Annotated in this window: 52 protein-coding genes, 2 tRNA genes and 1 pseudogene (1 of these 55 cut by a window edge); 27 read left to right on the top strand and 28 right to left on the bottom strand. The window is 68.9% G+C overall.

Annotation, left to right across the window (positions count from 1 at the left end):
* From ACWJI7_RS12340 to ACWJI7_RS12330, 3 genes are all read right to left on the bottom strand, one after another.
* A protein-coding gene (locus tag ACWJI7_RS12340) for a site-specific integrase (protein ID WP_479938267.1) crosses the window boundary here: on the bottom strand, positions 1-427 show its beginning. The gene continues 710 nt to the left of window position 1, outside the view; 427 of the gene's 1137 nt are visible here — the first part of the coding sequence; its start codon is at positions 425-427; its stop codon lies off the left edge, out of view.
* A gap of 228 nt (positions 428-655) precedes the next feature.
* A tRNA-Gly gene (locus ACWJI7_RS12335) sits at positions 656-727 on the bottom strand.
* Between the two features lie 55 nt (positions 728-782).
* Positions 783-1937, bottom strand: a complete 1155-nt coding sequence (locus ACWJI7_RS12330; RefSeq protein WP_479938266.1) for a pyridoxal-phosphate-dependent aminotransferase family protein — start codon at positions 1935-1937, stop codon at positions 783-785.
* An 86-nt stretch (positions 1938-2023) separates the two neighbouring features.
* Between ACWJI7_RS12330 and cbiD the strand changes: the two genes are divergently transcribed.
* The 5 genes from cbiD (at position 2024) to mrdA (ending at position 7816) form a co-directional block, all read left to right on the top strand.
* Positions 2024-3166: a cobalt-precorrin-5B (C(1))-methyltransferase CbiD gene (cbiD, locus tag ACWJI7_RS12325; RefSeq protein WP_479938265.1), complete on the top strand. Its 1143-nt coding sequence runs from the start codon at positions 2024-2026 to the stop codon at positions 3164-3166.
* Between the two features lie 65 nt (positions 3167-3231).
* Positions 3232-4830 (top strand): glutamine-hydrolyzing GMP synthase, encoded by a 1599-nt coding sequence (gene guaA / locus ACWJI7_RS12320; RefSeq protein WP_479938264.1) that lies wholly within the window; start codon positions 3232-3234, stop codon positions 4828-4830.
* 75 nt (positions 4831-4905) lie between these two features.
* On the top strand, positions 4906-5514 hold the full coding sequence (locus tag ACWJI7_RS12315; protein WP_479938263.1) for a hypothetical protein: 609 nt from the start codon (positions 4906-4908) through the stop codon (positions 5512-5514).
* A gap of 90 nt (positions 5515-5604) precedes the next feature.
* Complete coding sequence (locus ACWJI7_RS12310; protein WP_479938262.1) at positions 5605-6033, top strand: hypothetical protein; 429 nt, start codon at positions 5605-5607, stop codon at positions 6031-6033.
* A gap of 4 nt (positions 6034-6037) precedes the next feature.
* The gene (gene mrdA / locus ACWJI7_RS12305; RefSeq protein WP_479938261.1) at positions 6038-7816 is read left to right on the top strand and encodes a penicillin-binding protein 2; all 1779 of its coding nucleotides are present in this window, start codon (positions 6038-6040) and stop codon (positions 7814-7816) included.
* Here mrdA and ACWJI7_RS12300 read toward each other — a convergent pair.
* The 4 genes from ACWJI7_RS12300 to ACWJI7_RS12285 all read right to left on the bottom strand — a co-directional run bounded on the left by ACWJI7_RS12300 (position 7774) and on the right by ACWJI7_RS12285 (position 11368).
* Positions 7774-8907: a glycosyltransferase family 4 protein gene (locus ACWJI7_RS12300; protein WP_479938260.1), complete on the bottom strand. Its 1134-nt coding sequence runs from the start codon at positions 8905-8907 to the stop codon at positions 7774-7776. The genes mrdA and ACWJI7_RS12300 overlap by 43 nt on opposite strands.
* 28 nt (positions 8908-8935) lie before the next feature.
* Entirely contained in the window at positions 8936-10132 is a 1197-nt protein-coding gene (locus tag ACWJI7_RS12295; protein WP_479938259.1) for an NAD-dependent epimerase/dehydratase family protein, read from the bottom strand.
* Between the two features lie 92 nt (positions 10133-10224).
* The gene (gene psb34 / locus ACWJI7_RS12290; RefSeq protein WP_479938258.1) at positions 10225-10392 is read right to left on the bottom strand and encodes a photosystem II assembly protein Psb34; all 168 of its coding nucleotides are present in this window, start codon (positions 10390-10392) and stop codon (positions 10225-10227) included.
* A 70-nt stretch (positions 10393-10462) separates the two neighbouring features.
* Entirely contained in the window at positions 10463-11368 is a 906-nt protein-coding gene (locus tag ACWJI7_RS12285) for a thiazole synthase (protein WP_479938257.1), read from the bottom strand.
* Positions 11369-11448: 80 nt separating this feature from the next.
* Here ACWJI7_RS12285 and ACWJI7_RS12280 point away from each other — a divergent pair, with 80 nt between their 5' ends.
* Positions 11449-12078 carry a hypothetical protein gene (locus tag ACWJI7_RS12280; protein ID WP_479938256.1) on the top strand — a complete coding sequence of 210 codons (630 nt, stop codon included), beginning with the start codon at positions 11449-11451 and terminating at the stop codon, positions 12076-12078.
* Between the two features lie 25 nt (positions 12079-12103).
* Here the strand turns inward: ACWJI7_RS12280 and ACWJI7_RS12275 are convergent, their stop codons facing one another.
* Genes ACWJI7_RS12275 through rpmI form a run of 3 tightly spaced genes read right to left on the bottom strand, consistent with a single transcriptional unit; the run spans position 12104 to position 13352 of the window.
* Positions 12104-12700 carry a tetratricopeptide repeat protein gene (locus ACWJI7_RS12275; protein WP_479938255.1) on the bottom strand — a complete coding sequence of 199 codons (597 nt, stop codon included), beginning with the start codon at positions 12698-12700 and terminating at the stop codon, positions 12104-12106.
* A gap of 46 nt (positions 12701-12746) precedes the next feature.
* Entirely contained in the window at positions 12747-13094 is a 348-nt protein-coding gene (rplT, locus tag ACWJI7_RS12270; protein WP_479938254.1) for a 50S ribosomal protein L20, read from the bottom strand.
* A 57-nt stretch (positions 13095-13151) separates the two neighbouring features.
* Positions 13152-13352, bottom strand: coding sequence for a 50S ribosomal protein L35 (gene rpmI, locus ACWJI7_RS12265; RefSeq protein ID WP_479938253.1), 201 nt, complete (start codon positions 13350-13352; stop codon positions 13152-13154).
* A gap of 114 nt (positions 13353-13466) precedes the next feature.
* Here rpmI and ACWJI7_RS12260 point away from each other — a divergent pair, with 114 nt between their 5' ends.
* Together ACWJI7_RS12260 and ACWJI7_RS12255 are read left to right on the top strand one after the other, a co-directional pair.
* Entirely contained in the window at positions 13467-15023 is a 1557-nt protein-coding gene (locus tag ACWJI7_RS12260) for a SpoIID/LytB domain-containing protein (RefSeq protein WP_479938252.1), read from the top strand.
* Positions 15024-15081: 58 nt separating this feature from the next.
* A complete protein-coding gene (locus tag ACWJI7_RS12255) occupies positions 15082-16494 on the top strand; it encodes a glycosyltransferase family 2 protein (protein WP_479938251.1) in 1413 nt (470 codons plus the stop codon).
* A gap of 4 nt (positions 16495-16498) precedes the next feature.
* Here ACWJI7_RS12255 and ACWJI7_RS12250 read toward each other — a convergent pair whose 3' ends face one another.
* From ACWJI7_RS12250 to tig, 5 genes are all read right to left on the bottom strand, one after another.
* The gene (locus tag ACWJI7_RS12250; protein WP_479938250.1) at positions 16499-18289 is read right to left on the bottom strand and encodes a DNA polymerase III subunit gamma/tau; all 1791 of its coding nucleotides are present in this window, start codon (positions 18287-18289) and stop codon (positions 16499-16501) included.
* Positions 18286-18999 (bottom strand): lecithin retinol acyltransferase family protein, encoded by a 714-nt coding sequence (locus ACWJI7_RS12245; protein ID WP_479938249.1) that lies wholly within the window; start codon positions 18997-18999, stop codon positions 18286-18288. Before ACWJI7_RS12245 ends, ACWJI7_RS12250 begins: the two co-directional genes overlap by 4 nt.
* 32 nt (positions 19000-19031) lie before the next feature.
* Positions 19032-20372, bottom strand: coding sequence for an ATP-dependent protease ATP-binding subunit ClpX (clpX, locus tag ACWJI7_RS12240; RefSeq protein ID WP_479938248.1), 1341 nt, complete (start codon positions 20370-20372; stop codon positions 19032-19034).
* Between the two features lie 88 nt (positions 20373-20460).
* The gene (clpP, locus tag ACWJI7_RS12235; protein ID WP_479938247.1) at positions 20461-21102 is read right to left on the bottom strand and encodes an ATP-dependent Clp endopeptidase proteolytic subunit ClpP; all 642 of its coding nucleotides are present in this window, start codon (positions 21100-21102) and stop codon (positions 20461-20463) included.
* 32 nt (positions 21103-21134) lie between these two features.
* Positions 21135-22523 carry a trigger factor gene (gene tig / locus ACWJI7_RS12230; protein ID WP_479938246.1) on the bottom strand — a complete coding sequence of 463 codons (1389 nt, stop codon included), beginning with the start codon at positions 22521-22523 and terminating at the stop codon, positions 21135-21137.
* Between the two features lie 531 nt (positions 22524-23054).
* Between tig and ACWJI7_RS12225 the strand changes: the two genes are divergently transcribed.
* From ACWJI7_RS12225 to ACWJI7_RS12215, 3 genes are read left to right on the top strand one after another with little or no spacing between them, the layout of a single operon-like run.
* Positions 23055-24152, top strand: coding sequence for an aspartate-semialdehyde dehydrogenase (locus tag ACWJI7_RS12225; protein ID WP_479938245.1), 1098 nt, complete (start codon positions 23055-23057; stop codon positions 24150-24152).
* Complete coding sequence (dapA, locus tag ACWJI7_RS12220) at positions 24149-25054, top strand: 4-hydroxy-tetrahydrodipicolinate synthase (protein WP_479938244.1); 906 nt, start codon at positions 24149-24151, stop codon at positions 25052-25054. The genes ACWJI7_RS12225 and dapA overlap by 4 nt, the downstream gene beginning before the upstream one ends.
* A 47-nt stretch (positions 25055-25101) precedes the next feature.
* Complete coding sequence (locus tag ACWJI7_RS12215; RefSeq protein WP_479938243.1) at positions 25102-27129, top strand: ribonuclease J; 2028 nt, start codon at positions 25102-25104, stop codon at positions 27127-27129.
* A gap of 46 nt (positions 27130-27175) precedes the next feature.
* Here ACWJI7_RS12215 and ACWJI7_RS12210 read toward each other — a convergent pair whose 3' ends face one another.
* Together ACWJI7_RS12210 and tilS are read right to left on the bottom strand one after the other, a co-directional pair.
* A complete protein-coding gene (locus tag ACWJI7_RS12210; RefSeq protein WP_479938241.1) occupies positions 27176-27688 on the bottom strand; it encodes a hypothetical protein in 513 nt (170 codons plus the stop codon).
* Positions 27685-28773, bottom strand: coding sequence for a tRNA lysidine(34) synthetase TilS (tilS, locus tag ACWJI7_RS12205; RefSeq protein WP_479938240.1), 1089 nt, complete (start codon positions 28771-28773; stop codon positions 27685-27687). Before tilS ends, ACWJI7_RS12210 begins: the two co-directional genes overlap by 4 nt.
* Positions 28774-28788: 15 nt before the next feature.
* Here tilS and ACWJI7_RS12200 point away from each other — a divergent pair, with 15 nt between their 5' ends.
* The 3 genes from ACWJI7_RS12200 to uvrB all read left to right on the top strand — a co-directional run bounded on the left by ACWJI7_RS12200 (position 28789) and on the right by uvrB (position 32132).
* Entirely contained in the window at positions 28789-29583 is a 795-nt protein-coding gene (locus ACWJI7_RS12200; protein ID WP_479938239.1) for a DUF561 domain-containing protein, read from the top strand.
* 43 nt (positions 29584-29626) lie between these two features.
* Positions 29627-30052 carry a phage holin family protein gene (locus ACWJI7_RS12195; RefSeq protein WP_479938238.1) on the top strand — a complete coding sequence of 142 codons (426 nt, stop codon included), beginning with the start codon at positions 29627-29629 and terminating at the stop codon, positions 30050-30052.
* A gap of 73 nt (positions 30053-30125) precedes the next feature.
* On the top strand, positions 30126-32132 hold the full coding sequence (gene uvrB / locus ACWJI7_RS12190; RefSeq protein ID WP_479938237.1) for an excinuclease ABC subunit UvrB: 2007 nt from the start codon (positions 30126-30128) through the stop codon (positions 32130-32132).
* Between the two features lie 17 nt (positions 32133-32149).
* On the opposite strand, the gene ACWJI7_RS12185 is transcribed toward uvrB, so the two are convergent.
* The 3 genes from ACWJI7_RS12185 to holA are packed head-to-tail and all read right to left on the bottom strand — an operon-like array spanning position 32150 to position 36318.
* A complete protein-coding gene (locus ACWJI7_RS12185; RefSeq protein ID WP_479938236.1) occupies positions 32150-33490 on the bottom strand; it encodes a sugar transferase in 1341 nt (446 codons plus the stop codon).
* Complete coding sequence (locus ACWJI7_RS12180) at positions 33491-35314, bottom strand: aspartate kinase (protein WP_479938234.1); 1824 nt, start codon at positions 35312-35314, stop codon at positions 33491-33493.
* A 35-nt stretch (positions 35315-35349) separates the two neighbouring features.
* A complete protein-coding gene (gene holA, locus ACWJI7_RS12175) occupies positions 35350-36318 on the bottom strand; it encodes a DNA polymerase III subunit delta (protein ID WP_479938233.1) in 969 nt (322 codons plus the stop codon).
* An 11-nt stretch (positions 36319-36329) separates the two neighbouring features.
* On the opposite strand from holA, the pseudogene ACWJI7_RS12170 reads away from it, so the two are divergent.
* Positions 36330-36917: pseudogene (locus ACWJI7_RS12170) on the top strand (precorrin-8X methylmutase); the annotation flags it as partial.
* A gap of 75 nt (positions 36918-36992) precedes the next feature.
* Positions 36993-37367 (top strand): DUF6165 family protein, encoded by a 375-nt coding sequence (locus ACWJI7_RS12165; RefSeq protein WP_479938276.1) that lies wholly within the window; start codon positions 36993-36995, stop codon positions 37365-37367.
* On the opposite strand, the gene mutS is transcribed toward ACWJI7_RS12165, so the two are convergent.
* Positions 37352-40123, bottom strand: a complete 2772-nt coding sequence (gene mutS / locus ACWJI7_RS12160; protein ID WP_479938232.1) for a DNA mismatch repair protein MutS — start codon at positions 40121-40123, stop codon at positions 37352-37354. The two genes, ACWJI7_RS12165 and mutS, sit on opposite strands and share 16 nt — an antisense overlap.
* 169 nt (positions 40124-40292) lie before the next feature.
* Between mutS and psbZ the strand changes: the two genes are divergently transcribed.
* Positions 40293-40481 (top strand): photosystem II reaction center protein PsbZ, encoded by a 189-nt coding sequence (gene psbZ, locus ACWJI7_RS12155; RefSeq protein WP_479938231.1) that lies wholly within the window; start codon positions 40293-40295, stop codon positions 40479-40481.
* Positions 40482-40487: 6 nt separating this feature from the next.
* Positions 40488-40967, top strand: a complete 480-nt coding sequence (gene ribH, locus ACWJI7_RS12150) for a 6,7-dimethyl-8-ribityllumazine synthase (RefSeq protein ID WP_479938230.1) — start codon at positions 40488-40490, stop codon at positions 40965-40967.
* Positions 40968-41004: 37 nt separating this feature from the next.
* On the opposite strand, the gene ACWJI7_RS12145 is transcribed toward ribH, so the two are convergent.
* Positions 41005-41799: a glycosyltransferase family protein gene (locus tag ACWJI7_RS12145; RefSeq protein ID WP_479938229.1), complete on the bottom strand. Its 795-nt coding sequence runs from the start codon at positions 41797-41799 to the stop codon at positions 41005-41007.
* Positions 41800-42067: 268 nt separating this feature from the next.
* Here ACWJI7_RS12145 and ACWJI7_RS12140 point away from each other — a divergent pair.
* Positions 42068-42139 (top strand) — tRNA-Gly (locus ACWJI7_RS12140).
* Between the two features lie 37 nt (positions 42140-42176).
* Here the strand turns inward: ACWJI7_RS12140 and ACWJI7_RS12135 are convergent.
* Positions 42177-42641 (bottom strand): GNAT family N-acetyltransferase, encoded by a 465-nt coding sequence (locus tag ACWJI7_RS12135; RefSeq protein WP_479938228.1) that lies wholly within the window; start codon positions 42639-42641, stop codon positions 42177-42179.
* Positions 42642-42795: 154 nt separating this feature from the next.
* Between ACWJI7_RS12135 and secA the strand changes: the two genes are divergently transcribed.
* Positions 42796-45645 carry a preprotein translocase subunit SecA gene (gene secA / locus ACWJI7_RS12130; protein WP_479938227.1) on the top strand — a complete coding sequence of 950 codons (2850 nt, stop codon included), beginning with the start codon at positions 42796-42798 and terminating at the stop codon, positions 45643-45645.
* A gap of 3 nt (positions 45646-45648) precedes the next feature.
* Here the strand turns inward: secA and cysE are convergent, their stop codons facing one another.
* Entirely contained in the window at positions 45649-46401 is a 753-nt protein-coding gene (cysE, locus tag ACWJI7_RS12125; protein WP_479938226.1) for a serine O-acetyltransferase, read from the bottom strand.
* A 92-nt stretch (positions 46402-46493) separates the two neighbouring features.
* Positions 46494-47522 (bottom strand): GntR family transcriptional regulator, encoded by a 1029-nt coding sequence (locus ACWJI7_RS12120; protein ID WP_479938225.1) that lies wholly within the window; start codon positions 47520-47522, stop codon positions 46494-46496.
* Positions 47523-47665: 143 nt separating this feature from the next.
* Between ACWJI7_RS12120 and ACWJI7_RS12115 the strand changes: the two genes are divergently transcribed.
* Positions 47666-48400, top strand: coding sequence for a dienelactone hydrolase family protein (locus tag ACWJI7_RS12115; protein ID WP_479938224.1), 735 nt, complete (start codon positions 47666-47668; stop codon positions 48398-48400).
* A 13-nt stretch (positions 48401-48413) separates the two neighbouring features.
* Here the strand turns inward: ACWJI7_RS12115 and infC are convergent, their stop codons facing one another.
* Both infC and miaA read right to left on the bottom strand, forming a co-directional pair.
* Positions 48414-49073 (bottom strand): translation initiation factor IF-3, encoded by a 660-nt coding sequence (gene infC / locus ACWJI7_RS12110; RefSeq protein ID WP_479938223.1) that lies wholly within the window; start codon positions 49071-49073, stop codon positions 48414-48416.
* Between the two features lie 73 nt (positions 49074-49146).
* The gene (miaA, locus tag ACWJI7_RS12105) at positions 49147-50055 is read right to left on the bottom strand and encodes a tRNA (adenosine(37)-N6)-dimethylallyltransferase MiaA (RefSeq protein ID WP_479938222.1); all 909 of its coding nucleotides are present in this window, start codon (positions 50053-50055) and stop codon (positions 49147-49149) included.
* Positions 50056-50274: 219 nt separating this feature from the next.
* On the opposite strand from miaA, the gene gyrB reads away from it, so the two are divergent.
* The 4 genes from gyrB to ACWJI7_RS12085 are packed head-to-tail and all read left to right on the top strand — an operon-like array spanning position 50275 to position 53370.
* A complete protein-coding gene (gene gyrB, locus ACWJI7_RS12100) occupies positions 50275-52239 on the top strand; it encodes a DNA topoisomerase (ATP-hydrolyzing) subunit B (protein ID WP_479938221.1) in 1965 nt (654 codons plus the stop codon).
* Positions 52239-52580 carry an SH3 domain-containing protein gene (locus tag ACWJI7_RS12095; RefSeq protein ID WP_479938220.1) on the top strand — a complete coding sequence of 114 codons (342 nt, stop codon included), beginning with the start codon at positions 52239-52241 and terminating at the stop codon, positions 52578-52580. Before gyrB ends, ACWJI7_RS12095 begins: the two co-directional genes overlap by 1 nt.
* Positions 52573-52947: a fluoride efflux transporter FluC gene (locus ACWJI7_RS12090; protein ID WP_479938219.1), complete on the top strand. Its 375-nt coding sequence runs from the start codon at positions 52573-52575 to the stop codon at positions 52945-52947. Before ACWJI7_RS12095 ends, ACWJI7_RS12090 begins: the two co-directional genes overlap by 8 nt.
* 15 nt (positions 52948-52962) lie before the next feature.
* Positions 52963-53370 (top strand): FluC/FEX family fluoride channel, encoded by a 408-nt coding sequence (locus ACWJI7_RS12085; RefSeq protein WP_479938218.1) that lies wholly within the window; start codon positions 52963-52965, stop codon positions 53368-53370.
* On the opposite strand, the gene ACWJI7_RS12080 is transcribed toward ACWJI7_RS12085, so the two are convergent.
* Positions 53336-53815, bottom strand: coding sequence for a glutathione peroxidase (locus ACWJI7_RS12080; protein ID WP_479938217.1), 480 nt, complete (start codon positions 53813-53815; stop codon positions 53336-53338). The genes ACWJI7_RS12085 and ACWJI7_RS12080 overlap by 35 nt on opposite strands.
* Positions 53816-53910: 95 nt before the next feature.
* Here ACWJI7_RS12080 and mgtE point away from each other — a divergent pair, with 95 nt between their 5' ends.
* Both mgtE and ACWJI7_RS12070 read left to right on the top strand, forming a co-directional pair.
* Positions 53911-55347 carry a magnesium transporter gene (gene mgtE, locus ACWJI7_RS12075; RefSeq protein ID WP_479938216.1) on the top strand — a complete coding sequence of 479 codons (1437 nt, stop codon included), beginning with the start codon at positions 53911-53913 and terminating at the stop codon, positions 55345-55347.
* 130 nt (positions 55348-55477) lie between these two features.
* Positions 55478-55621: sigma-70 factor domain-containing protein (locus ACWJI7_RS12070; protein ID WP_479938274.1), on the top strand; the 144-nt coding region annotated here is incomplete at its 3' end.

The raw sequence follows: 55621 nt of genomic DNA, 5'->3' as shown, positions 1-55621 counted from the left end.
GCCCCCCTGGCTTGTCTGCCCAGTGGAAGGTCAGGCGATCGAGCAGCTGGACCGCGCTGCGGGGAGGCTGGCGGGAGGTGACCGCTTCCGACACAAGCTTCATGTGGTGGCGGTGCACCCGTGTCCAGGTCGAGGCCTTGATTTCACCACTGCGGATCTTGTGCTCGCGGTAGTGCTCGATCAACTCGTTCCAGTCTGTTTGCGGCGAAGGATCTCCCTTGCTGTTGGTATCGGAACCGCGATCTTCTTCCCCTGGAGAAGAGAAGGTGATCTTCTTCGCTGCCAGATCTGGCTCTATCCCGCTGCTGAAATCGTCGTAGATCTTGCAAACAGCTTCGCCAATCTTCTTGGCGTTGTCGAAGTGCCAGGGAATCGTAAGTTGTATCTGGCGCCGTTTGCCGCCGCCTGCTTTGGCGGTGATGTTCAATCTGGCGAGTCCTCGGTGCTCCGTCAGCGCCCAGCCCCTCGGACATCCCTTGCGGGACAAGGCATGAGCCGTCTCAACGCGGATGGCGATCTCCCAGGGGGCTGCCTCAGCCATGTGAGAAGGTCGGCCCTACAGCCTGGCACGGCCCGTCAGAAGCAGTCAGCCGCTGGAATCCCTAAAGCCAGTGCCAGACTGGCTTTTCGTGGGATTTGTCAGTCCTGGACTAAAAGCGGGTGACCGGATTCGAACCGGCGACGTTCAGCTTGGGAAGCTGACATTCTACCACTGAATTACACCCGCATTGTGACACGCTAGCAAAGCGGACGGGGGCTACCATCCGGGAGCCCCCATGGAGTCAGCGGGCCAGTTCGGCCGCCGCTGCCGCCACCCCGGCCCCCACCGCCCCCGCCGTGGACACCCCCAGTTCCTGCAGGCTGGCCTCGATGGCGGCCACCGCCGTGAGGACATCGCGGTCGCAGACGAAGCCCAGATGGCCGATGCGGAACACCTTGCCCTTGAGATCGTCCTGGCCGCCCGCCAGCAGAATGTCGTAGCGCTCCTTCACGGTCTTGCGCAGCACTTCGGCGTCGAGACCGTCCGGGGCCACAGCGGTGATCGCCGGGCTGCCGTGACCCTCGGCGGCGTAGAGCGGCAGCCCGATCGCCCGCATCGCGGCCTGGGTGGCGCGCTGCAGCCGGGCATGGCGGGCGAAGATCGCCTCCAGACCTTCCGCCTGCATCATCTGGAGCGCCTCCTCCAGGGCGAAGTAGAGGTTGACCGGGGGGGTGAAGGGATTGCTGTCCTTGAGGGCCGCTTTCCGGTAGGCGCCCAGATTCAGGTAGAACTTCGGCAGATCGGAGCGTTCATGGGCCTGCCAGGCACGCGCGCTCATGGCCACGAACCCCAGGCCCGGCGGCATCATGTATCCCTTCTGGGAGCCCGAGCCCACCACATCGAGGCCCCAGGCGTCCACCGGCACGGTGCAGGCCCCCAGGCTCGTGACGCAGTCGGCCACGATCAGGGCCTGGCCGTGGGCATGGACATGGCGGGCGATGGTCTCCAGGTCGTTGATCACGCCGGTGGAGGTTTCCGAGTGGGTGAGAATCACCGCCCGGATGCGCTTGTCGGTGTCGGCCTCGAGGGCGGCTCGGAAGGCCTCGGGGTCGAGGGGCTGACCCCACGGCGCCGAGATCACCGTCACGTCGAGGCCGTAGGCACGGGCCACCTTCACCCAGCGCTCCCCGAACTTGCCGTTGTCGCCGCAGAGCACCTGATCGCCGCGGCTGAGCACATTGATGATGCCGGCTTCCATGGCGGCGGTGCCGCTGCCGGTGAGGGCCAGCACGTCCCCGCTGGTCTGATGGAGCCACTGCAACTGGGCGGTGGTGCGTTTGACGATCGCCTGGAACTCCCCACTGCGATGGCCGATCGGATGGCGGCTCATCGCCAGCAGGACGGACTCCGGCACCGGAGTGGGGCCGGGAATCATCAGGGTCAGCTTGTCCTGCATGGGGGGGACACAACGGTGGAGTGCGCGGCGGCGCGATCGATCAGCTTAAAAAATGGTCATCTTGCCCCCTGCGGCCCCGGCGGGGCATGAGCACATTCCCGGGCTACACCCTGCCCGTCTGGGCGGCTGCCGCGGCCCGGGCGGCCCTGCAGGTGCTGCTGGACCCCAGCCCCGTCGGGGCTGGGGATGGGGTCCTGGAACAGTCCTTAGAGCTGCTGGAGCCCCCCGGGCGTCGTGCCGTGCCCGTGGAGGCCGCCGCTCCCCTCGGGGATGGCCAGACCCTCGGCATCAGCCGCTGCGATCCCGGCGAGGGCCTGGATCTCACCCGGGGGCTGCAGGTGTGGGTGGTGGCGGGCTGGTGGGTGCCGCCGGCCGAAGGGGGAACGTGGCTGCTCCTGGAGGCGGGGGAAGGGGTGGGGATCCATGGAACCAGCCGGGAACTCTGTCTTTCGGCCTATGCACGCCGGCTGCTGGAGGCCAACCTGGAGCCCCTGCTGCCGCCCGGACGGGGGCTGCGCCTGCGCATCGTGCTGCCGGCGGGACGGTCCCTGGCCGCACGCACCAGCAATGCCGCCTTCGGGGTGGTGGATGGCCTCGCCCTGATCGGGACCCAGGCGGAGGTGCAGCGCAGCGCCGCTCCCGACCAGCTGCAGGAGTGCCTGGCTGAGTTGAGGGCCCGGGCGGCGAATCCCCGTTTCGGCGGGGATCTGGTGCTGGTGATCGGTGAGAACGGGCTCGATCTGGCCCCCCGTCTCGGGATCCCGCCGGAGCTGCTGCTCAAGGCGGGCAACTGGCTCGGTCCGGTGATCGTGGCGGCCGGACAGGCGGGCGTGGCCAGGCTGCTGCTCTTCGGCTACCACGGCAAGCTGATCAAGCTGGCCGGCGGGATCTTTCACACCCATCACCACCTGGCGGACGGTCGCGCCGAAGTGCTCACCGCCCTGGCGGCTCTGGAGGGTGTGGCCGGAGCCGGGCTCGCCCGTCTGCATGGGGCCCCCACGGTGGAGGACGCCCTGACGCAGCTGGCCGCCACCGACCCGGAACGGGCTGGCCGCCTGGTGCGGCGGCTGGCTCTGGAGGTCGAGCGGCGCAGCCAGGCCTACCTGCTCCGCTACGGCCAGGTTCCGCTGCGGATCGGGGCCGCCCTGTTCGATCGCCAGAGACGGCTGAGTGGCGTCGGCCCCTGCGGCGCGGAGCTGCTGGAGGCTTTCGGGCACCCTCTAGGGTGAGCCCAATGGCCTGCCCAGGGACGACGGCCCCGGTACGGCGCCACGCAGGAAGCCCTCCGGTCGCTATGTCCCACCCCGCACCGTCGACGGCCCAGCCGGACGGTTCCCGTCATCCCGCCATCGTCATCCTTGATTTCGGCTCCCAGTACTCGGAGCTGATCGCGCGCCGCATCCGCGAGACCGAGGTCTATTCCCTGGTGCTGGGCTACGCCACCACCGCTGAGGAATTGCGGCGCATCGCACCCCGGGGGATCATCCTCAGCGGGGGCCCCAGTTCCGTTTACGAGGAGGGGGCGCCGTTGTGCGATCCCGCCCTCTGGAACCTCGACATTCCCGTGCTGGGGGTCTGCTACGGCATGCAGCTGATGGTGCAGCAGCTCGGCGGGCAGGTGGAGGCTGCCGGCCGGGGGGAATACGGCAAGGCGCCGCTGTATGTCGATGACCCGATTGATCTGCTCACCAATGTGGAGCATGGCTCCACGATGTGGATGAGCCACGGCGATTCGGTGCAGGCCCTGCCGGAGGGTTTCGTCCGCCTGGCCCACACCGCCAACACCCCCGAGGCCGCGGTGGCGAATCACCGGCGCCGGCTCTATGGAGTGCAGTTTCATCCGGAGGTGGTGCATTCGAGCGGCGGCATGGTGATGATCCGCAACTTCGTGTATCACATCTGTGGTTGCGATCCTGATTGGACCACGGCCGCCTTCATCGATGAGGCGGTGGCGGATGTGCGGGAGCGGGTCGGCACGAAACGGGTGCTGCTGGCCCTCTCCGGTGGCGTGGATTCCTCCACCCTGGCCTTCCTGCTCCACAGGGCGATCGGCGACCAGCTCACCTGCATGTTCATCGATCAGGGATTCATGCGGAAGGGGGAGCCGGAGTTTCTGACCGAGTTCTTCAATCGCCAGTTTCATATCCGTGTCGAATACATCAATGCCCGAGAGCGATTTCTGGCCCGGCTCGATGGCGTCTCTGATCCCGAACTCAAGCGCAAGATCATCGGCGCTGAATTCATCCGTGTGTTTGAGGAGGAGAGCAAGCGGCTGGGACCCTTCGATTACCTTGCCCAGGGCACGCTCTACCCCGACGTGATCGAATCGGCCGGCACGAATGTGGACCCCAAGACCGGAGAGCGCGTCGCGGTGAAGATCAAGAGCCACCACAACGTGGGGGGTCTGCCGAAGGATCTGCAGTTCAAGCTGGTGGAACCCCTGCGCCGGCTGTTCAAGGACGAGGTGCGCAAGGTGGGGCGAAGCCTGGGGTTGCCCGAGGAGATCGTGCGTCGCCACCCCTTCCCCGGGCCGGGTCTGGCCATCCGCATCCTCGGGGAGGTGAGCGCCGAGAAGCTCAACATTCTCCGGGACGCCGATCTGATCGTGCGGGAGGAGGTCCTGCGGGCGGGCCTGTATCACGAGATCTGGCAGGCCTTCGCCGTGCTGCTGCCGGTGCGCAGCGTCGGGGTGATGGGGGACAAGCGCACCTATGCCTATCCGGTGGTGCTGCGCTGTGTCTCCTCCGAGGACGGCATGACCGCCGACTGGTCCCGCCTTCCCTACGACCTGCTCGAGCGGATTTCGAATCGGATCGTCAATGAGGTGAAGGGCGTGAACCGCGTGGTGCTCGACATCACCAGCAAACCCCCCGGCACGATCGAGTGGGAGTAGGTCGGAGGAAGGGGCCCGGCCGGTGCTGGCCCCGGCGCCTCGCGTTCGATACCATCGGCTCCCAGCCTTGATGCCGTGACCGTCGCCATCCAGCAGGATCCCCAGCTGCAGCGTCGTCTCCAACAGGACAGCATCCAGCTGGCCGGCAAGACGATCTATCTCAACCCCTTTCTTTACTGGCGCCGCTTCGATGCCAACACTGACCGCTGGCTGCGCGAGCCCGGTCAGATGCAGGAGGAGCAGATCCTGGCCAACCGGGGCCGTTTCTACCCCGAGGTGCTGTGGGATGAACTCCCCGAGGCTGAGCGCCAGGTCAAGGATGCGGCCGTCGAGATGTTCCTCAAGAGCCTGGAGTTGATCAGCACGTTCCATCCCGATCTCAGCGCGGGCCATCTGCTGGAGGTGGAGCGCAAGATGGCCGTCACCAAGAAACGCTCCTTCGAGCGCTGGGTGGAGAAATCCCTGCAGCGTCGCCAGAAGCTGGAGCGCCGCGAACGGGCCCGCTTCGACCGGGAGCGCACCCTGCGGGGCTGGGGTGAGTGGCTCACCCTCGATGTCACCCGTCAGGCCCTGCTGCCGATCACGGCCCTGGTGGCCCTGGGCGTGTTCGGAGGCTGGTGGGTGGGCTCCCAGGAGTTCTGCCGCCAGGTGATCCTGGAGCCGGGGATTCAGCGCACCCCCTGACCCGCACCAGCCCCCGGCCGGTGGGCGCGGCAGACTGGACGTTCCGCCCGGTGATCGCCACCGTCGCGGGCCGTCCGGTCCCCCCGTTCCATGGCAGCTGATCCCCTTGATTCCCTGCGGCTCGCCCTGATGCAGGAGGTGCTACCCGTGGGCATGGCGGTGGTGGAGCGAGCCCGGCGCGGTGGGCCCCGTCAGGTGGTGGAGGCCTTCACCGCGTCCCCCGATCCCCTGGCCCAGCTGCGAGAGGAGGGGGACGCCGCTGCCCGGGCGGTGCGGGAGAGTCTCGATCAACTCCAGCCCGGCCTCGGCAACCCGGTGCTCAAGGTGGAGGTCCACGACGTGCCCGCCAGCCCGGTGGATCCCGGTGATCCCAGCCGGGAGATCGGCGAGCTCCCGGAGTCCGGGGTGGGGGCGTCGCTGGAACGGGGCGATCCCCAGGCGGAGCGCCAGGCCCTTCAGTTCGCCCTGACGCGGATCTCCGAGCGGCTGACGCAGCTCGAAGGGCGGCTCGGGGCCTGATCCGATGGGAACCGGCTTTGTTCCCGGTCAGCCGCGCCACGCCGGCATGCGCCATCAGCCCGCCTGGCTGCTGGGCTTGATCCTGCTGGCCGCCACCGCCATGGGGATGCGACTGGCCTGGCTGCAGCTGGTGGAGGGTCCCGAGAACCGCCTGAGGGCCGATCAGAATCGCATCCGGCTGGTTCCCCGCCATCCCATGCGCGGGCGGCTGCTCGATCGCAACGGTGAGGTGCTCGCCACCAACCGGCTCACCTACAAGCTCTACGTCCAGCCCCGGCTGGTCCGTGAGGAGCGCTGGCCCCGGTTGCGCGACCGGCTGGCGACGGTGCTCTCCCTTCCCGCCGACCGGCTCGAGCGCCAGTACCGGCAGGGCCGCCGGCAGGATGGCTTCCGCGTCGAGCTGGCCGGTCCGCTCAGCGTCCAGCAGGTGCTCCGCTTCCGAGAGCAGGCCCCCGGCCTCGATGGCGCCGAGGTGGATGTGGATGTGCTCCGCTCCTATCCCAATGGCTCCCTGGCGGCCCATGTGCTGGGCTACACCAGTGGCATCACCGAGGAGGAGTACGCCCGTCTCGAGGAGTCCGGCTATCGCCTCCAGGATCGGATCGGCCGCACGGGGCTGGAGCGGGTCCATGAGTCCCATCTGCGGGGTGAGTGGGGGGGACAGCAACTGGAGGTGGATGCGGCCGGACAGGTCCAGCGGGTCCTGGGCGCCAAGCAGGCCCGGGCCGGCAAGGATCTGCAGCTCACCCTCGACCTGAACCTCCAGCGCACCGCCGAGCGAGCGCTCGACAAGGTCGGCAAGGGGGCGATCGTGGCGATGGACCCTCGCACCGGGGCCATCCGGGCGATGGCCAGCCGCCCCGGGTACGACCCCAACCTTTTTTCCGACGGTCCCACCACCGCCCAGTGGAACGAGCTGAACCGACCGGAGGCGCCGATGCTCAATCGCGCCATGCGGGCCTTCCCCCCGGCCAGCACCTTCAAGCTGATCAGCGCCATCGCCGGCCTGGAATCCGGGCTCTATGGACCGACCTCCACGATTCCCACCTCCAATTCCTTCTGCTACGACGGCCAGTGCTACGCCGATCACGGCAGTTTCGGAAGCATCGGCTTCCCCCTGGCCCTGGCGGTGAGCAGCAACAGCTTCTTCTACCGGCTCGCCCTCCGGGTGGGACCAGACGAACTGTTCAAGGCCGCCCGGCGGATGGGTTACGGCAGCCCGACCGGGATCGAACTCAGCGCCGAGGACAGCCCCGGCCTGCTGGGCGATCAGGCCTGGAAGCTGGACACCCTCGGCGAGTCCTGGACCTCGGTGGACACCATCACCTCCTCGATCGGTCAGGGGGCCGTGTCGGTGACGCCCCTGCAGATGGCCCGCCTCTATGCGGCCGTCGCCAACGGCGGCTGGCTGGTCACCCCCCATCTGGTGGAACGGGATCTGCCGCGCCGCTGGATCGGGCTCAAACCCACCACCCTGGCGGTGTTGCGTCAGGGCCTGCGGGAGGTCGTGACGATCGGCACCGCCACGAGCCTCAACGACCCCAGCCTTCCCCCGGTGGCGGGCAAGACGGGAACCGCCGAGGATCCGCCCCGGCCCGACCATGCCTGGTTTGGTGGCTACGCCCCGGCTGACAAGCCCGAGCTGGTCATCATTGCCTTCGGTGAGAACAGCGGGGGATACGGCGGCACCGTGGCAGTTCCGATGGTGAAGGCGCTGCTCGCCACCTGGTTCCAGGGCACTCAGGCCGCCAGCTGCAGTGGGACTCCCGCCACCTGCCGGTAGAACCCGCGCAGCTGGTCGGTGGCGCCGGCCCAGCCCCAGCGTTCGGCTTCGCGGCGGGCGGCCCCGCGCAGCTCCTCTCGGCGCTCCGGACTGGCCAGCAGGCGGGAGGTGGCGGCGGTGAGGCTGGTCGGCTCGTCGGGGTCATACAGGCAGCCGTTCACCCCGTCGGTGACGATGTCGGGGATGCCGCCGCGCTGGGCGCCCACCACCGGGCAGCCCGCCGCCATCGCTTCCAGCAGCACGAGTCCGAGCGTTTCGGTGCTGGAGGGGAACAGGAAGGCGTCCGCACTGGCGTAGGCGCTGGCCAGGGCTTCACCGCCCAGGTAGCCCACGAATGTGGTGGCCGTTCCCCCGAAGACCCGCTCCAGCTGCTGGCGGTGGGGGCCATCGCCGACCAGGGCGAGACGGGCCTCGGGCAGGGCCTCGAGCACCGGACGGATCCGCTCGATCTGCTTCTCGGCCGAGAGCCGGCCCACGTAGAGCAGCAGGCTGTCGCTGGCGGAATGGTGCCCCAGCAGGGTGCGGCGCATGGCGTCGCTGCGCAGCTCGGGGCGGAACAGCTCGGTGTCGACACCGCGTTGCCAAAGGGCGGTGTGCTGGATGCCCCGCTCGCTGAGTTCCTCGACCATGGCCGAGGAGGTGCACAGGTTCAGATCGGCCTGGTTGTGGGCGGCCTTGAGCAGTTCCCAGAGCACGGGCTCGAAGACGCCCATGCCGTAGTGCTCCAGATACTTGGGCAGATGGGTGTGGTAGCTGGCGACCAGGGGGATCTGGCGCGTGCGTGCCATCCAGATGCCACCGAGGCCGAGCACGGCCGGATTCACCACATGCACCACCTCGGGCCCGAAGGCCTCAAGGGCTTCGGCCACCGAGGGCCGGGGCAGGGCCAGCTTGAGTTCGGGGTAGAGCGGCAGGGGCATGGCGGGCACCCCGATCACCCGCGCCCCCATGTAGACCTCCGGTGCGCCCTCCGGGCAGAACAGCAGCACCTCGTCACCACCGCCCACCAGGTGCTCCACCGTCTTGGTCAGACGCGTGACGATCCCGTCGACCTTGGGCAGGAAGGTTTCGGTGAACAGGGCGATCTTCACAGTGGGCGCATGTCCGGATGTCCCTGGGTCAGACCCCGGCCTTGAGGGTCGCCGCCTGGGTGGTGGTCCAGGTGGAGCTGCAGGGAATCCGGGAGCGATCACAGCGATCGGCCCAGCGCCGCGCCACATCCACCACTTCGCCGAGCAGGCCGTCGTCGAGAGTGGTGGGTTTGAGGCCGAGCTCGATCAGGCAGCGGTTGTCGACGATCAGATCGTTCTCGATCGCTTCCTTGCGGGGATTGGGCAGGTGGTTGACCCGGGCGCCGGTGACGGCGGCCACCTTTTCGGCCAGGTCCTTGACCTTGTGGCTCTCGGTCATCTGGTTATAGATGCGCACCTTCTCACCACTCACGGGGGGATGGTCGACCGCCAGCTCCACGCATTTCACCGAATCGCGGATGTGGATGAAGGCCCGGGTCTGGCCGCCCGTGCCATGCACGGTGAGGGGATAGCCGATCGCGGCCTGCATCAGGAAACGGTTGAGCACGGTTCCGTAGTCGCCGTCGTAGTCGAACCGGTTCACCAGACGGGGATCGCGGTCGGTCAGCTCGGTGTTGGTGCCCCAGACGATGCCCTGGTGCAGATCGGTGACGCGAATCCCGTCGTTCTTGTTGTAGTAGTAGAAGAGAAGCTGATCCAGTGTCTTGGTCATGTGATAGACGCTTCCGGGATCGGTGGGGTGCAGGATCTTCTCCCGGAAGCGGCTGCCGTCGGCCTGGGGCACTTCCACGGTGAGGTAGCCCTCGGGGATAGTGGCCCCGCGATGGGAGCCGTAGCCGTAGACCCCCATCGTGCCCAGGTGCACGATGTGCACGTCGAGACCGCTTTCCACGATGGCGCAGAGCAGGTTGTGGGTGCCGTTGACGTTGTTGTCGACCGTGTAGCGCTTGGTGGCGCTCGACTTCATCGAGTAGGGGGCGGCCCGCTGCTCGGCGAAATGCACGACTGCGCCGGGTTGCTCGCTGCGCAGCAACTCCAGCAGCTGGGCGTAGTGCTGGGCGATGTCGAGATGGACGAAGCGGATGGCGGCCCCGCCGGTCTCCTCCCAGGCCCGCAGGCGGTCGTGAACCGTGGCGATCGGAGTGAGGGATTCCACGCCCAAGTCCACGTCGATCTTGCGGCGGCTGAGGTTGTCAACGATGACCACGTCATGCCCGGCATCCGCCAGGTTCACGGCGCAGGGCCACCCGCAGAAGCCGTCGCCGCCGAGAACGAGAACCTTCACGTCTGAACTCCTGCTGAACGAGCCGATGCTCCTTTGGGCAAGCTACTACAGGCGTTCGGCCCCCCCCGGGCCGAGTCCCGGCGCCGGAGCCCTCAGCTGATCTGGACGGCCACGGCGACCATCAGCAGCACCAGCACCGCACCGCCCATCAGCAGCATCGTGGCGGAGCGGCTGAGGCCCTCGCCGTTCTCGACCACTTCCATGCGGGGTTCCTTGGCGAAGGCGTTGAGCCTGCCGCCATCTTCCTTGGTGACCGACATGGGAGTGCCCCCGGGGAAGTCGCAAAACTACCCAGTGGTCGGGGGGATGCCACCGGAGCGGCCGGGAACGTCACGGGCCGTTGCGTCGCGTCCGCTCCGGTCCGGCTCCGATGCCCGGCGCCGCCAGGGGAGGAGCGGCCGTGCCCACCCGGCCCTGGAGAGGCGAACTGGGGCTCGCCTCCTGCCGCCGCGGCAGTCTGCCGGCGAGGTAGGCGGTGCGTCCGGCCGCCGTGGCCTGGGCCATGGCCTGCGCCATCGCCGGCGGATCCCCCGCCAGGGCGATGGCGCTGTTGATCAGCAGGGCGTCGGCCCCCATCTCCATGGCCTGGGCGGCCTCGCTCGGCACGCCGAGGCCCGCATCCACCACCACCGGCACGGTGGCCGACTCAATGATCAGGGCGATGTTGGCGGCGTTGCGGATTCCCTGCCCGGAGCCGATCGGCGAACCCAGCGGCATCACGGTGGCGCAACCGGCCTCCTGGAGCCGGCGGGCCAGCAGCGGATCGGCGTTGATGTAAGGGAGCACCGTGAACCCCTCCTTGACCAGCTGCTCGGCCGCCTCCAGGGTCCCGAACGGATCCGGCAGCAGGTAGGGACCCTCGGGGATCACTTCCAGCTTCACGAACCGGTTGTCCTCCTGGCCGACCAACCGGGCCAGCTCCCGCCCCAGCCGCGCCACCCGCACCGCCTCCTCGGCGGTGGCGCAGCCCGCGGTATTGGGCAACATCCAGATGCGGCTCCAGTCGATCGCCTCGATCAGGCCTCCATGGCCGGGGTCCGCCGCCTGGACGCGCCGCACCGCCACGGTGACGATCTCGCAGCCGCTCGCCGTCAGGCTGGCCTGCATGACCTGAAGGCTGGGGTACTTGCCGGTGCCGGTCATCAGCCGGCTGCCGAAGCGCCGACCCCCGATCACCAGGGCCTCGTCCCGCCGCGGGAGTTCGGGCTGGGGATGGTCGCGGGCAGACGGGTCCATGGAGCGAAACTACCGTGAAAGGCGGAGCGCTCGCCCGGGCCCGCTCCCCCTAGCCTGAGTCCCTCTCCAGGATCGCCGTGATGCCGCCGCTCCCCACCAGCACCCCGCCACGGTCGCAACCGTCCGGAGGGTTGGCGACGCTGGCCGCACTGGCGGCCCTGCCGCTGCTGGCCGCCCAACAACCGGCTCTGGCCGCCAGCCCCCTGCCCCTGGGCAGTGTGGTGCCCTTCACGATGCCGGAGCCCTCGTCAATCGATTCGTTCGACTCCGACCTCGGCCCCGTGGAGACTTTTGACCCCTCCGGTCGGGCCATCGACATCGCCCGGGACCTGCCCAGGGTCTGGACGGGCATCTACCGCTCCTTCACCGATGCGGTTCCCGTGGAGGTGGAGCTGCGCTTGGAGGACCCCGCCCCGATGGGACAGATGGTCGTGCTGAATGGCTCACTCAGCGTGGCGGGTCAGGTGGTGCCGGTCCAGGGCACGATCAACGCCAAGTCGGATCAGCTGGATCTGCTGCTCCTCTGCGACTGTGTTGTGGCCGGCATGGAGGCCGGGGGCGAATTCTCGGGCGTTCAGGGCCTCAGTCTCTCGGGCTGGGTGGCGCCGCGGCTCACCAATCCCGGCGGTCGTCTGGATCTGCTGCCGGTGAGCGTGTCCGCTGGCTCCGGAGCGGCCCCACCGGCGGGGCCGGTGCGCGGCCTCTGGTGAGCCCGTAAGGACGGCCGGGGGTTGATCAGGCCGGGCCCGAACCTTGGTCCTTGGAGGGTCCCAGCCCTGGGCTCTCCACCGGGCTGTCGTCCGCTCCGCCGGGATGGCGGCGATCCAGCAGCTTGAGGCGTTTCCGGCTGGTGGCGTTGGCGGGATCGAGTTCCAGGGCCCGTTCATAGGAGCGCCGTGCCTCCTCCGGCTTGCCCTGCCGTTCAAGGGCATAGCCCAGGTTGTTGAGGGCCACCGGGTAATCGGCCTTGGCCTGCAACGCCGCCCGGTAATGGCGGATGGCCCGGGGGTAGTTGGTCTGGGCCGCCAGGGCGAAGCCGAGGGCGTTCTCGATTAGGGCGCGGGCCTCTCCCGGTTCCCCTTCCGAGCGCTTCAGGGCCAGCTTCAGGGAATCCACGGCCTCGCCATAGAGCCGCTTGCGCAGCTGCACCGAGGCCAGCTCGTAGAGGGTGGCCGGATCCTGGCCCTGTGGCGTGTTTCGGCTGCCCTCCAGCCGGGCCAGGGCCACTTCATCGCGGCGCACACGAAAGACCTGCAGGGCGATCACCACGGAGGCGCCGCCCAGCAGCACGATCAGCCCGATCAGATAGGCCTGGGGAAGGAAACTGCTCATCGGACCTGGCCGCAGGAGGGGATCAGCGCAGGTCGGCCTGCGGGAGTCAGGTGCGGGCGGCGCCCACCACGGCCGAGAAGCTGGCGGGGTCGGCCAGGGCCAGCTGGGCAAGCATCTTGCGGTTCAGCTGCACATCGGCCTTCTTGAGCCCGCCGATCAGGCGGCTGTAGCTCAGACCGTTGATCCGGGCGGCCGCATTGATGCGGGCGATCCAGAGGCGGCGGAAGTCGCGCTTGCGGCGGCGGCGGTCGCGGTAGGCGTTGCAGAGGGCCTTCATCACCCGCTGGTTGGCGGTGCGGAACAGGCTGCCGTTGCTGCCCTGGAAGCCCCGCGCCAGGCGAAGGATCTTGTTGCGGCGCTTGCGGGCGACATTGCCCCTCTTGACGCGGGCCATGGAAAACTCTCGGGTGAACTTCGGGTGAACTGGTGCGGCGGGCCCGGGGGCCCGGCCTCAGCCGGCGTAGGGGAGCATGCGGCTCACGTTGTCCGCGTCGCGCTCATCGACCATCGCCATGGTGCCGAGGTAACGCTTGCGCTTCGGGCTCTTGTGATCGAGCAGATGGTTGTGAAAGGCGCGGCGGCGCATGAATTTGCCGCTGCCGGTGACCTTGAACCGCTTGGCGGCGGCTTTTCGGCTCTTGAGCTTCGGCATCGCGTCCGGTCGTGCGCAAACAACCAAAGTACGACGCGGAAGGGCCTTCCGCCAACTCCCCGTTCCAGCCCCCAGTTCTCCTCCCCCCTCTCCCCGACCGTCGTCACCCTCACCATGTCCGTTCTGCCCTGCCTCCGTCCGCCCCTGGGCCGGCTGTCCCTGGCCCTGCTGATGGGTTCCGGAGTCCTGGTGGCCCCCGGCTGCCGGGCCATGCCCGTGGCCGCCCCGCTCCACTGGCCCACGGAGCCGGCTCCCGCCATCCAGTCCGCCGCGCCCGTGCTCTGGGTGGCCCTGGGTGCTCGCCTCGGTCCGGGGCGTGGCCAGAGCGTGGAGGAAGCGCCCCCTCTGGTGTTACGTGCCGCCAGCGGCCGCCTCGAGCTCGTGGACGCGGCGGGACGCCGGCTGGAGGCCCCCACGCTGCGGTTGCGCTGGAGGCGCCAGACGCTGCCGGAGCCGCTGAGTGTTGCGCGCAGCGTGCTGGGTCCCTTCCCCAGCTTCGAGACCGCCGAACAGGCGGCCATGGCCTGGCGGCAGCAGGGGCAGACAGCCCGCATCGCCCACCCGGGCGAGTGGGAGGTGTGGGCGGCCGCCGACACCGCGCCGCCGGAGGGGTTCCAGGCTCGCCAGGAGCGGCGGGTGGAGGTCAGCCGCCTGGTGCTGGAGGCCAGCGATGCCACCGGCGCCGCCGTGCCGCTCCAGGGGCCGATGCGGCTGTCGGCCCCGGGGGGGCTGAGCTGGGACAAGGGGGTCTTCCAGGGACCCTTCCGCCTGCAGACCAACGCCCATGGCGGCTGGAGCCTGGTGGAGCAGGTGCCGCTGGAGCGCTACCTGCTCGGGGTCGTGCCCCATGAGATCGGCGCCGGCTCCCCCGCCCCCGCCCTGGCCGCCCAGGCTGTGCTGGCCAGGACCTGGGCCCTGCGCAACAGCCATCGCTATGGCGTGGACGGCTACCACCTCTGCGCCGACACCCAATGCCAGGTCTATGCGGATCCCCGTCAGGCCGGTGGGGCGGTGCGGCGGGCCATTGCGGCGACGCGGGGGCAGGTGCTGAGCTGGCAGGGACAACCCATCCACGCCGTCTATCACGCCAGCAACGGCGGCATCTCCGCCGGGTTTGAGGAGGCCTGGAGCGGGCCGTCGCTGCCCTACCTGAAGGCCCGGCCGGACGGGTCGCCCCCCTTCTCCGAGCGCTTCGCCGTCCCCCTGCCGCCGGCGCTCCTGCCCGACCTGCTGGGTCAGGGGGGCGGCGCCTATGGAGCCGGCCATCCGGTCTTCCGCTGGTCCCGACGGCTGGATGCCGCCGGGATCCGCCAGGCCCTGGAACGGGGGCCCGGCGGCGTGGGCCAGCCGCAGCGGCTGGCCGTGCTCGAACGGGGGCCGAGCGGGCGGGTGCTGGCGCTGGCGGTGGAGGGCAGCACCGGGCAGCGGGTGTTGCGACTCGACGCGATCCGCCGCACCTTCCGGCAGCTGCCCAGCACGCTGTTCACGATCCAGGCCGAGGGGCCGGGGGTGTGGCGGTTCCGTGGCGGCGGCTTTGGCCACGGGGCCGGCCTGTCCCAGGCCGGGGCCATCGATCTGGGGGGCCGCGGCTGGAGCCTGGCGAAGATCCTGGCCCATTACTACCCGGGCACCCAGCTGGGACCGGTGGAGGCTCTCGGCCAGGCCCTTTAGAGTTCAGCCCAATGCACGGGACTGTCCATGTCGGCAGGGTTGCCATGACGAGACGTCCATGACAGCCGCCGGACCCGGTGCCGAGGGCCGTCGCGGCAAGGCCGCCCTGTTCGTGGTGCTCTGCGGCTGGGCCGGGGTGGCCCCCCACTGGCTGGAGCCTCCCCGCAATCTGCTGCCCGCCGCGGGTCTGACCCTGCTGCTGGGGTTGTATGTGGTCCGCACGGTGCTGGTGAGGATCTGGAGGCGGCCGCCGGGCCCCGGATCCACGGCCGGCGGACCCATCGCCGGCCCCTGGCCGGCGGTGGATGTGGTGGTGGCGGCCCGGGATGAGCAGGCGGTGATCGGCCGCCTGGTGGAGCGGATCGAGCGGTTGCGCTACCCGAAGGCGGACCTGCTGCTCTGGGTGGTGGATGACGGCAGCGAGGACCGCACTCCGGAGATCCTGGCCCGCTTGCAGGCGCGCTGCCCCCAGTTGCGGGTGCTGAGGCGGCCCCGGGATGCCGGTGGGGGCAAATCGGGGGCGCTCAACGCCGTGCTCGAGCATCTCGAGGGCCGTTGGATGCTGGTACTCGACGCTGACGCCGGCCTGCAGGAGGACCTGCTGGAGCGGCTCATTCCCCATGCCGAGAACGGCGGATGGTCGGCCGTCCAGCTCCGCAAGGCCGTGGTCAACATGGCGCGCAACCTCCTGACCCGGGCCCAGGCGATGGAGATGGCCTTCGATGCCGCCATTCAGGAGGGCCGCCTGCAGGCCGCCGGTATCGCCGAACTGCGCGGCAACGGTCAGCTCTTGCGCCGCGAGGCCGTGCTGGCCTGCGGTGGCTTCAACGAGGCCACCGTCACCGACGACCTCGATCTCAGTTTCCGCCTGCTGCTGGCCGGCGAGCCCGTGGGCCTGCTCTGGGATCCGCCGGTGGAGGAGGAGGCGGTGCTGACCGTGCCGGCCCTCTGGCGGCAGCGGCAGCGTTGGGCCGAGGGGGGGCTGCAGCGCTTCTTCGACTACGGGCCCGGCCTGATGTCCCCCCGCCTCTCCCGTGCCCAGCGGCTAGATCTGGGCTGTTTCTTTCTGCTGCAGTACGTGCTGCCGGTGGTCTCCGTCGCTGACCTGCTGGCTGCGCTGCTGAGCCGCACTCCGCCCACGGTCTGGCCGCTGTCCATCGTGACCCTGGGTCTCTCCGGCTCGGCAATCCTGGCCGGCTGCCGACGGCCCAGTGAGGGGCCGCCCCTGCCCGCCATGCATCCCCTGGCCGTCGGCCTGGGGGTCGCCTACCTGGTGCACTGGTTCGTCGTCATCCCCTGGGTGGCGCTGCGCATGGCGCTCCTGCCCAAGCGGCTGATCTGGGCCAAGACCATGCACCTCGGTGGAGATGGCCAGACGCCCCATTCCGAGGGGACATCCCTGCTCGAAGACGGCCATCCGGGCGGCCTCGATGGGGCCGGTGATGTGGATCTCTCCACCCAGGTCTCCTGACCGCTCAGCCGGCGGCGCCGGGATCGCCGTCGGTCCCGTCGAGCCGGATCACTTCGCCGTTGAAGAACTCCGCCAGCCGCTGAGCCTGCTCATCCAGGGGCTGCTGCCGGGTCGAGGGCGACGGCGCTGCGGGCGGTGACGGCGGGCGTGGAACCGGCTGTGGCGGTGTCGTCGTCGTCGGTGGCGGCGTCAACGGTGTTGATGGGGGCGCTGGACCTGCCGCCGGTGTTCCCGCCCTCGCCACGGCGTTCTGCGGGCCGGACCCCTGCGGCTCTCCGGCCCCAGCGCCACCGTCCAGCACCAGTTGGCGCGGGCTGCCCAGGGCCCGGCCCACGGCCGCCTCCAGCAGGGGCAACCGGCTCTGCACCATGGCGATCCAGTTGGCGCTGACGCGGATCACCGCCCGCCGATCATCGAGGCGCACCAGGGAGGCCTGTTGCGAGAGCAGCATCCGGGTGGAGGGAAGCTCCAGGGCCGCCAGGATCTGCTGCCAGAGTTCGGCGAGATCCGGGGCTGCGCCGGGACCCGGAGGGTCCCCGTGTCGAGCGCCCACGGCCGGGACGGCCAACTCGGGGGCAGGGCTGGGCTGGGAAGACCGAGCCCCAGGGGCCGGTGGAGGCGGAGCTGCCGGAGTCGGTGGCAGGGTCTGGGCCCGGGGAGTTCCGGGCTGGCCAACCGGCTCCGCCCCGGGGGTGGAATCGGCCAGGAGTCCCAGCAGCAGCACCTCCAGCCACAGCCTGGGCTGGACGCTCTGGCGCAGCTGCTGCTCGCTTCCTTTGAGCTGGGCTTGCCAGTGCAGCAGGCGGGCGCCGCCGATGCGGCGGGCCAGGTCGGGGAGCTGGGGCTGGAAGGTCGCGGAGACCTGGCTCAGGTCCAGTCGATCCGGGGCGACGCCGGCCAGCACCAGATCCCGCAGCAGGCTGGCCAGCCCCTGCAGGACGGCCCCGGGCTCCCGACCCCGGTCCAGCAGCCGGCGGCAGGCCTCCAGGATCCCGAGCGGATCCCCGGTCGCCATGGCGCCCACGAGCTCCAGCAGGTCCGCTTCCGGCACGGCCCCCAGCAGCTCCCAGACCGCCGAGGCCTCCACGGGGGGAGGAAGAAGGCTGAGTTGATCCAGCAGGCTCTCCGCATCCCTCAGCCCTCCCTGGGCCCGCAGGGCCACCACGTGCAGGGCCTCCGCAGTGACGCCGATCGTCTCCTCGGCGGCGATGAAGCGCAGGTGCTGCTCCAGGGCCTCCAGGGGGATCCGGCGAAAGTCGAACCGCTGGCACCGCGAGAGGATTGTGGGCAGCACCCGCTGCGGGTCGGTGGTGGCGAGCACGAAGACCACCCGGGGCGGCGGTTCCTCCAGGGTCTTGAGCAGGGCGTTGAAGGCCGCAGTCGAGAGCATGTGGCACTCGTCGATCACGTAGACCTTCCAGCGGGCCTGCACGGGCGCGAAGCGGGAACGCTCGATCAGGTCGCGGATGTTGTCGACCCCGGTGTTCGAGGCCGCATCGATCTCGATCACGTCGAGGGCCTGTCCCGCGGTGATCGCTCGACAGAGCTCGCAGAGGCCGCAGGGTTCGGTGGTGGGGGCGCTGGTGGCGAGGCAGTTGAGCGAGCGGGCCAGGATCCGGGCGCTCGAGGTTTTCCCGGTGCCGCGCGGCCCGCTGAACAGGTAGGCGGGGGCGATCCGGTTCTGGATGAGGGCGTTGCCCAGGGTCGTGCTGATCGCCTCCTGCCCCACCAGCTGGTCGAAACGCTGGGGCCGGTATTTGTGGTGGAGCGGCTGGTAGGCGCTGGCCCCGGTCATGGCGTCGGGTCCCCGGATGGCCCCGGGGACCGGGGCTCCAGGGGCACGCCCGGACCGAGCAGGCGCTCCAGCCGGCCCTCGATCTCCTCCACTTCGCTGAGCTGATCGGCCAGGTTCTGGGCCGCCAGTCGCGCCCGGGCCAGCTGATCCCCGTCGAAGCCCTCGCCCCAGCGGGCTTCCGCCTTGGCGAGCTCCGCCTCCAGGGTCTCCTGGAGCTTCAGTCGCAGCCCGTCGAGCTGCTCCAGGCTCTGCCGGGCCAGCTCACGACCTTTCTCCAGCTGGCCGGCGTCGAGGCCGAGCCCCTGCCGGAGGAGCAGGCGCACGCCGGCGATCAGGGCCGCCGGCACGAATTGCCCGATCGCCAGGGCTCCCAGGCTGCCGGTGTGGAGCCAGCTCTCCACCTGGGTGCTGCGGTGGCGGCCGGTCTTGCACCAGTGGGCGAAATGCTCGCAGTTGTTGAACAGCATGTTGTAGCGCTGCTCCCCCAGCCGCCCCATGGCCCGGCGCAGGGTGACCCCCACCGGGGAAGCGGTTCCGGGCTCGTAGGGCACCACGCTGATCAACTCGCCGCGGCTGAACTCCGTCAGCGGGCTGCGCAGAATTTCCCTCCCCTCCAGGTAGTGGGCCACGCTGCCGTCCCCCAGATCGATGCCGTGGTGGTTGAAGAGACCGTGCTGCCGGGGGACCTGCAGGTGGTCGGCGGCTGCCATGGGATGGGGAGGGGGAGGAATGGTCGCTCGGTTCAGGCGGTGGCCTGCTGGTCGATCACGCCGGGGTAGGGAAGCACCTTGGCCTGGCTGCGCTGCTCAACCATCTCGCGGGTGATCGTGAAGCGGGTCACTTCGGTGGTGGAGGGCAGGTCGTACATCACATCCAGCATCAGCTCCTCCACGATGCCGCGCAGGGCCCGGGCACCGGTGCGGCGCCGGTGGGCCTCCTTGGCGATCGCTTCGACGGCGCCGGTCTCGAAGTCCAGCTCCACGCTGTCCATGCTGAGCAGTGTCTGAAACTGCTTGACCAGGGCATCACGTGGTTCGGTGAGGATGGCCTCGAGCGCGTGGGTGTCGAGGGGCTCGAGCACGGCGCTCACCGGCAGCCGACCGATGAACTCCGGGATCAGGCCATAGCGCACCAGATCATCGGGTTCGAGGTGGCGCAGCACGTGACTGGCCTGCACCTCGCGATGGCCCCGGCTGCGGCCGTCGGAGGGGAGAAAGCCGATCGAGTTGCGGCCCAGCCGCCGCTGCACCACGTCCTCCAGGCCCACGAAGGCTCCGCCGCAGATGAACAGGATCTGGCTCGTGTCGACCTGAATGCAGTCCTGATACGGGTGCTTGCGGCCCCCCTGGGGCGGCACGTTGGCCACGGTGCCCTCCAGCATCTTGAGGAGAGCCTGCTGGACACCCTCTCCCGAGACATCGCGGGTGATCGAGGGGTTCTCGCTCTTGCGGGCGATCTTGTCGATCTCGTCGATGTAGATGATGCCCCGCTGGGCCTGCTCCACATCCAGATCGGCCTTCTGCAGCAGCCGCAGCAGGATGTTCTCCACGTCCTCACCCACGTAGCCGGCTTCGGTGAGGGTGGTGGCGTCGGCCACGGCGAAGGGCACGTCGAGCAGCTCGGCCAGGGTCTGGGCCAGGAGGGTCTTGCCGCAGCCGGTGGGACCGATCAACAGGATGTTGGACTTGTGGAGCCGGGTGGCGCTGCGGTCGGCCTCCCCCTTGCCGTCGCCCTGCCAGGCGAGGCGTTTGTAGTGGTTGTAGACCGCGACGGAGAGGACCTTCTTGGCTTCGTCCTGCCCCACGACCTGCTGATCGAGGAAGGTCTTGATCTCCAGGGGCCTGGGGATGGTGGCCAGGGTGGGAGCCGGCTTTGACACCTTCTTGCCGGCGGGCTTGCGGGAGGGGTCGGCATGGCCCCGGGGGCTGCCGTGGGTCTCCACCAGTTCCTCATCGAGGATCTCGTTGCAGAGGTCGATGCATTCGTCACAGATGTAGACCCCCGGTCCGGCGATCAGCTTGCGGACCTGCTCCTGAGACTTGCCACAGAACGAGCACTTGAGATGGGCATCGAACTTGGCCATCGAGCGGGGGTCCGGATCAGGGAAAGGGCTGGCCGGCCGGCGTGTCGGCTTGGCCTGGGGCCGGGGGTCACGGGGGAGACCCTACGGATCAGAGTGGCGTGGCGTCATCGACGACACGATCGATCAGGCCGTAGGCCACGGCATCGGGTGGAGACAAAAAGTAGTCGCGGTCAGTGTCTTCGGCAATTTTCGCCAGGGGCTGGCCGGTGTGCTCGGCCATCAGCCCGTTGAGGGTGTCCTTGAGATAAAGGATCTCCTTGGCCTGAATCTCGATGTCCACGGCCTGTCCCTGGGCGCCACCCAGGGGCTGATGGATCATGATCCGGGCGCTCGGCAGGGCCATGCGCTTGCCCTTGGTTCCGCCCGAGAGCAGGAAGGCTCCCATGCTGGCCGCCAGGCCATAGCAGATGGTCACCACATCGGGGGCGACCTGCTGCATGGTGTCGTAGATGGCCAGGCCGGCGGTGACTGAGCCTCCCGGGGAATTGATGTAGATCTGAATGTCTTTTTCGGGATCCTCGGCCTCCAGGAACAGGAGCTGGGCCACCAGGGAATCGGCCACGGGATCGTCGATGCCGCTGCCCAGGAAGATGATTCGCTCCCTGAGCAGACGGGAGTAGATGTCGAAGGCCCGCTCCCCCCGGCCCGACTGCTCCACCACGGTGGGCAGCACCCCCGGGGAGGCCTGCCAGCGGTTCACGATGGGATGGGAGCGACGGGCTTCGATCACGCGGCCGGACGAGGGGAGAAGGGGGACAGTCCTCAATCTATGGCGGCCCCAGGCTCGGGCGGGGTGGAGGGGTCCGGGCTCTCGGCCTCGGTCGCGGCTCCGGGGACGGCCACGGTCTCGGTGACGGTGGAGTGGGCCTCGAGCCACGTCATCAGGGCATCCCGCAGCAGATCCTCCGCCACGGCCTCCCGCAGCCGGGCCGGGTCGACCGAGGCGCCATCGCTGAGGCCGCGGCTCACCTGCTTCACCTTGGCGTCGATCTCCGCCGCCGCGATGTGAATGTCCTCGGCCGCGGCGAGGGCCTGCAGGGCGAAGCTGCGCTTCAGGCGCTGCTCGGCCTCGGGGCGGGAGGACTCCATCAGGCTGCGGACCAGGTCCGGGGTGAACAGGCTCTTGACGTCCATCCCCTGCTGGGCGATCTGACCGGCGGTCTGCTCGATCAGGGACCGGATTTCCCGCTGCACGAGGGTTTCGGGTAACTCCACCTCGAGCTGGTTCACAAGTTCGCTCAGCAGGGCCTCGTGGCGGTTGCTGCGGCTGCGGCGTTCGGCGTCCTCCCGCAGGCGGGATTCGAGATCGGCCCGCAGCTCGGCCAGGGTCTCCTTGTCGCTCGCCTCCCGGGCGAAGGCATCATCAAGGGGAGGCAGTTCACGGGCCTTGAGTTCGTTGAGGGTGATCGCGAAGCTGGCCTCCCGGCCGCGCGAGGCCTCCTGGGGATAGTCATCGGGGAAGCGGCAGGTGATCGTGCGGCTCTCCCCGACGGCCAGGCCCTCGATCCCCTCGACGAAGCCGGGGATCATGCGGCCCTCCTCGAGTTCCACCTCGAGGGCGTCGGAGCGGCCCCCTTCGATCGCCTCACCCGTGTCGACGTAGGTGCCGCTGAAGCTCACCACCGCCACATCCCCGCTGGCGGCCGACCGCGTCTCGATCGGCACCAGGGTGGCCATCTGCCGGCGGGACTCCTCGATCAGCTCATCCACCCGGTTCGGGTCGAAGCCGACCGTTTCGGCCTCCACCGCCAGCCCCTGCCGCTCCCGCAGAACGGGGGTGGGCTTGATGTCCAGTTCGAGGGTGACGGTGAGCTCCTCGCCCGGAGAGAAGCGGGCCAGCAGGGCCTCGAACCCCTCACTCAGTTCGGGGCTGCTGAGCGCCTCGATCTGCTCCTGCTCCAGGGCGTCCCGCCAGATCGCCTCCACCAGATCCTCGAGGGCAGTGGCGCGGATCCGCAGCGGGCCGATCTGCTGCAGCAGCACCGGCCGTGGCACCTTGCCCTGGCGGAAGCCTGGCAATCGCACCGTGCGGCTGAGCCGGGTGACCGCCGCCTCGTAACTGGCCTGGGAGCGACCGCCCGGGATCGCCACCTCCAGCGCCAGACGGCTGCCGGGACGGGGGCTGGTCTTGACCTTCAGGGCGGAACTCATGGGATACGGCCGCGGAGGCGACGCAGGGCAGCCCGCCATCCTAAGAACCCGTCCTCCGGAGGCTTTCCGGCTCGCGCCCTGGGCCGGGGCAGCGTATTGTTCCATTGACGAGCAGCAAGCCGTTCATATCCGTTCCGGGCCATCCCGCTCCCCCGAGCCCCAGGTCCCCGCCCCGCCCCCCACCAGGCGTCCTTCGGTCGGCCGTGGCGGCGGGACAGCCGGCTTTCCGCCTTCCGATCCGATCCTTCTCTCTTCCTCACGTCTGCCCCACCGCCCCACTCCCACGGCCTGAACTCCAGCCTTCCCCCTCCACCTCCGGGCCCACGGATTCCGTCCGGGCCGGGGGGCCGATCCCTCCCAGGCCGGACCGAACCGTTCCAACGCCCATCGCCGGATTGAACGCGGCCCGATCCGACCAGGTCTCTGAATCCGTCCGTCCGTCGCTGTCCCGGTCGCCCCATCCCCCTCCCCTCGGCGCCCCCCCGGACCTGAACCGCCGCAGCCCCGTCCCGCCTTCCCCACGTTCTGCCGTTGTCCACCGCCCTTCCCCTCTCCTCCCTGCCTGATCGTCCCCTGACCGTGGCCGTGCTCGGCGCCTCCGGTGCCGTGGGTCAGGAGCTGCTGGGGCTGCTGGCCGAGCGATCCGTTCCAGTCGGGGAGCTGCGTCTGCTGGCCTCCCCCCGCTCCGCCGGCCAGAGGCTCCAGTGGCGGGGCCAGCCGAAGGCCATCCAGGTGGTGGACGAGGCATCGTTCGAAGGGGTGGACCTGGTGCTGGCCTCCGCCGGCGGATCCGCCTCGAGGCAGTGGGCGCCAGTGGCCGTGGCGGCAGGGGCCGTGGTGATCGACAACTCCAGCGCCTTCCGGCTGGATCCCGCCGTTCCCCTGGTGGTTCCGGAAGTGAACCCGGAGGCGGCTTTCACCCATCAGGGTGTGATCGCCAACCCCAACTGCACCACGATCCTGCTCACCCTCGCGCTGGCTCCGCTCCAGGCCCGCCGCCCGATCCAGCGGGTGGTGGTGAGCACCTATCAGTCGGCCAGCGGCGCCGGCGCCCGGGCCATGGAGGAGCTGCGCTCCCTCAGCCAGACCGTGCTCGACGGCGGCGAACCGGTGAGTGCCGTGCTGCCCCATTCGCTGGCGTTCAACCTCTTCCTGCACAACTCACCCCTGCAGCCCAGCGGCTACTGCGAGGAGGAACTGAAGATGCTCCACGAAACACGCAAGATCATGGGTCTGCCGGAGCTGCGCCTCAGCGCCACCTGCGTGAGGGTGCCGGTGCTGCGGGCCCACTCCGAGGCGGTCAACATCGCCTTCGCTGAACCCTTTCCGGTCGAGGAGGCCCGTGCCCTGCTGGGGGCGGCCGCCGGGGTGGAGCTGATCGAGGATTTTGAGACCAACCGCTTCCCGATGCCCACGGACGTCACGGGCCGTGATCCCGTGGCGGTGGGGCGGATCCGCCAGGACCTGAGCGATCCCTGCGCCCTGGAACTCTGGCTCTGCGGGGATCAGATCCGCAAAGGTGCCGCCCTCAACGCCATCCAGATCGCCGAATTGCTGCTCGATCCCTCCGCCCCGGACCGGGCCCCTTCCTCCCCTGCGTGCCGGACCCGGCCAGGAGTTCCCGCTTGAGTGCCATCGGTCCCAGCCCTGCCCCCTTCGGCCGTCTGCTCACCGCCATGGTGACCCCCTTCGCGGCCGACGGCTCCGTGGACCTGGAACTGGCGGCCCGACTGGCGGTCCATCTGGTTGCCCAGGGCTCCGACGGCCTGGTGGTCTGCGGGACCACCGGTGAGTCGCCCACGCTCAGCTGGCAGGAGCAGCACGAGCTGTTCGCGGCGGTCAAGGGGGCCGTGGGCGACCGGGCCCGCGTGCTGGCCGGCACCGGCAGCAACTGCACCGCCGAGGCCGTGGAGGCGATCAGCCACGCGGCCGCTCAGGGGGCCGATGGCGCCCTGGTGGTGGTGCCCTACTACAACCGTCCCCCCCAGGAGGGGCTGGAAGCCCATTTCCGGGCGATCGCGGCGGCGGCCCCCGGGTTGGCGATCATGCTGTACAACATCCCTGGCCGCACCGGCTGCAGCCTGGAGGCGGACACCACGGCCCGGCTGATGGATCTGCCGAACCTGGTCAGCTTCAAGGCGGCCAGCGGCACCACCGAGGAGGTGAGCCGGTTGCGGCTCCGCTGCGGGTCCCGGCTGGCGATCTACAGCGGCGACGACATGCTCACCCTGCCGATGCTGGCCGCCGGGGCCGTCGGGGTGGTGAGTGTGGCCAGCCATCTGGCCGGGCGCCAGATCCACCGGATGATTCAGGCCTTCCTCTCCGGCGACCACGCCACGGCCCTGGAGCTGCATGAGCGTTTGCTTCCCCTCTGCCGGGCCCTGTTCGCCAGCACCAATCCGATCCCCGTCAAGGCCGCCCTTGAACTCAAAGGCTGGCCCGTGGGGGTCCCACGACTGCCGCTGGTCTCCGCCGACAGCGATGTCCGTGCCCGTCTGACCTCCGCCCTGGCTGCCCTGCGTCCCACTTGACGCCAAGGCCCGACTCCGCCCCATCCGGCCCTGTCCCCACCACCACCATGACAACAAGCACCAACGGATCAGCCTCCGCCAACGGCCAGCAACCCGCCCTGCGGGTCATCCCCCTCGGCGGGCTCCATGAAATCGGCAAGAACACCTGCGTATTCGAGTACGGCGACGAGCTGATGCTCGTGGACGCCGGCCTGGCCTTCCCCAGCGACGGCATGCACGGCGTCAATGTGGTGCTGCCCGACACCAGCTACCTGCGCGAGAACCAGAAGCGCATCCGCGGCATGATCGTGACCCACGGCCACGAGGATCACATCGGTGGCATCCCTCACCATCTCAAGAATTTCACGATTCCGGTGATCTATGGCCCGCGACTGGCCATGTCGATGCTCCAGGGGAAAATGGAGGAAGCGGCGGTCACCGATCGCACCATCATCCAGACCGTGAGCCCGCGGGACGTGGTGAAAGTGGGTCAGCACTTCCAGGTGGAGTTCATCCGCAACACCCACTCGATTGCCGACAGCTTCAGCTTGGCGATCACCACGCCGGTGGGCGTGATTGTCTTCACCGGGGACTTCAAGTTCGATCACACCCCGGTGGATGGTGAATACTTCGACATCCAGCGGATGGCCCAATACGGCGAGCAGGGTGTGCTCTGCCTGTTCAGCGATTCCACCAACGCCGAACTGCCCGGCTCCACGCTCCCGGAGCGTGCCGTGTTCCCCAACCTCGACCGCAACTTCGCCAAGGCCGAGGGCCGGGTGATCGTCACCACCTTCGCCAGCTCGGTGCACCGGGTTTCGATGATTCTCGAGCTGGCGATGAAGCACGGCCGCAAGGTCGGCCTGCTCGGTCGCTCCATGCTCAACGTGATCGCCAAGGCACGGGAACTGGGCTACATCCGCTGCCCCGATGAACTGTTCGTGCCGATCAAGCAGATCCGGGACCTGCCCGATCGGGAAACCCTGCTGCTGATGACCGGCAGCCAGGGTGAGGAGCTGGCGGCGCTGAGCCGCATCTCCCGCGGCGAGCACCCCCAGGTGCAGGTCAAGTCCAGTGACACGATCATTTTCTCGGCCAGCCCGATTCCGGGCAACACGATTTCCGTGGTGAACACGATCGACCGGCTGATGATGCTGGGCGCCAAGGTCGTCTACGGCAAGGGGGAGGGCATCCATGTGTCCGGCCACGGCTCCCAGGAAGACCACAAACTGATGCTGGCGCTCACCCGGCCCAAGTACTTCGTGCCGGTCCACGGGGAGCACCGCATGCTGGTGGCCCACTCCAAGACCGCCCAGTCGATGGGTGTGCCCGCCGATCACATGCTGATCATCGACAACGGTGACGTGGTGGAGCTCACCCCCAATTCGATCCGTAAGGGTGATCCGGTCAAGGCCGGTATCGAGCTGCTCGACGCCTCCCGCAATGGCATCGTCGACAACCGGGTGCTCAAGGAGCGCCAGCAGCTGGCCGAGGACGGGGTCATCACCCTCCTCACCGTGATCAGCACCGATGGGGTGATGGCCGCGCCGCCACGGGTGAACCTGCGGGGTGTGGTCACCACCGCCGATGCCCGCAAGCTCTCGATCTGGGCCGAACGGGAGATCGGCTGGGTGCTCGAGAACCGCTGGAACCAGCTCAGCCGCAACACCGGTGGCACCGCCCCCGAGGTGGACTGGGTGGGAGTGCAGCGGGAGATCGAGGTCGGTCTGCAGCGCCGGCTGCGCCGGGAACTCCAGGTGGAGCCCCTGATCATCTGTCTGGTCCAGCCGGCGCCGGCCGGCACCCCGGCCTACAAGGGCCGGGCCGATGCCGAGCCCGACAGCCGGCCCGCCTCCCGCGGAGGTCGGCATGGTGGCCGCGAGGCCGTGGTGCGCGACGTGGGCCGCTCCCACCCCGCCAAGGCCGCCACGCCCCAGCGGACCCTGGCCACCGCCGTGAAGGTGGCGGCACCGGCCGCGGCGGCGGAGACGCCCGTCCAGGCCGTGGCGGCCAGCGGGTCCACACCGGCCCGGCGGGACGAGCCCGAGATGCCGGCCAACCGCACCCGTCGCCGTCGCTCCACGGCCGCCGGCTGAGCCCCCCACCGCCCCCCGCCGCCATGCTGCTGCGGGTGGTGCCGGTTCAGCCGAGCACCACCCGCAGCAGGCCCTTGGCCAGCTGCGCATCCTCGTGGGTGCCGGGCGATGGGATGGGCTCCGGAGCCGGTGTGGCGGTCGCGTTCGGGATCACCTCGACCCGCACCGGCGTCACATCCTCCGAACCCGGCTGAGGCGAACCGTCGGCGGAGCCGGAGATCCATGGCATGGCCGGGGTCGCCTCCGCAGGGGAGGCGGGCTCCAGGGCCTGACGACACAGGGAGAGGCCTTCAGCCGCCAGATCCCGGTAGGTGGGTTCACTCGTGCTTTCCAGCACCTGGCTGTAGAGGGGAGCGGCCTTGGCCGGCTGTTGCAGGCCGTGGAACAGGCTGTGGGCCATCACCAGCTTCAGGCGCAGCGTCCTGGGGTCGTCCGGCCGCAGCCCTCCGTCCCCCAGCAACGCTTCCGCCCGCTCGAGGGTCTCGACGAACCGGCTCTGGCCGTAGGCCAGTTCCACCTCGCGGTAGGCCTGGTCGAAGGCGCTGAAGGCACTGGTCATGGCGTGGACTGTCCCGGCGGTGGTGGGGGCATGGCGGCGGCGTCCGGGCCGGTGTCTCGAGGGCTGGCCGCGGCGCCTAGGGGCACAAGCCGCAGCGTCGTCCGGTCCCAGCTGAGACGCCATCCATCGGCGAGATCCAGGCTGCCAGGGCCCTGGCCGGCACGCAAGCGATGGCGCAGCCCGCTCAGCTGTGCGGCGGCCGGTCCTGACCCGGTGGCCTCCTGCAGCCAGTGTCTCAGGGCGCTCTCCTGGAGGCGGGCGGAGAGGGCCTGCAGGTCAGGCCGCCGCAGCGCGCAGGGGAGATCCGGATCCCGCAGCCGGGCCACGGCCAGGGCCAGCAGCTCTGCCCGCAGATCCTGCTCGCGCTCCAGGCGTCCGGCCAGGGCGCTGATCCGCAGGGCGGCTCCCGGATGCAAGGCCTCGAGGACGGGCAGCACCTCCCGGCGGAGCCGGTTGCGGCTGAAGCGACGATCTTCGTTGGAGGGATCCCGCCAGACGGGCAGGCCGCGCTCCGCGCAGAACCGGCCCGTGTCCTGGCGGGTCAGCCCGAGCAGGGGACGGATGAGGTGGAGGCTCCCATGGCCGGGCTCCCCCCGGGGGGGCTCCAGCCGGCGACGGCGGCGCAGGCTGGCGAGGCCGGCCAGATGGGTGCCGCGGGCCAGATTCAGCAGCAGGGTTTCGGCCCGATCGCTGCCGGTGTGTCCGGTGAGCACATGCCGGCAGTCGAGGCGGAGCGCCCAGCGGCCCAGGCCCTCGTAGCGCCAGCGCCGGGCCGCGGCCTCGGATTCTGGTGTCGGGGAGGCGGTCTCCACCCGGATCGGCAGCCCCTGACCCTCGGCCCAGTGGACCAGATCCCTAGCCTGGGCCGCGGCCTCCGGCCGCCAGCGGTGGTCGCCGTGCCAGAGCTGTAGATCCCAGCCATGCAGGCGCCGCAGATCGAGCAGCAATCCGGTGAGCGCCATCGAATCCTGGCCGCCCGACACCGCCAGCAGCAGACGGGAGTCCCGGGGCAGCAGTTCGGGTTCGGCCAGCAGCTCCCGATGCAGCCGGTCCTGCAGGGGACCCCATGGGAGAATCGCCTTCATCCGCCCGCTTCGCCGATGTCGCGCCTCACCAGCCTGCCCGTTCCCCTGCGTGAGGCGTTGCGCTCGCGGCGGCTGCTGAAGGTGATCGCCGGTCTCACCAACCACGAGGCGTCCTCGGTGGAGCGGATCAGCCGGGCCGCGGCCGCCGGCGGAGCCGACCTGATCGACGTGGCCTGTGATCCCTCCCTGGTGCGGTTGGCCGTCGCCGCCTCCGCCCTGCCGATCTGTGTCTCGGCCGTGGATCCGGACCTGTTCCCCGCGGCGGTGGCGGCCGGGGCCACCATGGTGGAGATCGGCAATTTCGACGCCTTCTATCCGCTCGGGCGCCGCTTCGGTGCCGAGGAGGTCCTGGCGCTCACCCGGCGCACCCGCCAGCTCCTTCCCGAACTGGCCCTCTCGGTCACGGTGCCCCATGTGCTCCCGCTGGATCAGCAGGAGCAGCTGGCCATCGACCTGGTGGCCGCCGGCGCTGATCTCATCCAGACCGAGGGCGGCACCAGCTCCCGGCCCACCAGCCCGGGGGTGTTGGGCCTGATCGAAAAAGCCGCGCCGACGCTGGCGGCGGCCCATGCCATCAGCCGGGCTGTGCCGGTGCCGGTGCTGTGCGCCTCGGGCCTGTCCTCCGTCACCCTGCCCCTGGCCATCGCAGCCGGAGCCCGGGGTGTCGGTGTGGGTTCGGCGGTGAATCGCCTCAAGGACCCCCTGGCGATGGTGGCAGTGGTCCGTGGCCTGCGCGCCGCCCTCGGCAACACCACCTCGCCCTCCCCCGGCTCTGGCGCTGTGACAGTCCGGAAGGACGCGCTTGGCTGAACCGGAGACCCTGCTTAGGGTGTCTCCGATACGCATCCGCTCCATGGGACCGTTCGTCTGGCTGTTGCAGTGGCCAATCCGGGCCCTCGTCCTCCTGATCGTGGCGGCCCTTCCACTGGGTGTGGAACTGGAGAACTTCGGCACAGCCCTCCTCTCCGCCGTGGTGATCGGCCTGCTGGGCACGCTGCTGATCCTTCCCCTGAAGGCCCTGCTGGCCCTGCCCTGGGCGATCACCAGCCTCGGCGGCCTTGTCACGCCGATCAGCGGCCTCTACAACTGGGTGATCACGATTGTGCTCTTCGCCCTGGCGGCCTGGCTGATCCCCGGGTTCCGGCTGAAGAACGGGTTGATCAGCGCCATCCTGGGGGCCGTCGTGTACAGCGTGATCAGCACCCTGATCCTCGGCTGGCTGGGCCTGGATCTGGGCTTCACCCGCGCCGCCCTTCCCGCAGCGGCCGGACTCTCCTGAGCCCTCGTGGCCCAAGGGGGCTCCTTAGGATCAAGGTCGACGATCCGCCAGGCAGCGCCTGGTGATGCCGGGCATGCCCCGTTTTCAGCTTGAGGCTCCCTACGAACCGAAGGGGGATCAACCCACGGCGATCGAGTCCCTGGTGCGTGGCGTGGAGGCAGGGGATCGCTACCAGACCCTGCTCGGGGCCACGGGCACCGGCAAAACCTTCTCGATCGCCAATGTGATCGCCCGCACCGGCCGACCGGCCCTCGTGCTCGCCCACAACAAGACCCTGGCGGCCCAGCTCTGCAACGAACTGCGGGAGTTCTTCCCGCATAACGCCGTTGAATACTTCATCTCCTATTACGACTATTACCAGCCCGAGGCCTACGTTCCGGTTTCGGACACTTACATCGCCAAGACCGCGTCGATCAACGAAGAGATCGACATGCTGCGCCATTCCGCTACGCGCTCCCTGTTCGAGCGGCGCGATGTGATCGTGGTGGCCTCGATCAGTTGCATCTACGGTCTGGGGATTCCATCGGAATATCTCAAGGCGGCGGTTCCCTTCACGGTGGGGCAGCGGCTCGATCTGCGCGGTTCCCTGCGCGAACTGGTCAACAACCAGTACTCCCGCAACGACATGGAGGTGAGCCGCGGTCGCTTCCGCGTCAAGGGCGATGTGCTGGAGATCGGACCCGCCTACGAGGATCGGCTGGTGCGCATCGAGCTGTTTGGCGATGACGTGGAGGCGATCCGCTATGTGGACCCCACCACCGGCGAGATCCTGCAGAGCCTCGAGACGATCAACATCTATCCGGCCAAGCACTTCGTCACCCCCAAGGACCGGCTCGAAACGGCCATTGCCGCCATCCGCACCGAGCTCAGCGACCGGCTGGAGGTGCTGAACGGCCAGGGCCGTCTGCTGGAGGCCCAACGGCTCGAGCAGCGCACCACCTACGACCTCGAGATGCTGCGGGAGGTCGGGTACTGCAATGGCGTCGAGAACTACGCCCGGCATCTGGCCGGCCGGCCGGCCGGCACTCCGCCGGAATGCCTGATCGATTACTTCCCCGACGACTGGCTGCTCGTGGTGGACGAGAGCCATGTCACCTGCTCCCAGCTCCATGCCATGTACAACGGCGACCAGTCCCGCAAGCAGGTGCTCATCGAGCATGGCTTCCGGCTGCCCAGCGCCGCCGACAACCGTCCGCTCAAGGCCGAGGAGTTCTGGGAGAAGGCCCGCCAGACCATCTTCGTCTCGGCCACTCCGGGGGCCTGGGAACTGGACCAGAGCCGGGGCCAGGTGGCCGAGCAGGTGATCCGCCCCACCGGTGTGCTCGATCCGGTGGTGGAGGTGCGACCCAGCGAAGGCCAGGTGGACGATCTGCTCGGTGAAATCCGTTTGCGGGCCGAGCGCCAGGAGCGCTGTCTGATCACCACCTTGACCAAGCGGATGGCGGAGGATCTCACCGACTACCTGGCCGAGAATGGGGTGCGGGTGCGCTACCTCCACTCCGAGATCCATTCGATCGAGCGGATCGAGATCATCCAGGATCTGCGCAACGGCGCCTTCGACGCCCTGGTGGGCGTCAACCTGCTGCGGGAAGGCCTGGATCTGCCCGAAGTGTCCCTGGTGGCGATTCTCGATGCCGACAAGGAGGGATTCCTGCGGGCGGAACGCTCCCTGGTCCAGACGATCGGCCGGGCCGCCCGTCACATCAGCGGCGTGGCGCTTCTCTATGCCGATAACCTCACCGATTCCATGGCGAGGGCCATCTCCGAAACCGAGCGACGGCGAGGGATCCAACACGCCTACAACCTGCGCCACGGCATCACGCCCACACCGGCCGGCAAACGGGCCGGCAATGCCATTCTCGCCTTTCTGGAGGTGTCCCGTCGCCTCAGCGATGATCAGCTGGAATCGGCCCTGGAGCAGGCTCAGCATAACGACGTGCCCCTGGAATCGCTGCCCGAACTGATCAATCAGCTGGAGGATCGGATGAAGCGGGCCGCCAGCGATCTGGACTTCGAGGAGGCCGCCAATCTGCGCGACCGCATCAAGCGGCTGCGCCAGAAACTGGTGCGCAGCACCTAGTCCCATTTCCCCGACCGCTAGCGCCCGGTGGCCTTCAGCACGATCTTGATCGTTTTGACCAGGATCAGCAGATCCAGCCAGATGCTGCTGTTGCGCAGATAGAAGAGGTCGTAGCTCAGCTTCAGCTCGGCATCTTCCACGGTGGAGCTGTAGGGCATGTTGACCTGGGCCCAGCCACTCAGACCGGGCCGGATCCAGTGCCGCAAGCGGTAGTTGGGGATCGCCCGCTCGAGTTCCTCCTCCAGTTCCGGCCGCTCCGGCCGCGGGCCAATCAGGCTCATCTCGCCCCGCAGCACGTTCAGCAGCTGGGGTAGCTCATCGATCCGGGTGCGCCGCAGCCAGCGCCCCACGGACGTGATGCGCGGATCGTGCGGATCCGACCAGATCGCCTCGCCCGCCTCCGCCTGGGGCACCATCGTGCGCAGTTTGATCACCTCGAAGCCATGGCCCAGCAGCCCCGTGCGGCGCTGGCGGTAGAGGATCGCACCCCCGTCCTGGAGGCGGATCATCAGGGCCGCCAGCAGCAGCACCGGGCTGCTGAGCAGCAGCAGCAGCAGGCTGCTCATCACATCGGCATAGCGCTTGAGCTGCCGTTCGAAGCCGGCGGGCCGGCCCTCGATCCGATCGGAGAACAGCAGCCATTGATCCCCCACCCAGCGGGGCGGGATGCGCTGCAGTTCCTGTTCGGCGACCTGGACCAGCGAGGTGATCGGCAGGCCTTCGGCCACCACCGTGGCGCAGTAGCGCAGCACATCCGGCTGGCTGAGCACCCCGTGGCTGAGGGCAATCCCGCTGATCGACATCGGGGCACCTTCAGCGCTCTGCTGGTCGCCATAGGGCCCCTGCAGGCTGAAGCCGTTGATGGTCGGGGCGCTTGGACCCCCGAGCCTCTCCCATTCCCGTCGGACCTCCTCGCGTTCGTCGGGTAGCGCCACGATCTGCCAGATATCCTGCTGCTGGGCCCTTGCCAGGGGCCAGAGGAGCAAACGGACACCCCCGCTCCAGAGCGCCGCCAGGGAGAACAGCGGCAGCAGGCTGCCCCGGTGCAGCAGGGTGAGCTCGGGGGAGGCCCGCAGCAGCCAGCCGAGCAGCGCCCCGGCGGTGACCGAGGCCAGGCTGGTGATCCCCAACCGCGTCACCAGCTGCACCCAGCGAAGCCGCGAGGCCTTGAGCAGAGTGTAGGAGCCGAACAGCCAGCCCAGACTCAGATAGGCCGCCACCAGCACCAGCAGCAGCCCGATCTGTCGGCCGATCAGGGCCGAGCGGCTGCCATCGATCCCGATGGCCAGCAGGCACACCCCCAGGGCATCCAGACCCGCCGCCAGCACCAACCAGCGTCGGTGACGCAGCCAGGGCACCTAGGAGAGGGCCTCCGCGGGGCTGTCCCCGTGGACCCGATGCAGGGCCGGCCCGCCCAGGCCGAAGCAGGCATGCACCGCCCGTAGCGCGCGGACCCCGTCGGCCTCCGCCACCACACAGCTGGTGCGGATCTCACTGGTGGCGATCATCTCGATGTTCACCTCCGCTTCGGCCAGAGCCCGGAACATTCGTGCCGCCGTTCCGGGGGTGCAGGGCATCCCCGCCCCCACGGCGCTGACCCGGGCGATGGGACTGCCCTGCTCGAAGCGAGCCTCGGGCCAGGCGAGGAGCAGGGGTTGGAGGGCGGCCCGGGCCCGGTCCAGGTCCTCGCGCCCCAGGGTGAAGCTCATGTCCCGACTCCGGCCGCTGCTGGTGCTGCCGGTTCGCTCCGACTGCACGATCGTGTCCAGGCTGATGCCGGCGTCGGCCAGGGCCCGGCAGACGGCCGCCGCCGTGCCTGGCCGGTCGGGCACCTGCCGCACCGCCACCTGGGCCTGGTGACGGTCCAGGGCGACCCCTCGGACGGCGGGATCGTCCTGGCTGCAGGGCAGCGGGTTCTGGCGGAGCTGGTGGTCCTGTAGTTCGAACACCTCGGCGGCGGCCCGCAGGGCCCGGGCGCCCTGGCCGCCTTCCACCAGGCAGCTCACTTTCACCTCGCTGGTGGCGATCATGCGCAGATTGATGCCCGACCGGGCCAGGGTGTCGAACAGCCGGGCGGCGATGCCGGGGCGGCCCATGATCCCGGCCCCGGAGATGCTCAGCTTGGCCAGCCCGGCCTCGGAGGCCAGGGCGTTGCCCTCCACCTCCAGATCCCGCAGCAGTCCGAGGCAGACCTGGCGGGCCGCCGGCAGTTCCGCCTCGGCCAGGGTGAAGGCGATGTCGTTGCTGGTGCCCTCGTGGGTGGACTGCACGATCAGGTCCACGTTCAGGTCGGCCCCGGAGAGAGCCTCAAACAGCAGGGCGGCGATCCCGGGTCGATCGGGCACCCGCGTGAAGGCCAGCACCGCCTGCCGCTCCTCCAGCTCCGCCCCGTCCACCGGTTTGCCCAGCTCCAGCCCGCCGCTGCCGATGCGGCGCTGGCTGCCGCTGGTCAGGCAGGTGCCGGGCGCATCGCTCCAGCTGGAGCGCACCACCAGCGGCACCCCGTAGTTGCGGGCGATCTCCACTGCCCTGGGATGCAGCACCGCGGCGCCCAGGCTGGCCAGCTCCAGCATCTCGTTGCAGCTCACCTCCACCATCAGCTGGGCATCGGCCACCAGCCGCGGATCGGTGCTCAGCACGCCGGGGACATCGGTGTAAATCTCGCAGGCGTCCGCCCCCACGGCCGCCGCCAGGGCCACCGCCGACGTGTCGGAGCCGCCGCGCCCCAGGGTGGTGATCTCGGGAGTGCCGCCGCTACCGCTGCTGGTGCCCTGGAATCCGGCCACCACCACCACCTGTCCGTCGTTGAGCAGGTTCAGGAGCCGGTCAGTGCGCACCTCCAGGATGCGGGCCCGGCCATGGGCCGATTCGGTGACGATGCCGACCTGGGCCCCGGTCATCGAGACGGCCGGCACCCCGATCCCGTGCAGGGCCATCGCCAGCAGGGCGATCGACACCTGCTCGCCGGTCGCCAGCAGCATGTCCATCTCCCGCTGGGGGGGGGCGCCGCAGACGGCCCGGGCCAGGGCCGTGAGTTCATCGGTGGAGTGCCCCATCGCCGACACCACCACCACCAGGTCGTGACCCTCCTCCCGGCTGGCGGCGATTCGCCGGGCCACGGCCTGGATGCGCGCGACGCTGCCGACGGAGGAGCCCCCGAACTTCTGAACCAGCAGGGCCATCCCGGTCGGCGCGTGTGCGCGGTGTGCTGCGCCGATTATCGGCCGGTGGCCAGCAGCAGCCCATCACGGAAGGCCGCACCAGCCTCGCTCCCCCGTTTCAGGGCGGCTTCGACCTCCAGCACCTGGCCCAGCAGCTGCAGCAGGCGCCGGGGCGGGCGGCCGCGGATCTGGCGGCGCATCACGTAGATCCGCTTCGGATTGCCGATGCCGGCCGCGCGCGCGATCACGGCCACGTCCTGTTCTCCTGAGGCCTCCAGCAGGCTCACCCAGAGCCAGCCCCTGACCTGGCCCGCCAGGGTCGCCACCAGCCGCAGGGCGGGCTCTCCCGCCTGCAGCAGCTCATCCACCAGGGCGATCGCCTGCTCCGGGCGTCCCTCCAGCAGCGCATCCCCCACCGCCAGGCTGGTGGTGCTGTGGCCTCCCACCAGGCTGGCCACGGCGGTGGCGTCGATCGGCCGGTCGCCCCGGTAGAGGGCGAGCTTCTCCAGCTCACTGGCCAGTCGGGTGCTGTCACTGCCGATCGCTTCGGCGAGGGCGGTTGCGGCGGCGGACTCCAGTGTCACCCCCAGGGCATGGGCGGTGCGGGTCACCAGCTCCACCTGCCCGGCACCATCCCAGACGGCGGGCAGTGCGAAACAGCGCTCCTCGGCCCGTTGCCGCAGGGTTTTCGTCGTCCGCAGCCTGGCGTCCGGTTTCCCCGCACTCACCAGCACCAGATGACTCTGCTCCGGGATCAGGTCCACGCTCTTCTCCAGCTGTCCGGCCAGCTCGGCCGGACAGGAGCCGCCGAAGGGGCTGCGCTGCAGCACCACGACCCGTTCGCCGCCTCCGAGCGGCGGGGTGCGGGCCTCCGAGAGGGCCCCGGAGGCTTGGACCGGGTCGCTGCCGTCGAGTCGGCTGAGGTTGATGCTGTGCCAGGCCGGATCCACCACCCGGGCGATCAGCTCCTCCACCGCCCGGCTGCGGGCGGCCTCGTCCTCCCCCCAGTAGAGATGGATCGGCATCGGGGCAGGCCGTGGATCATCCGATCTTCACCGAAAGCGTGCGGCGCATCCGTCAGGGGCTCGGTCCCACCGGCCGGGATCCGCTCGAGCAGGAGGTGCTGGAGCGGCTGGTGCACAGCAGCGGTGACCTCAGCATCGCCCCGGATCTGCACGTCAGCCCCGAGGCCTGCCGGCTGGGGATGGCGGCGCTGGCCGGCGGTGCGGTGATCCTCACTGACACGGCGATGGCGGCGGCCGCGGTGTCTCCGATGGCCCGTCGCACCTTCGGCAATCCGGTCCGCAGCGTGCTCGAGTGGGCCCCGGACGTGCCCCCCCGGGGGGGCACCCGCACCGCGGCGGGGATGGATGGGGCCCTGGCGGATTGCCCCGGGGCTGTGGTGCTGATCGGTAGCGCCCCCACCGCCCTGCTGCGGCTGCTGGAGCTGCCCGGGCGGCCCGCCCTGGTGATCGGCATGCCGGTGGGGTTCGTGGGGGTGGCCGAGAGCAAGCAACGGCTGGCCGCCAGTGGCCTGACCCAGATCCGGCTGGATGGGAGCAAGGGGGGGGCGGGTCTGGCGGGGGCAGCCTGCAACGCCCTGCTGCGCCGGGCCTGGCTGGATCATTCCCAGCCCCGACCCCAGCCCGAGCCTCCTGCCGGACCCGACGGCGCCCCGGCGCTGCGGCTGCGTGCTCCCGTGTCAGTGGGGGAGCTGATCGACAAGCTCACCATCCTCACGATCAAGCACGAACGGATCACCGATCCGACCCGGAGCGCCAATGTGCGGCGAGAGCGCGACGGCCTCCTCCAGGAGGCCCGGCGGGCCGGCATCGCCGACCCCGTTGGACCGCTCGCTCCGCTGGCCCAGGCGCTGGGGGATGTGAACCGGCGACTCTGGGACGTGGAGGAGGCCCTGAGGCGCCATGAGAGGGACGGGGACTTCGGCGCCGGCTTTGTGGAACTGGCGCGTTCGGTCTATCGGCTCAACGACGAGCGAGCGGCGATCAAGCGCCGGCTCAATGCCGCCAGCGGTTCGGCCCTGATCGAGGAGAAGTCCTACGCGACGTTCTGAAGGCCGACGGCCACGTGGCTGTTGGCTTCGATGCGGCCCAGAACCTGCCGGGCGCGGCGGACCACCTGGGGGGGCACACCGGCCAGCCGGGCCGCCTCGATGCCATAGCTGCGGCTGGCCCCGCCGGGGCGCACCTGGTGAAGAAACAGGAGGCGATCGCCGGTCTCCTCCACCATCACCTGGAAATTGGCCACGTTGGGGAGCAGCGAGGCCAGCTCGTTGAGCTCGTGATAGTGCGTGGCGAACACGGCACGGGCCCGCACTCCTTCGGCCAGATGCTCGGCCACCGCCCAGGCGATCGAAAGGCCATCGAACGTGGCGGTTCCCCGGCCGATCTCGTCGAGCAACACGAGGGATCGGTCGGTGGCGTGGTGCAGGATGTTGGCGGTTTCGGCCATCTCCACCATGAAGGTGGACTGGCCGCTGGCCAGATCGTCGACGGCCCCCACCCGGGTGAAGATGCGATCGGCGATGCCGAGGCTGGCCGAGCGGGCCGGGATCCAGCTCCCGATCTGGGCCATCAGCTGCAGCAGACCCGTCTGGCGGAGATAACAGCTCTTGCCGCTGGCGTTCGGGCCGGTGAGCACCACCAGGTCGGGGTCGCCCGTAGAGCCCAGGCCGATGTCATTGGCGGTGAAGCGCTCCTCCACCAGCAGCTGCTCCACCACCGGATGGCGCCCGGCCTCGATGCGCAGCTGGCGGTCGTCGGTGATCCGGGGTCGGCAGTAGCCGCTGGTGGCCGCCACCTCGGCCAGGGACGCGATCGCGTCAAGGGCGGCGACCTGCCGGGCGGCGGCGCGGATCGGGGCGGCCCGCTCCCCCACCTGCTGGCGCAGGGCCGCGAACAGCTCGAATTCCCGCTGGGCGGCGCGGGCCCGCAGCTGCAGGATCCGCCCTTCCCGGGCCTTGATCTCCGGGGTGACAAAGCGTTCCTCGTTGGCCAGGGTCTGGCGACGGATCCAGTGGTCCGGCACCTGGCCGGACCGCGACCGGCTCACCGAGAGGAAATAACCGAAGGTGCGATGGACCTGCAGCCGCAGCGTGGGGATGCCGCTTTGGCGCCGTTCCTCCTCCTCCTGGGCCTTCAGCCAGGCGTCCTGGTCGTCGAGTCGGTTGCGCAGGCCGTCCAGCCGGCCATCGACTCCGTCATGGATCAGGCCACCTTCGCTGAGGCTGAGTGGCGGGGCCTCCACCAGGTTGTGGCGCACCAGCCCCGCCAGCTCGCTCAGGGCGCTCTCGGGCTGACCCAGGGAGCGGAAGACGGCGGCGTCGCCGTCGGCCAGCAGGGCAGCCAGCCGGGGCAATCGCTCGAGGCCGTCGGCCAGGGCGACGAGGTCGCGGGCGGAGGCGGTGCCGGCTCCGGCCCGTCCGGCCAGCCGCTCCAGATCCCCCATGGAGCGCAGCAGCCGCCGCAGGGCCAGCCGCAGCTCCCGCCGCCCCACGAGTAGTCCCACCCCGTCCTGACGCTCCCCGATCGTGACCGGATCGATCTGCGGCGCCTCGATCCAGCGCCGCAGTGCCCGGGCGCCCATGGCCGTCATCGTCCGATCGAGGGCCCAGAGCAGGGATCCCTGGAACTGGCCGTCCCGCTGGGTCTGGGTGAGCTCCAGGTTGCGGCGGGTCTGGGCGTCCAGCACCAACTGGTCGCCGGCGCCGCGCAGGGTGGGCAGATCGAGCGGGACGCGGATGGGCCGGTCGCCCTCGCCGGGCTGGGTATCGTCGAGGTAGTGGAGCAGGCCCCCGGCGGCCCGCAGGGCCAGGGGGGCCACGGCCAGGCCCAGCCCGTCCAGGCTGCCCAGATCGAAGCGCTCCAGCAGGGAGCGCCGCGCTTCCGCCAGGGCAAAGGGCGTGAGCGGCAGGCGGGTCCGGTGCAGCCCCTCGGGAATCCAGGCCGGGGCCGGGGCTTCGCTGGAGGGCCAGAGCAGCTCGGCGGGCTCGAGCTGCAGCAGGTCCTGATGCAGCCGGTCGCTGCCCTCCCGTTCCATCAGCCGGAACTCGCCGGTGCTGACATCGGCCACGGCCAGCCCCCATCGGCCCTCCTCGAGCACCGCCGCCGCCAGCCAGTTGTTGCGCCGCGCCGCCAGCATCCCCTCCTCGAGCACGGTGCCGGGGGTGAGGATCCTGGTGATGCCCCGCTTCAGCAGGGCCCCTTTGGACGGGGTGCTTTCCAGCTGGTCGCACAGGGCCACCGGCAGGCCCCGCCGCAGCAGTTCGCCGCAATGGCGTTCGGCGGCGTGGTGGGGGATGCCGGCCATCGGCACCCGCCCCAGCGCCTTGCCGGCCTCCTTGCCGGTGAGCGTGAGTTCGAGCAGCTGCGAGACCCGGATGGCGTCCTCGAAGAAGCATTCGAAGAAATCGCCGAGTCGATAGAGCAGCACCCGCTCGGGATGGGCGGCCTTCAGCTCCACGTAATGGCGCAGCATCGGCGGCAGCAGCTCGGGATCCACCAGGCTGTGGTGGTGCCAGCGGGGACCCTCCTCGGAGCCCTCCACCGCTGCGATGGGCTCCCCAGCCGCGCCGGATTGGGCTGGGCCGCGCCGGCGCGGTCGGGAGGCGCCGAAGCTTTCGAGCGCATCGTCGCTCGTCGGGTCGACGGCCGTGGGATCACCAGTCGGCGGCTCAGCGGCCGCGGGCCGGGGCGCGACTGTGGTCCCAGCGCCGGCGGCTTCCCCGCTGGTGGCTGGATCAGGGAACAGCGACCCCTGCTGCTCGGGAGCGGCCACCAGCGAGAGCTGTCGATCGGCCTGCCTGGCCACGCCCCTTCCGCACCCTGGCGCGATCGTAGGGCCCGTTTCCCCGGTCCCCCCCACAACTTGTGACGGATCGGCGGGGCGGGCGGAGCTTCCCGGGAGGCCCCGTGGGAGAATCCGCCCACTGCCCGCTCTGGACCGTGCGTCCGGACCTGCGCACCACCCCATTCCAACCATGCAGATCCTCAACACCCTCACCGTTCTGGCCCTGGTGGTGATGTCATTTGCCCTTGTGGTGGCGGTTCCCGTGCTCTATGCCAGCAGTGAGGACAGTGGTCGCTCCAACCGCCTGATCCTGCTGGGAGGGGCGGCCTGGGTGGCTCTGGTCCTGCTCAACTGGGGCATGAGCTATTTCGTGGTCTGACCTGCGTTGACGGTTTTCGAGGGACGTTTCACCGAGGCCGGCGGCCTCCGCATCGCCGTCGTCGTCGGTCGGTTCAATGACCTGGTCACGGCGAAGCTTCTCAGTGCCTGCCTGGACTGCCTGTCCCGCCACGGCATCGACATCGGGCCCGACAGCCCCCAGCTGGATGTGGCCTGGGTGCCAGGGAGCTTCGAGATCCCGCTTGTGGCGCAGCGTCTGGCGGCCTCGGGTCGCTATCACGCCCTGATCACCCTCGGGGCGGTGATCCGCGGAGATACCCCTCACTTCGACTACGTCTGCGCCGAGGTCAGCAAGGGGGTGGCCTCCGTCGCCCGCGACACCGGCGTGCCGGTGATCTTCGGGGTGCTCACCACCGACACCATGCAGCAGGCCCTGGAACGGGCCGGCATCAAGAGCAACCTGGGCTGGGGGTACGCCCTTCAGGCACTGGAGATGGGCAGCCTGATGGCGGTGCTGCCCTCCTGAAGGGTGGGGCGATCGACGGACGCCACCACCCCCTCGCTCACCACAGGGCAAGCCCCCACTTGCGAAAATAGATCCAGGCGCTGTGAAAGTTGACGAGCATCAACTTCAAGCTGTGGTAATTTCCCCGACCCCAGTGATGACGAACCGAGGCGATCGGCAGATGGATCGCCCGGCCCTGACGCCGCATTGCCCGGGTCAGATCCGCATCTTCAAGATAGAGGAAAAAGGCCTCATCGAAACCACCTGATTGTTGGAATGCGGCGCTGCGCATCAGCATGCAGCAGCCGCTCAGGTAAGGAACGTCGAAGATCTCGTCGTAATTTTTCTGCTTCATTGCGTACCAGTTGTCATACCGCTTCAGCCATGCCGGCTTCAGGGCCGGGGGAAGAAAGCGGCGGCTGAGCAGACCCAGCAGGGTGGGATTCCGTTTGCAGAGGTGCTGGGTTTCCCCGTGTGGCGAAAGAATCCTGGGTGTGGCGATCGCGATTTCGGGATGATCTCCCAGCCAGGTTGAGAGGGCTTCGAAACTTCCCGGGCTCCAGCTGAGATCGGTGTTCAGGGCCCCCAGCAGCGTGGGCAGGGGGGCCAGCTCAGCCAGGGCCGCCACGCCGCGATTCACGGCCCGCCCGTAGCCGGGATTCTCCGGCAGTGCCAGGAAGAGATCGGCGCCCTCGCGCAGCCGCTCGACCGGCTCCCCTGGGGTGTGGTCGTTGACGACGACGGCATAGCCGATGCCGGGGGACAGGGCGGCCAGGCAGGCCATCAATTGGGTGATCTCCGGCTCGCTGGGGTGGTAGGCCACCAGGATCAATTCCAGCAGGCGTTCGCGCATCCAGATGGACGGATCGGTGGAGCAGAGTGAGCCGTGGAACGGACTGATCGGGGGATCGACCAGGCCACGCTCGGGGTCTCCATCTCTCGCAGATTCTCCCATGGCCGTGGGCCGACCTGCCGGGCCGTTCCGGTGGCCCTGAGGGCGTCCTGCCGGAGCCGGACGGCCTGTCGCGGAGGGCCGCCGCCGCCGCCGGCTGCCGGGATCGGTCCGATTGACCAACCCCCCCTCGATGGTGCATGCTGAACAGATCGGCAGCCAGCCGGCTGCGGGTGTAGCTCAGTGGTAGAGCGTCACCTTGCCAAGGTGAATGTCGCGCGTTCGAATCGCGTCACCCGCTTGTTCCGAAGGTGGCGTCACCGGCTTCCTTCTGCCCATCACCCCAAGGCTCGTCCGGAGCCTCTCTCCGGGCTCGAGCGGCGCATCAGCTGCTGATCCCCCACCGGGTCGAACCCCAGCGCCCCATAGAACGGTGCGCTTCTGGAGGTCATCAGGTACACCCGCTGGGCTGCGGCCACCGTCGCTGACCCCAGCAGGGTCTCCACAACCCTCCGTCCCAGGCCACGTCCCTGGTGCGCTTGGTCGACCACCACGTCCCAGAGCACGGCTCGAAACACCCCGTCAGTGGTGGCGCGCCCGAACCCCACCAGCCGGCTGCCCACCCAGGCGCTCACCACCACGCTGCTGCCCGAGAGCATCCGGTGCAGCTCGGCGTGGCTGCGGCCGCAGGCCCAGAAGCTGTGGCCATCGAACAAGGCCTGGAGCTGATCGAGGTTCCGCCGCAGCCGCAGCCTGAGTGGACCGTGTCGAACCACATGGACAGGGTGGCGCTGCTCGCTCACCAGCGATCGAGGCGGGCTGGCTCCAAACCGTACAGGTCCCCGGGGGCGCTGGACGGGGGAAGGCGGTCAAAACCCTTGCGCTCACTGGCTTTTCTCCACCACTCAGCCGGGAAGCGGTGGTAGGGTGCCCATCTATCCGGTCGATGTTGATCCCATGCTCAAGCTGTTGCTGGGGGATCCCAATGCCCGCAAGCTGAAGCGCTACCAGCCGATCGTTTCGGACATCAACCTGCTGGAGGAGGAGATCGCTCCCCTCTCTGACCTGGAGCTGCGGGGCAAGACCGCCGAATTCCGCCAGCGGCTGGAGCAGGCCTCCGGCCCCGTTCACCAGCGCCAGTTGCTCGATGAGCTGCTACCTGAGGCGTTTGCGGTGGTGCGGGAAGCGGGGCAGCGGGTGCTGGGCATGCGCCACTTCGATGTGCAGCTGATCGGAGGCATGGTGCTTCACGAGGGCCAGATCGCCGAAATGAAGACCGGCGAGGGCAAGACCCTGGTGGCCACTCTGCCCGCCTATCTCAACGCCCTCACCGGAGCGGGGGTGCACGTGGTGACGGTGAACGATTATCTGGCCCGCCGTGACGCCGAGTGGATGGGACAGGTCCACCGCTTCCTCGGATTGTCGGTGGGGCTGATCCAGCAGGACATGGCTCCGAACGAACGGCGGCGCAATTACGCCTGCGATATCACCTATGCGACCAACAGTGAGCTCGGGTTTGATTACCTGCGTGACAACATGGCCAATGACATCGAGGAGGTGGTGCAAAGGAACTTTCACTACTGCATCATCGACGAGGTGGATTCGATCCTGGTTGACGAAGCCCGGACTCCGCTGATCATTTCCGGGCAGGTGGAGCGCCCCCAGGAGAAATACATGAGGGCGGCTGAAATTGCCAGCAGCCTCACACGGGCCGAGGGAACGGCCAAGGATGGCATCGATCCCGAGGGCGACTATGAGGTCGATGAAAAGCAGCGCAATGTGACTCTCACCGATGAAGGTTATGCCAAGGCGGAGGATCTGCTCGGCGTGCAGGATCTCTTTGACCCGGCCGATCCATGGGCTCATTACATCACCAATGCGCTCAAGGCCAAGGAGCTGTTCGTCAAGGATGTCAACTACATCGTGCGGGCGGATGATGCTGTCATTGTTGATGAATTCACCGGCCGGGTGATGCCTGGCCGGCGCTGGAGCGACGGGCAGCATCAGGCGATCGAAGCCAAGGAAATGCTGCCGATCCAACCTGAAACCCAGACGCTGGCCAGCATCACCTATCAGAACTTCTTTCTGCTCTACCCACGTCTGGCCGGCATGACCGGCACGGCCAAGACCGAGGAGGTGGAATTCGAGAAGACCTACAAGTTGGAAGTCACTGTCGTTCCCACCAACCGGCCCCGCTCCCGCCAGGATCTGGTCGATCAGGTCTACAAGAACGAAGCCGCGAAATGGCGGGCGGTGGCCGCTGAATCCGCCGAGGTGCACCATGCCGGACGGCCCGTGCTGGTGGGCACCACCAGCGTCGAGAAGTCGGAGCTGCTTTCCACGCTGCTGGCCGAGCAGGGGATTCCCCACAACCTGCTCAACGCCAAGCCCGAGAACGTGGAGCGGGAGGCCGAGATCATCGCCCAGGCCGGGCGGGCGGGCGCCGTGACGATCGCCACCAACATGGCCGGCCGTGGCACTGACATCATCCTCGGAGGCAACTCCGATTACATGGCCCGCCTCAAGCTCCGGGAGGTGCTGCTGCCCCGGCTGGTGCGCCCGGAGGAGGGCCACAAGCCGCCGATTCCCCTGCAGCGGGAGCAGGGCAGCGGCGGATTCGCCGCCACCTCCACCGCCGCGGCCGGCCCCGCGCGCGCGCCCAGCGAGGCCCGGGCGATTGGGGCGCTCTACCCCTGCGCCCTCAGCGAGGAGACGGATCAGGCCCTGGCGGAGCTGGCCCGTCAGTTGGTGAAGGCCTGGGGGGACCGCAGCCTCACCGTGCTCGAGCTGGAGGATCGCATCGCCCAGGCTGCGGAGAAGGCTCCCACCGACGACCCCTTGATCCAGGAGTTGCGCCGGCTGATCGCCAGGGTGCGCTCCGAGTACGAGCGGGTGGTGCAGCTGGAGGAGGAGGGGGTGCGTCAGGCCGGAGGTCTGCATGTGATCGGCACCGAACGCCATGAGTCCCGGCGGGTGGACAATCAGCTCAGGGGGCGGGCCGGCCGTCAGGGCGACCCCGGCAGCACCCGCTTCTTCCTCTCGCTGGAGGACAACCTGCTGCGCATCTTCGGGGGCGACCGGGTGGCGGGGCTGATGAATGCCTTCCGCGTCGAGGAGGACATGCCGATTGAATCCGGCATGCTCACCCGCTCCCTGGAGGGGGCACAGAAAAAAGTTGAAACCTATTATTATGATATCCGAAAGCAGGTTTTTGAGTATGATGAGGTGATGAATAACCAGCGCAAGGCCGTCTATGCCGAGCGCCGCCGCGTGCTCGAAGGGAGAGAACTGAAGCTGCAGGTGATCGGCTATGGCGAACGCACGATGGATGACATCGTGGAGGCCTATGTCAATCCAGATCTACCTCCAGAGGAGTGGGATCTCGGTCAGCTGGTGGCCAAGGTGCAGGAGTTCGTGTATTTGCTGGCTGATCTCACCCCTGATCAGCTCAAGGGCCTCTCCACCGATGAGCTGAAGGCCTTCCTGCGCGAGCAGCTGCGCAACGCCTACGACCTCAAGGAAAGCCAGATCGAGCAGGCCCGTCCGGGGCTGATGCGGGAAGCGGAGCGTTTCTTCATCCTGCAGCAGATCGACACCCTCTGGAGAGAGCATCTCCAGGCCATGGATGCCCTACGTGAGTCCGTGGGTCTGCGGGGCTACGGCCAGAAGGATCCGCTGATCGAATACAAGAATGAGGGCTATGACATGTTCCTCGACATGATGACCGGCATGCGTCGCAATGTGATCTATTCGATGTTCATGTTCCAGCCCCGGGTGGAGAGCGCCGAGGCCGTCGCCACCGGCTGAGGCTCAGCTCTGCTGGGGGGCCGGGCGCTCACCGAGGAACTCGAGGATCTCCCGGTCCTTCAGGTTCTGGGCATTGCCCGCGCAGCTTTCCTGCAGGGGCCGGCCTGCCGCCACTTCCCGCAGGCAGCTCTGCAGACGGCTGAGCTCGTTCTCGAGCGTATCGATCCGCTCCATCAGGTTGCGGATCACCCGGGCCTCCGCGTCGGGCAACTGGGAGTGGGCCAGCGGGTCGATCCGCACTCCGGACTGGTGCACGACCCGGCCCGGCACCCCGACCACGGTGCTGTCGGCCTCCACATCGCGCAGCAGCACCGATCCGGCACCGATCCGGGTGTTGGCCCCCACCGTGATCGCCCCCAGCACCTTGGCGCCGGCGCCGACCACCACGTTCTCCCCGAGGGTCGGGTGCCGTTTGCCGTGCTCCTTGCCGGTGCCGCCCAGGGTGACCCCCTGGAAGAGCAGGCAGCGGTTGCCGATCTCCGCCGTTTCGCCGATCACCACCCCCATGCCGTGGTCGATGAACACGCCGTGGCCGATCCGGGCCCCCGGGTGGATCTCCACGCCGGTGAGGCTGCGGCCGAGCTGGGAGAGCAGCCGTGGCAGCAGCGGCAGGCCCATGATCCAGAGCCGGTGGCTGCAGCGGTGCAGCACCAGGGCCTGGAAGCCGGGGTAGCAGAGCAGGATCTCGACGGTGCTCCGGGCCGCCGGATCCCGTTCCTTGATGATCCGCAGATCCGCCAGCAGAGGGCTCAGCAATCGCCGGATCGGTGAACCCAAGGCACAGGAGCGGAAGGATGGGATGGCCCGCGCCCGGCCCGCCAGGGGCGTTGCTCAGGCCGGGACAGCCTTCATCCTGCCTGAGCGGCCTCGCTGTCGACGTAGCCGTCGCGGGGGCCAATCAGGCCGATCTCCTTGCGGAGCAGATCGATCGTGGCGGCGCCGAGGTAGCTCTGGGCGCAGTGCACCTGGGGCAGGCGCATCAGCTGGGCCCGGTTCTGTCGGAGGGTCTGCTCCACCAGGGGCAGGCTGGGGCGATCACAGAGCACATGGCTGGCGGCCCGCAGCAACGCCAGCAACCGGCTGCCCACATCCGGGTTGGCGGTCATCACCAGCAGCTCGTTGCCACGCATGCTGTGCAGGATGACCTCGGCGGCCCGCAGGATGCCCGGACTGATGCTGACCAGTCCCACGCAGCTGCCGGCACGCAACTCCTTGAGCAGATCGAGCTCATGGCGGAAATCGTTGAGGTCCACCGCCACGGCCCGCACCCCGTAGCGCTGGGCGAGCTCCTCAACCGGTTGCAGGAAGTAGCGGCTGGTCACCACGGTGCCGTTACTGGAACTCTCCAGCACGGCCTCGAGCTCCTCCATCGGCACCACCTCCACCGGCACATCCAGCACCGGCTCCAGCTCCTCGGCGATCAGCATCGAGGCGCCGATGTCCTCCCGGGGGGTGGACACGAGCACGCGGGCGCCGCAGCGCAGGCGCCAGTCGATCTCGCGGGTCAGCAGCTCCCGGGCCTGCTGCAGCGTGCAGCCGGCGTTGAGGAGCCCATCGACGCACTGGCGCACCTCCCGGTCGATGTCCGGTCGCAGCCGGTTGCGCAGCCCCGGGGGCGGCTTGAGCTCCCGGGGCTTCTGCTGATCGCGGACGTAGATCCCGGAGCCGGCCATGGCCTCCACCACGCCGTCGTTCTCCAGCTGGCGGTAGACCTTGCTGATCGTGTTGCGATGCAGCCCTGTCTGCATGGCCAGCTGGCGGGTGCTGGGCAGCCGGTGCCCCGGCGGGTAATGCCGTGCCGCGATGGCGAAGCAGATCTGGTTGTAGAGCTGGGTCGACGCCGGGATGTCGCTTTCCTGCTGGATGTGGAATCGCACGCCGGAACGGACACGGGTTAGGTGGAGCCACCCTACGGAGCTTCGGCGCCGGTGACAATTCCCCCTGTGGCATAGCCCCCTGTGCCGGTTCGCACCGTCACAGGGGGGCGGGCCAGAGTGGGACTGCCTGATCCTGGAGGGACATGGGGAGCTGGATCACGATTCCCGTCGCCGCCGGCACCCTGGTGGACCCGGCCGAGCTCCGCTGCTGGTGGTCCAGGCCTGTGGGGCCAGCGAAGGCCGGTGTGCTGGTCCTCCCGGAGGTGTTCGGCCTCAACGGCTGGGTGCGCCGCACGGCCGATCGGCTGGCGGGCCAAGGCTTCGGGGCCCTGGCGGTGCCCCTGTTCGCCCGCACGGCCCCCGGCCTCGAACTGGGCTATGGGGCCGGGGATCTGGCCGAGGGGCGACGCCACAAGGATCAGGTCACCACTTCCCAGTTGCTCGCCGATCTGGCCGCCGCCGCCGCCTGGCTGCGGGGGCAGGTGACGGGCGATCTGGGCTGCGTCGGCTTCTGTTTCGGTGGCCATGCCGCGCTGCTGGCCGCGAGCCTGCCGGCGGTGACCGCCAGCTGCGATTTCTACGGCGCCGGCGTCGTGGCGGGCCGGCCGGGCGGGGGGGCCCCGTCCCTGGCCGTGTTGCCGGAGATCGGCGGGCGGTTGCTGTGTGTCTGCGGGAGCTGGGATCCGCTCCTCCCCGCCGCGGAGGTGGCCATGATCGCAGCCGCCCTGGCTGAGGTCGACCCCGGCGGCCGTCGCCTGCGCCTGGTGGAGCTGGAGGGCGGCCACGGCTTCATGTGCGATGAGCGGAGCGACCATGCCCCCGAAGCGGCCGCGGCGGGGTGGAAACTGCTGCTGGAGTTCTTCGAGGAGACGCTCTGAGCAACGGGCCCGTTCAGGCTTCGGCCGCGGCCGCTTCGGAGCTGCCGGCCGCCTGACGCACGGGGGAGGGGATGGTGCGCACCGCCTTGGCGGCCAGGGCCGCCGCATCCTTCTCCTTGGTGAGCGGTGTCTTGCGGGGGGTGAGGAACATGATCATGTTGCGACCCTCCCGCTTGGGCTCCTGCTGGATCTCGGCGCTCTCCTCGAGGTCCTTGGCCATGCGGTAGAGCAGCTGCTCGGCCAGGGCCGTGTGCTGAATCTCCCGGCCCCGGAAGATCACCGTGCACTTCACCTTGTCACCGTCCTTGAGGAAGCGAACGGCCTGACCGATTCGGACCTGATAGTCGTGCGAATCGATCTTGTAGCGCATCTTCACTTCCTTGACCTCCGTCTGGTGCGATTTCTTCTTCGCTTCCTTGGCTTTCTTCTCCTGCTCAAACTTGAACTTGCCGTAGTCCATGATCCGGCAGACCGGCGGATCAGCCTTCTCGCTCACCAGCACCAGATCCAGGTCCCGGTCCTTGGCGACCTCGAGAGCCTCTTCCCTGGTGATCACCCCAAGCTGGCTTCCATCGGCATCCACCACCCTGAGCTGGGGGTAGCTGATCCGTTCGTTGATGTTGGGCAGCTCCCGGACGGGAGCACGGCGATCGAAACGGGGACGAGGAGGCATTCAGAGTGGCGAGGGGACCGGAGGCGGACGAACCGGCGGGGCCGACAGCACGATCAGCGACGGTGCCGGCCTTTCACCCTAGGACGTGCTGGACCGCAGGCAACGCCATCAGCAATGGATCCGACGGGCCGTCGGGTCCATCCAGCCAGAGCGGATTGTGCTGCCGGCGGAACCAGGTGCGCTGCCGTTTGGCGTACTGCCGGGTGCGGCGGGTGGTCAGGACGATGGCGTCCGCTTCCTCGATCTCTCCAGCCAGCAGGCTCCGGGCCTCGCCGTAGCCGATGGTGCTCAGCAGGGGCAGATCGGCCCCATGGCGCCGGATCAGTTCCGCGGTCTCCCGCACCAGCCCGCGGGCGTAGAGGTCCCGTGTGCGCCGGGCGATCCGTTCCTGCAGGTCGGGTGGATCGAGCCCGAGCTCCAGCACCCGCCAGGGGGGCGCTTCGGCCCGCAGCTGGCTCGAGATCGGCCGCCCGGTGGCATAGAGCACCTCCAGGGCCCGCTGGGTGCGTACGGCGTCCGCCGGGGCGATCCGGCCGGCGGCGATCGGATCGCCCCGGCCCAGGAGCTGGTGGCAGGTCCCCTGGCCGAGGGCGGCGAGCTGGAGCCGGAGGGCTGGCTGGGGCGGCACCGCCGGCGGCCGCTGCCCCTGCAACAGGGAGCGCAGGTAGAGGCCGCTGCCTCCAGCCAGCAGGGCGATCCCGCAACGCCGGTGTTCCGCCGCGATCACCTCCAGGGCGCTCCGGCGGAAGTCCTCCAGGTTGAGCGGTCGATCGGGGGGGCGCAGATCCAGCAGCTCATGACGCACCCGGGCCCGCTGCTGCGCCGTGGGTTTGGCCGTGCCGAGGTCCATCCCGATGTAGAGCTGCCGTGAATCCACCGACAGCACGGCCAGCCCCAGCCGTTCGGCCAGCCGGATGGCCAGTTCGGTCTTGCCGGCGGCGGTGGGCCCCAGCAGCGCGATCACCAGGGGCAAGGGCTCCATCAGGTGTCCAGGGTTGGACCCCTTATTCGAGCAGGCCACCAGAGGCCCCTGGCGGCGGCTGTGAGCCTTCGGTGGTAGATTCGTCTACTGGAAAGGGGTTTCGGCGCGCATGCCGCCACGTGTGGGGCCTGAGCCCCGGCCGGTCGCTTTCCCAGGATCCAGCCCCATCCATCCTTCTCAACCCATGGACTTCGCCGTCCGCCAGGTGTGACCTCCGGAATGAGCGACGCTTCCAGCTCCAAGGTTCAGCACGCCTACGGGGCCGAGCAGATTCAGGTTCTCGAGGGCCTGGAGCCGGTCCGCAAGCGGCCCGGCATGTACATCGGGACCACCGGTCCCCGTGGCCTCCATCACCTCGTCTATGAGGTGGTCGACAACTCGGTGGACGAGGCCCTGGCCGGCCACTGCAATGCGATCAGTGTCCGGCTCTGTGAGGACGGTTCCGCCGAAATCATCGACAACGGCCGGGGCATTCCCACCGACATCCACCCCCGCACCGGCAAGTCGGCCCTGGAAACGGTGCTCACCGTCCTGCATGCCGGCGGCAAGTTCGGCAGTGGCGGTTACAAGGTCTCCGGCGGCCTCCACGGGGTGGGCGTCTCGGTGGTGAATGCGCTCAGCGAATGGGTGGAGGTCACCGTGCGGCGCCAGGGTCAGGCCCACCGCCAGCGGTTTGAGCGGGGTGCCCCGATTGGCACGCTGCGCTCCGAGCCCGACCCCGGCGGCGACACCGGCACGGCGGTGCGGTTCAAGCCGGATCTGGAGATCTTCACCGGCGGCATTGAGTTCGATTACGCCACCCTCTCCGGCCGCCTGCGCGAACTGGCCTACCTCAACGGTGGCGTTCAGATCATGTTCAGCGATGAGCGGCCCGGTTCCCTCGGCTCCGATGGCCAGCCCCATCAGGAGATCTACCACTATGAAGGCGGGATCCGGGAATATGTGGCGTACATGAACGCCGGCAAGGAGCCCCTGCATCCGGACATCATCCACGTCAATGCCGAAAAGGATGGCGTCCATGTGGAGGCCGCCCTGCAGTGGTGTGTGGATGCCTATTCCGACAGTATCCTCGGCTTCGCCAACAACATCCGAACCGTCGATGGAGGCACTCACATTGAGGGTCTCAAGACGGTGCTCACCCGCACCCTTAACACCTTCGCCCGCAAGCGCGGCAAGCGCAAGGATGCCGATTCCAACCTGGCCGGGGAGAACATCCGCGAAGGTCTCACCGCCGTGCTCTCGGTCAAAGTGCCCGAGCCCGAGTTCGAAGGTCAGACCAAGACGAAACTCGGCAACACCGAAGTTCGCGGCATCGTTGATACGGTGGTAGGCGAAGCCCTGGGCGAATTCCTAGAGTTCCACCCCCAGGTTATCGATCTGATTCTGGAGAAGGCGATTCAGGCCTTCAATGCCGCCGAAGCGGCCCGCCGGGCCAGGGAGCTGGTCCGACGCAAGTCGGTGCTGGAGAGTTCCACCCTGCCAGGCAAGCTGGCGGATTGCAGTTCCCGTGACCCTTCCGAGTCGGAGATCTACATTGTGGAGGGCGATTCAGCCGGGGGCTCCGCCAAGCAAGGCCGCGACCGACGCTTCCAGGCCATCCTCCCTTTGCGCGGAAAGATCCTCAACATTGAGAAAACGGACGACGCCAAAATCTATAAGAATACGGAGATCCAGGCACTCATCACCGGGCTTGGCCTTGGCATCAAGGGGGAGGATTTCAACGAATCGGCCCTGCGTTACCATCGGATTGTGATCATGACTGATGCGGATGTTGATGGTGCTCACATCCGCACTCTGTTGCTCACTTTCTTCTATCGCTATCAGAAGACGCTGCTGGAAGGTGGCTATATTTATATTGCTTGCCCGCCTCTGTACAAGGTCGAGCGGGGCAAGAATCACACTTATTGCTATAATGAACAGGATCTCAAAAAGACCCTCGAAGGCTTTGGAGAAAAGGCTAACTACACGATTCAGCGTTTCAAGGGCCTCGGCGAGATGATGCCAAAGCAGCTCTGGGAAACCACGATGGATCCCGCCACCCGAATGATGAAGCGGGTGGAGATCGAAGATGCGGCAGAAGCCGATCGCATCTTCACCATCCTGATGGGTGACAAGGTGGCGCCCCGCCGCGAGTTCATCGAAACCCACAGCGCTGAACTGGATTTCGCGCAGCTCGACATCTGATGAGGGGTCCGGCGACGGGTTCCCTGCTGCGTTGGGGCTGGCTTCTGGGAGTGGCCCTGCTGGTCCCGGCCGGTCTGCCTGCCGGTGGTGCCGAGCGGCGTCAGCCCCAGATCCGTCGCCGGGCCGGGGCAGATCCACTTCTGAGCGGATTCGGTGACGTGCTGCGTGCCAGCCCCTGCGCCGTCGCTCCTGCCCTGCGCACCCTCCCCGCTGGCACCCCCCTGCAGCCGTTGCGCCGATGGCGCTGCGGTGCCGGGATCGGCTGGCTGCAGGTGTGGGTCTGCAGTGGCGATGGCTGTGACGACGCGCCGGCCGCCCGCCGCGGCTGGATTCATGGTTGAGGCCCTGATGGTGGGCATCGGCGCCATTCCCGGAGCCTGGCTGCGGCTGCGGGTGGTGAACCATCTGGAGCCGATGGTTCCCCACAAGCACTGGGGCACGTTCAGCGTGAATCTGATCGCCGCCTTCTCCCTCGGGCTGGTGCTCGCCATGCAGGACCGCTGTGCGCCCGGGCGTGGGGGCGCCCCCTTGCTCCTGCTCGTCGGTACGGGCTTTTTCGGCAGCCTCAGCACCTTCTCCACCTTTGCCGTCGAATTGCTCAACACCCTGCGCGAGCGCCGCTTCGGGTCATTCGCGGTGCTGGCCCTGGGATCCCTGCTCGGTGGGCTGCTGGCAGCCGGCGCCGGCTACTCCCTGGGCCAGACCTGACCTCCTTCCCGCGTCGTGTCCGAACCTTCCCCCGTTGTCCTGACCCTGCGCACCGAGCTGGTCGAGCTGCTGCTGGTGGCGTTGGGCGCCGTCCCCGGGGCGCTGATCCGCTGGCAGGTGGGCCTGCATCTCCAGGACCACGACCTGCTGGTGAATGTGGCGGGTGCGGCGATCCTGGGGCTGCTCCTGGGCCTTCCCCACCATCCCCACCGTCAGCTGCTGGTGGGCATCGGCTTTTGCGGAGCGCTCACCACCTTCAGCAGCTGGATGGTGGCCTGCGTGATCCTGATCGCCGCGGGCCAATGGTCCGCCGCACTCGGCCTGATCGGCCTGACCCTGGGGCTGGGCCTCGGCGCCGCCACCCTCGGCTGGCTGCTGGGTCGGCGGCTCAGACCTCCAAGGCCGCTTCGATCGCGGCCCTGATGGTGGGGCCGTCGGGTTCCTCGGCACTCTTGAAGCGGGCCTGCACGGTGCCGTCCTTGCCGACCAGGAACTTCTCGAAATTCCACTCCACGTCCCCGGCCGGCTCCACAGCGGTCAGCCGGTCGTAGGGGGCCGTCTTGTCGCCCTTGGCGTGCACCTTGTCGAACAGGGTGAAGCTGGCGCCGTAGGTGGTGGAGCAGAACTGCTGGATCTCCTGCAGGGTGCCCGGTTCCTGAGCGCCGAAGTCGTTGCAGGGGAATCCGAGCACCTGCAGACCCCGGGAGCCGTAGGCGTCCTGCAGGGCCTGCAGGCCGGCGTACTGGCGGGTGAAGCCGCAGCGGCTGGCCACGTTGACGATCAGCAGCACCTGGCCGGCGTACTCATCCAAACGGCGTTCCTCGCCGCTGGCCCCCCGCACCACCACATCCGACACAGTCACCACCATGGAATCCAGGAATCGCACGGCTGGACCCTAGGGCCCGGCCATCGGCGGCGCCGGTCTGCGCCCATACACTCGGGGGGCCGCGATCCTCCGGTGCGATGAGCGAGGCCATCAGCGGATCCACCGCAAGCGCCCCCGGGGCCGCCTCCGTCACGGGCGGTGTGCTGGTGGCCGATGTGGTGGCGCGCCAGCTGCAGGGCCTGCTGGCCGCCGGCAACTATGACGGCGTCAAACTGCTGCTGGAGCCTGTCCAGCCGGTGGATTGCGCCGAGGCGATCGGGCGCCTGCCCCGCACCCTGCAGGCCCTGGCCTTTCGGCTTCTGGCCAAGAACGAGGCGATCGAGGTCTACGAGTACCTCGACCCCACCGTGCAGCAGAGCCTGCTGGAGCGGCTTCGCTCCGGCGAAGTGCTGGAGCTGGTGGAGGAGATGTCCCCCGACGACCGGGTGCGTCTGTTCGATGAGCTGCCGGCCAAGGTGGTGCGGCGGCTGCTGATGGAGCTCAGCCCGGCCGAGCGGCGCGTCACGGCCCAGCTGCTGGGTTACGAGCCCGAGACGGCGGGCCGGCTGATGACCACCGAGTTCATCGACCTCAAGGAATTCCACAGCGCCGCCCAGGCCCTCGACATCGTGCGCCGCCGGGCCCGCGACACCGAGACCGTCTACAGCCTCTACGTCACCGACGGCTCCCGTCACCTCACCGGCATCCTGTCGCTGCGGGATCTGGTCACGGCCGACCCCGACGATCGCATCGGCGATGTGATGACCCGGGAGGTGGTCAACGTGACCACCTCCACCGACCAGGAGGAGGTGGCTCGGATCATCCAGCGCTACGACTTCCTGGCCGTGCCGGTGGTGGACCGGGAGGACCGGCTGGTGGGGATCGTCACGGTGGATGACGTGATCGACGTGATCCAGCAGGAGGCCACCCGGGACCTCTACGCCGCCGGCGCCGTGCAGGCCGGCGATGAGGACGACTACTTCCAGAGCAACCTGTTCACCGTGGCCCGACGCCGGGTGGTCTGGCTGCTGGTGCTTCTGGTGGCCAACACCGGCACCTCGGCGGTGATCGCTTCGAAGGAGGGGGTGCTCCAGGAGGTGGTGCGGCTGGCGGCCTTCATCCCGCTGCTGATCGGCACCGGCGGCAACGTGGGCGCCCAGAGTTCCACGGTGGTGATCCGCGGCCTGAGCACCCAGCGGATCCAGGCCCTGGGGGTGTGGCGCACGGTGGGCCGTGAAGCGTTCTCAGGATTGCTGCTGGGCCTGCTGCTGGTGGTCGTGGTGGTGCCCTGGGCCTGGCAGGTGGGCGGCGGCGTGCTGGTGGCCACGGCCGCCGGCATCAGCCTGGTGTGCATCACCACCTTGGCGGCCACCGCCGGGGCGGCCCTACCCCTGCTGTTCGACCGGCTGGGCCTGGATCCGGCCCTGATGTCGGCGCCGTTCATCACCACCGCCACCGATGTCGCCGGGGTGTTCATCTACCTGCAGACCGCCTCCTGGCTGCTCCATCAGGTGGGCCTCCCCCCCCTCGGCTGACCCGGGTCCCGGGGGGACCGGGCGGGATGCTGGGGCCTCCGCTGGGGGAGGAAATCGGAAATCAAACGGTTTCTGAGAGATCCTTCACACTTCTTCAGGTTAGGCTTCACACACCGTCAAAAGCAGTTCCATGGTCGTTGCCCTAGCCGTTGATCGAAAGCCCTCCACCACCCCGGCACCGGCTTCCACCGTCACGGTGCGCTCCCTCCCTCCCGTCGACGGCGATCTGGTGCGTTCCTACCTGCGCGACATCGGCCGGGTGCCGCTGCTCAGC

It is taken from the genome of Cryptocyanus atlanticus LEGE 06306, from assembly GCF_056633155.1.
This window is presented reverse-complemented; position numbering and strand designations above follow the sequence as displayed.

Bases quoted from the DNA above. Each gene is read 5' to 3' on its own strand.
- tilS (WP_479938240.1), bottom strand. From the start codon at position 28,773: ATGAAGGCGATTCTCCCATGGGGTCCCCTGCAGGACCGGCTGCATCGG.
- ACWJI7_RS12195 (WP_479938238.1), top strand. From the start codon at position 29,627: ATGGGACCGTTCGTCTGGCTGTTGCAGTGGCCAATCCGGGCCCTCGTC.
- ACWJI7_RS12080 (WP_479938217.1), bottom strand. From the start codon at position 53,815: ATGGTGGTGACTGTGTCGGATGTGGTGGTGCGGGGGGCCAGCGGCGAG.
- secA (WP_479938227.1), top strand. From the start codon at position 42,796: ATGCTCAAGCTGTTGCTGGGGGATCCCAATGCCCGCAAGCTGAAGCGC.
- psb34 (WP_479938258.1), bottom strand. From the start codon at position 10,392: ATGTCGGTCACCAAGGAAGATGGCGGCAGGCTCAACGCCTTCGCCAAG.
- ACWJI7_RS12180 (WP_479938234.1), bottom strand. From the start codon at position 35,314: ATGGCCCTGCTGGTTCAGAAGTTCGGGGGCTCCTCCGTCGGCAGCGTC.
- ACWJI7_RS12255 (WP_479938251.1), top strand. From the start codon at position 15,082: ATGACAGCCGCCGGACCCGGTGCCGAGGGCCGTCGCGGCAAGGCCGCC.
- cbiD (WP_479938265.1), top strand. From the start codon at position 2,024: ATGAGCACATTCCCGGGCTACACCCTGCCCGTCTGGGCGGCTGCCGCG.
- ACWJI7_RS12090 (WP_479938219.1), top strand. From the start codon at position 52,573: ATGGTTGAGGCCCTGATGGTGGGCATCGGCGCCATTCCCGGAGCCTGG.
- gyrB (WP_479938221.1), top strand. From the start codon at position 50,275: ATGAGCGACGCTTCCAGCTCCAAGGTTCAGCACGCCTACGGGGCCGAG.
- rpmI (WP_479938253.1), bottom strand. From the start codon at position 13,352: ATGCCGAAGCTCAAGAGCCGAAAAGCCGCCGCCAAGCGGTTCAAGGTC.
- ACWJI7_RS12280 (WP_479938256.1), top strand. From the start codon at position 11,449: ATGCCGCCGCTCCCCACCAGCACCCCGCCACGGTCGCAACCGTCCGGA.
- ACWJI7_RS12095 (WP_479938220.1), top strand. From the start codon at position 52,239: ATGAGGGGTCCGGCGACGGGTTCCCTGCTGCGTTGGGGCTGGCTTCTG.
- holA (WP_479938233.1), bottom strand. From the start codon at position 36,318: ATGCCGATCCATCTCTACTGGGGGGAGGACGAGGCCGCCCGCAGCCGG.
- ACWJI7_RS12330 (WP_479938266.1), bottom strand. From the start codon at position 1,937: ATGCAGGACAAGCTGACCCTGATGATTCCCGGCCCCACTCCGGTGCCG.
- tig (WP_479938246.1), bottom strand. From the start codon at position 22,523: ATGAGTTCCGCCCTGAAGGTCAAGACCAGCCCCCGTCCCGGCAGCCGT.
- infC (WP_479938223.1), bottom strand. From the start codon at position 49,073: ATGCCTCCTCGTCCCCGTTTCGATCGCCGTGCTCCCGTCCGGGAGCTG.
- clpX (WP_479938248.1), bottom strand. From the start codon at position 20,372: ATGGCCAAGTTCGATGCCCATCTCAAGTGCTCGTTCTGTGGCAAGTCT.
- rplT (WP_479938254.1), bottom strand. From the start codon at position 13,094: ATGGCCCGCGTCAAGAGGGGCAATGTCGCCCGCAAGCGCCGCAACAAG.
- ACWJI7_RS12260 (WP_479938252.1), top strand. From the start codon at position 13,467: ATGTCCGTTCTGCCCTGCCTCCGTCCGCCCCTGGGCCGGCTGTCCCTG.
- mgtE (WP_479938216.1), top strand. From the start codon at position 53,911: ATGAGCGAGGCCATCAGCGGATCCACCGCAAGCGCCCCCGGGGCCGCC.
- psbZ (WP_479938231.1), top strand. From the start codon at position 40,293: ATGCAGATCCTCAACACCCTCACCGTTCTGGCCCTGGTGGTGATGTCA.
- ACWJI7_RS12115 (WP_479938224.1), top strand. From the start codon at position 47,666: ATGGGGAGCTGGATCACGATTCCCGTCGCCGCCGGCACCCTGGTGGAC.
- ACWJI7_RS12250 (WP_479938250.1), bottom strand. From the start codon at position 18,289: ATGACCGGGGCCAGCGCCTACCAGCCGCTCCACCACAAATACCGGCCC.
- guaA (WP_479938264.1), top strand. From the start codon at position 3,232: ATGTCCCACCCCGCACCGTCGACGGCCCAGCCGGACGGTTCCCGTCAT.
- ACWJI7_RS12215 (WP_479938243.1), top strand. From the start codon at position 25,102: ATGACAACAAGCACCAACGGATCAGCCTCCGCCAACGGCCAGCAACCC.
- ACWJI7_RS12245 (WP_479938249.1), bottom strand. From the start codon at position 18,999: ATGGCAGCCGCCGACCACCTGCAGGTCCCCCGGCAGCACGGTCTCTTC.
- ACWJI7_RS12310 (WP_479938262.1), top strand. From the start codon at position 5,605: ATGGCAGCTGATCCCCTTGATTCCCTGCGGCTCGCCCTGATGCAGGAG.
- mrdA (WP_479938261.1), top strand. From the start codon at position 6,038: ATGGGAACCGGCTTTGTTCCCGGTCAGCCGCGCCACGCCGGCATGCGC.
- ACWJI7_RS12145 (WP_479938229.1), bottom strand. From the start codon at position 41,799: ATGCGCGAACGCCTGCTGGAATTGATCCTGGTGGCCTACCACCCCAGC.
- miaA (WP_479938222.1), bottom strand. From the start codon at position 50,055: ATGGAGCCCTTGCCCCTGGTGATCGCGCTGCTGGGGCCCACCGCCGCC.
- ACWJI7_RS12285 (WP_479938257.1), bottom strand. From the start codon at position 11,368: ATGGACCCGTCTGCCCGCGACCATCCCCAGCCCGAACTCCCGCGGCGG.
- ACWJI7_RS12210 (WP_479938241.1), bottom strand. From the start codon at position 27,688: ATGACCAGTGCCTTCAGCGCCTTCGACCAGGCCTACCGCGAGGTGGAA.
- ACWJI7_RS12275 (WP_479938255.1), bottom strand. From the start codon at position 12,700: ATGAGCAGTTTCCTTCCCCAGGCCTATCTGATCGGGCTGATCGTGCTG.
- uvrB (WP_479938237.1), top strand. From the start codon at position 30,126: ATGCCCCGTTTTCAGCTTGAGGCTCCCTACGAACCGAAGGGGGATCAA.
- ACWJI7_RS12200 (WP_479938239.1), top strand. From the start codon at position 28,789: ATGTCGCGCCTCACCAGCCTGCCCGTTCCCCTGCGTGAGGCGTTGCGC.